The organism is Agromyces sp. GXQ0307 (assembly GCF_044769845.1).
Lineage (GTDB): Bacteria > Actinomycetota > Actinomycetes > Actinomycetales > Microbacteriaceae > Agromyces.
In genome coordinates this window covers 226,373-282,254 of the sequence record NZ_JBIZVY010000003.1, presented here as the reverse complement: position 1 = coordinate 282,254, position 55,882 = coordinate 226,373, and the positions used below count along the sequence as shown (strand labels likewise).

Below are 55,882 nucleotides of genomic sequence, written 5' to 3'. Positions count from 1 at the left end.
GCACCAACGACTTCTTCCAGGCCGACGAGTACCCGACGATCGAGTTCGTCTCGACGGGCGTGCGGGTCGAGGACGGCGACTTCAAGGTGGACGGCGACCTGACCATCAAGGGCGTCACCAAGCCCGTCACCTTCGACTTCGACTTCGGCGGCTTCGGCACCGACCCGTACGGCAACTACAAGGGTGGCGCGACGGCGATGACCGTGATCAACCGCGAGGACTTCGGACTGACCTGGAACGCGACCCTCGAGACCGGCGGCGTGCTGGTCGGCGAGCAGGTCACGATCACCATCGACCTGCAGGCGGCGCTCGTCCAGGAGTGATCGCACGCCGCTCGGTTCGGCCGGGCGGATGACACGACGAGGGGTCGTCTCGGCGGAGGCCGGTACGGCCCCTCGGCCGCATCTGCGGCCCGATGCGCGGGCCGCGCGTTCACACGACGGTCGAATCGATGCCGTGCAGGTCGACGCCCTGGAACCTCGCCCACGCCCGGACCGGCCGCTCGAATCGAGCGGCCGCCGCCTCGGTCGGCGGCTCGAACCACCGCAGTACGACACGCGGCTTCGCCGCAGTGCCCGTGCGCTTCCACGTGCCGACCACGCGCCCGTCGAGGACCAGCACCGGCTGGAACACGCCGTTGCCGCCCGGAATCACGAGATCGCCGAACTTCGGGTCGCACACGGGGGAGCGGTCGGCGTAGCCGAGGTAGTACTCATCGAACCCGGCGAGCGCGAGCGCGCCGCTCGGGCGGGACGCCGCGGCATCCGTCGCACCGGCCTCGACATACCGGTCGGGCCCGTCGTCGGCCGGGCGGTCGACGAAGCGCTCGACCTGCTCGCCCGCGCCGTCGAGCGCCGCGCGCGTGTCGCGAAGCGTCAGCCCGCTCCACCACGCGAAGTCGGCGAGCGTCGCCGGGCCGTGCCCGCGGACGTAGGCCGTGAACAGTTCGGCGAGTGTCTGCTCGGCGGAGTCGGGCTCATCGGGCCCGGGCGGCGCCCACTCGTCGAGCAGCGCGAAGTGCTGGAGTCGTCCGTCGACCGGTCCGCCGCAGAGCACGCCGTCGAGCGCGAGCCACCAGATGAGGTGGTACGTGCGGGGGCCGTTCGCCTCGATGCCCGCCGCGCGCCACAGGTCGGAGAGCTCGTCGCGCGTCGCCGTGCCGCCGCCCGCGAGCCCGCGCTCGACGGCGTCGCGCGCGAGGCGGTACTCGGTCTCGCCGAGCTTAAGCCGCTCGTGTCGGAGGCGTGCGTTCGCGAGCACGCGCGGCGCGGTCAGACGCAGGGTCGGACGCAACAGCCGCGTGGGCAGGATGTGCAGCGTGCCGCGCATCGGCCACGATCGCACGACGCGCCGCCCGGCGAGCGCCGCGTCGACCGCGTCGGCGGTGGGCCGCGTCATCCGCGCCCCGATCACCCACTTCGCCGCACCGAGGTCTTGCGCCTGGACGGCGCCGAGCCGCTCGACGACGCTCACGGCGTCGTCGGCGAGCGTGCGGAACCCGTGCGAGTGCAGGCGCACCGCGCGCGCGAACTGGGACGAACCGGTCGGCATACGGCCAGTCTGCCGCGCACCGCCGACACGAGGCATCCGTCGCCCCGGCTAGACTGGAGGGCTGTGCCGCTCGGCACGCCACCCATCCCGTTCCCGGCCCCGGAGGTCACCGTGCTCGCCGTCCACGATCTCGAGATCCGCGTCGGCGCGCGCGTCCTCATGGAGGATGTGAGCTTCCGCGTCACAGCGGGCGACAAGATCGGACTCGTCGGGCGCAACGGCGCCGGCAAGACGACGCTCACGAAGACGCTCGCGGGGGAGACCCTGCCGACCGGCGGCCGCATCGACCGCTCCGGCGAGATCGGCTACCTGCCGCAGGACCCCCGCTCGGGTGATCCGGAGATGCTGGCGCGCACCCGCATCCTCGACGCGCGTGGGCTCGGCTCCATCGTCGTCGGCATGCGCGAGGCGTCCGAGAGGATGGGCTCGACCGATCCGGTCGTCGCCGAGAAGGCGATGAAGCGCTTCGGCACGCTCACCGACCGCTTCACGGCGCTCGGCGGGTACGCCGCCGAGGCCGAGGCCGCGTCGATCGCGTCCAACCTGAACCTGCCCGACCGGATCCTCGACCAACCCCTGAAGACCCTCTCGGGCGGCCAGCGCCGCCGCATCGAGCTCGCGCGCATCCTGTTCTCGGATGCCGACACCATGATCCTCGACGAGCCCACCAACCACCTCGACGCCGATTCCGTCGTGTGGCTCCGCGAGTTCCTGAAGAACTACAGGGGCGGGGTCATCGTCATCAGCCACGACGTCGAACTCGTCGGCGAGGTCGTGAACCGCGTGTTCTACCTCGACGCGAACCGGTCGATCATCGACGTGTACAACATGGGCTGGAAGCACTACCTGCGCCAGCGCGCCGCCGACGAGGAGCGGCGCAAGAAGGAGCGCGCGAACGCGGAGAAGAAGGCCGACGCACTGCGGCAGCAGGCCGCGAAGTTCGGCGCGAAGGCCTCGAAGGCCGCGGCCGCGCACCAGATGGTCGCACGCGCCGAGAAGCTCCTGTCGGGGCTCGAGGAGGTCCGCGCGGTCGATCGCGTCGCCAAGCTCCGCTTCCCGACGCCCGCGCCCTGCGGCCGGACGCCGCTCACCGCCGCCGACCTGTCGAAGAGCTACGGCTCGCTCGAGATCTTCACCGCCGTCGACCTCGCGATCGACCGCGGCTCGAAGGTCGTCATCATCGGGCTGAACGGTGCGGGCAAGACGACCCTGCTCCGCATCCTCGCGGGCGTCGACCGGCCCGACACCGGTGTCGTCGACGCCGGCCACGGACTCCGGATCGGCTACTACGCCCAGGAGCACGAGACGCTCGACGTCTCGCGGACCGTGCTGCAGAACATGGTCAGCGCCTCGCCGAACCTCACCGAGACCGAGGCGCGAAAGGTGCTCGGCTCGTTCCTCTTCACGGGCGACGACGTGCACAAGCCCGCGGGCGTGCTCTCCGGCGGCGAGAAGACCCGCCTCGCGCTCGCGACCATCGTCGTCTCGGGGGCGAACGTGCTGCTCCTCGACGAACCCACCAACAACCTCGACCCGGCGAGCCGCGAGGAGATCCTCGATGCGCTCGCCCACTACGAGGGCGCCGTCGTGCTCGTCTCGCACGACCCCGGCGCGGTCGAGTCGCTGAACCCCGAGCGCGTGCTCATCATGCCCGACGGCGTCGAAGACCACTGGAGCCGCGAGTACCAGGAGCTCATCGAGCTCGCATAGCGTGGCCCGACGCGGGCTCTCGCCGCGATACGGACCGTTCGACGGGACGTCAGCCCAGGGATGCGGCCGCGGCGTCGATGCAGACGACTCCCGTGTTGCCGTCCTGGTCGGCGATCACGGTGAGGGATGGCGCCTCGCGGTCGTCGACGACGGTCCCACCGGCCGCGACGGCAGCGGCGATGCGCTGCTCGGCGACCTCGGGTGCCACGTAGACCTCCACGTGGAACCGCTGACGCGTGGTCGCGGGCTCGTCGGCATCCCCGAACCACAGGTTCGGAACCCGCCCGGTGGCATCCCGGATCTCGTCGCTCGGGGAGCCGAGCCCCTGCGATTCGGCGTCGCCGGTCAGCAGGGCGGCCCACACCGGCGCGATGGTCGCCGACCGGGTCGTGTCGAGGCCCAGCTCGATGACGCTGACCGCGCTCGGGTCGGCGACGAGCCCGTGATCGGCGGCGATCTCGGTGATGCGTCGTGCGAGGTCGACGTCCTTCCGGGTCACCCATTCGACGACGTGTTCGGTGCCGTCCTCCTCGCGATAGACGGCGTCGTCGCTGACCAGTTCGAGATCGACGTGGCCGTTGCCGATCGTCACGGTCGGGTGGTGTCCGAGCGAATCGCCCGCCTGGCCGATCGCGGCGACGAACCGGGCACCGGTGCCGAAGTCGGCGATCAGGTATCGCGCGTGGAGTCCCTGGGCGAGCTTCCGCCAGTCGGTCAGGTCGGCTCGGGCGATCTCGTGGCCCCTCAGCATGTCCATGCTCGCCGACCATACTCCCACCAGGCCCGGCCGAGCGAGGCCCTCGCCCACCGAACGGGTCGGAGACGGGCCGCGTAGGCTGGAGGGACGGGATCGACCCGACGACGGAGGAGACACGCGTGGCCGGACACCGCATCTACGGAATGAGCTTCGGCAGCATCTACCCGCTGTACGTGCAGAAGGTCGAGCGCAAGCACCACACACGAGGCGAGCTCGACCAGGTCATCACGTGGCTCACCGGCTACGACGAGGCCGGACTCGCCGAGGCGATCTCCGACGGGCGCACGCTCGAGGCGTTCTTCGCGGAGGCCCCGGCGATGAACCCGAACGCCTCGCTCATCACGGGCGTCATCTGCGGCATGCGGGTCGAGGAGATCGAGGATCCGCTCATGCAGAAGATCCGTTACATGGACAAGCTCGTCGACGAGGTCGCGCGCGGCAAGAAGATGTCGTCGATCCTCCGCGGCACGGTGGTCGCGAAGGCCTAGCGGCGGTCGAGGATCTCGTCCTCGACGTCCGCATCCGATCGGCGTCGATCCGCCGTCGCGGGCCGTCGTCCCGGCGCCGGCCGACGCGGCCGGCCGGCCGGGTCCGTCGGGCGAGCGGATGGCGCGGCCGCGCCCCCGGCGCGGGCCTCCGCTGCGGCGCCGCCCGCGGCATCCGCTTCGAGGACCTTGCGCTCCTGGTTCGCGAACCAGGCCAGCGCGATGAACGCGAGCAGCGCGAACACGAACCACTGCAGCGCGTACGAGAGGTGCGGACCCTCGTCGCGCACCGGCCGGGGCAGCGCGACGGGCGGCTCGCTCGCGGCGGCGCCCGACTGGATCAGGATGCCGTAGGCGCCCGTGTAGGCGGGCGCGCCGACGCGGTCGGAGAGCTCGTCGAGATCGATCGTCGCGAGCTCCGCGCCCGAGGACGTGCGGCCGGCGATCCGGCCCTCGCCCGCCTTCAGGCGCGCCGTGATCTCGACCTCGCCCGCGGGCGGCGCCGCGACCTCCGACGGACGGCCGTCGGAGTCCTGCGGAATCCAGCCGCGGTCGACCATGAACACCGTGCCGTCGGCGAGGAGGAACGGGGTGATCACCTCGAATCCCGTGCTCCCGCCGTACGGGCGGTTGCGCACGACGACCTCCTCCGACGGAAGGTACTCACCCGTCGCGGAGACGACCTGCCACCGCTGGTCGATGTCGAACCCGTCGAGGTCGGGAAGCGCCTCCGCGAGCGGAACGGGGTCGGCGTCGTAGTTCGCGTCGATGCGCGCGACCTCGGCGAGCGCCTCCGCACGCCGGTTGAGCTGCCACGTGCCGAGCGCCGAGCACGCGATCGCGAACACGACGACGAGCGCGAGGTAGCCCGCCCAGCGTGGCGAGGCGAGGAAGCGCCAGCGGCTCATGCGCCGTCACCATCCGATCGGGCGCTGCCGCCGAGCGGCGTCGCGGGGGCGGCATCCGTCGACTCGAACGTCGCCACCCGGACCGGGAACGAGCGCGAGGCGAGGAAGTCGCGGAGGTACTCGACATGCTCGTCGCAGGCGAGCCAGGTCTTCACGCGGTCCTCCGTGTGGATCTTCGGGTTCCGCCAGTCGATGCGCCAGGTCGCGCCCTCGCGGCATCCCGCGCGGGAGCAGCCGCCCTGCTGGGCGGCGGAGGAGAGGCCGATCACCGGTCGTCCTCCCGGTCGTCCGTCGGGCGCTCCGCCGACGGTGCGTCGGTCTCGCGTTCGGCGTCGGGGCCGCCGGTCGAGGCGTCGCCGGCAGACTCCGTGGACGGCGAGGCCGCCGCGGCATCCGCCGTGGTCCAGTCCGTGCCGCCGTCCGCGCGACGCAGCGGCACGAGCCCACCGGGGCTCTCGACGTCCGACCGCCGAGTCGTCGCCACGTTCGCCACGACGACCGCGAAGTACGGGAGGAACACGGCGCCGAGCGCGAACACCAGCAGCCACCAGCCCTGCACGAACAGCAGCGCGACGATGCAGGCGACACGGATCGACATCATGACCGTGTACTTGATCATGCGCGAGCGGCGCTCGTCGTCGGGGGACGGCGGCAGCGACGTGATCGACTGCAGGGGTGGGTGCTTCATGGTGGTCGCCGTGGACTGCGGCGCTCCTCGACTCAAGCCTACGTCCGGTCGGGGCGACGGATGCCGCGCACTCGGCAACCTCTATGCTGGGACGGTTCGCGCGCGCCCCTGCGGCCCACCCGCCGAGCCGGGCACGCCGGAATCCCGCGTCGACCGACACAGCCCCCGAGAGAGACGGAGTCCCGCCATGACCACGAGCCGCACGGTGCTGGTGACCGGAGGCAACCGGGGGATCGGGTACGCGATCGCCGAGGAGTTCGTCGCGCAGGGCCACCGCGTGGCCGTGACCGCACGTTCAGGCGAGGGCCCCGCGGGCACGCTCACCGTTCGCGCCGACGTGACCGACGCGGAGTCCATCGACCGGGCGTTCACCGAGATCGAGAACGAACTCGGCCCCGTCGAGGTCGTGGTGGCGAACGCGGGCATCACGCGCGACACGCTCCTCATGCGCATGAGCGAGGAAGAGTTCACGAGCGTCGTCGACACCAACCTCACGGGTGCATTCCGCGTCGTGAAGCGCGCCTCGAAGGGCATGCTGAAGGCCCGCTTCGGCCGCATCGTGCTCATCTCGAGCGTCGTCGGGCTCTACGGCGGCGCGGGCCAGGTGAACTACTCGTCGTCCAAGGCCGCGCTCGTCGGCATGGCGCGTTCGATCACGCGCGAACTCGGCGCCCGGAACATCACCGCCAACGTCATCGCACCGGGCTTCATCGAGACCGACATGACCGACGCGCTTCCCGAGGCGCAGCAGGCCGAGTACAGGAAGAGCATCCCGGCGGGCCGCTTCGCGACGCCGTCCGAGGTCGCCAAGGTCGTCGCGTGGGTCGCGAGCGACGACGCAGCCTACATCTCCGGCGCCGTCATCCCGGTCGACGGCGGCCTCGGCATGGGGCACTGACCGGCTGCGTCAGCGGTCGATCCGGACCGCCGAATACCCGGTGTCGGGCGTCGGCGGCGTGCCGAACCTCGCATTGGGCAGGTAGAGGCCGTTCCCGAACCGGTCGACGGTCGTCGGCACGTCGAACTCGGGGCTCGTGTGCGTGTCGACGAGTTCGCCGGTGGTGCCCGACGGGTCGAGTCGGATCTCCGCCACCTGGTTGAGCTGATTCTGCACCACGTAGAGCGTCCGGCCGATCACGAGCATCCCGTCGCCGTTCGGCAGCGTCGTCCCGCCGAGGTCCACCGCCGTCGCCTCGCCGGTCGCCGGATCGACGTGGTAGAGCGTCGCGGTCGAGCTCTGGATGACGAGCAGCGCCGCCCCATCGGGCGTGGCCACGATGCCGTTGGCGTTGAAGAAGCCCTGCTGCACCCAGTCGCCGGTCAGCGGCACCGTCTCGACCACGGAGGGATCGGGAAGGGCGCCCCCCGGATCGAGCGGGAGCCGGTAGAGCTCCGCGGCGAAGCTGTTCGTGAACCACGCGGCATCCCGCGTCACCACGACGTCGTTGATGAACCCCGATCCGCCGGCGAGCAGGTAGGACGCCAGCACCTCGCCCGTCGCCGGGTCGATCACCCGGGCATCGCCGGCGTCACCGCCCGCGACGAACAGGCGTCCCATCGCATCGAGGTCGAGGCCGACGGATGGCGTGCCCGGCCCCTCGCTGATGATCTCGCCGACGCCGGTGCGCAGGTCGGCGGCGTAGATGTCGCCGTCGGCGAGCGATCCGAAGTACGCGGTGCCGCCCGGTTCGATCGCGATGCCCTCCGGCTGGAACCCGTCGGGGAGCTCGATGACCGATTCGGCCGCACCACCGCCCGGTGCCCCTGCGGGCGGAAGGGCCGTCGCCGGTGCGGCGACGGCGGTGACGAGGAGGGCGGCGAATGCGCCGACGGCGGACGAGCGTGCGACGTTGCGGCTGGTCATGCGGTCAGGCTAGGCACATCGCGGGCGCGCCGCGAGCGATTCGGATGGGACTTCCAGCCCGGGGCGTTCCGATGGGGATCGATCAGCCGCGGAGGCCCGCGAGCGCCAGCACGCCGCTGAGGTCGACGTGGTCGATCGCGACATCCGCCTGCGCCCGCACGACGGGCTTCGCGCAGAACGCGACGCCGAGTGCGGCGCGGTCGAGCATGCGGAGGTCGTTCGCGCCGTCGCCGACGGCGATCGTCCGCGAGAGCGGAGTTCCGGACGCCGCCGCCCACTCCTCGAGCGAGCGCCGCTTCGCCTCGGCGTCGACGATGTCACCGAGCACCCGGCCGGTGAGCCGATCGCCGTCGACCTCGAGCCGGTTCGCCCGGCAGAAGTCGAGCCCCAGCCGCTCGGCGAGCGGGTCGAGCAGTTCGTGGAAGCCGCCGGAGACGACGCCGAGCCGGCCGCCCGCGGCGTGCACGCCGTCGATGAGCTCCTGCACACCGGGCGTGGGTGTCAGACGGTCGCGCGCAGCGATCACCTCGGCGACCGGGAGGCCGGCGAGCGTCGCCACGCGCTCGCGCAGGCTCGCCGCGAAGTCGAGTTCGCCGCGCATGGCGCGCTCGGTGACCGTGGCGACATGCTCGAGGCTGCCGGCCGCCTCGGCGAGCAGTTCGATCGCCTCCTCGCGGATCAGCGTCGAGTCGGCGTCGAGCACGACGAGGAGACCGCCGGAGCGGGCGGCGGTGCCGCGGGTCACGCGTTCTTCTTCACGTGGGATCCCTTGCCCACGACGGTGATGCCGCTGTCGGTCACGACGAAGCCGCGCGCACGGTCCTCCGCACGGTCGACGCCGATGTGCGCTCCGGCTTCGACGACGACCTCCTTGTCGAGGATGGCGCGGCGCACCGTGGCGCCCGCCTCGATGCGGGCCCGGTCGAACAGGATCGAGTCGGACACGTTGGCGCCCGAGCCGACGATCGCCCACGGGCCGAGCACGCTGCGCTCGACGTGCGCGCCCGAGATGACGGAGCCGAGCGAGACGATCGAGTCGATCACGGTACCGAGCGAACCTCGCGCGTCGCGCGTGAACTTCGCCGGCGGCGAGTTCACCTGCTGACTGAAGATCGGCCACTCCTGGTTGTACAGGTTGAACACCGGGAGGACGGAGATCAGGTCCTGGTGGGCCTCGAAGAACGAGTCGATCGTTCCCACGTCGCGCCAGTAGTAGCGGTCCCGGTCGGTCGAGCCGGGCACGTCGTTGCCCTTGAGGTCGTACACGCCGGCCTTGCCCTGCGAGACGAACGCGGGGATGATGTCGCCGCCCATGTCGTGACTGGAGTCGGTGCGCTCGCCGTCGCGGAGCACGGCGTCGATCAGCGCGTCGGCGTTGAAGACGTAGTTGCCCATCGAGGCGAGCACCTCGCCGGGGGAGTCGGGCAGCCCCTCCGGATCGCTCGGCTTCTCGAGGAAGCGGTGGATGCGCTCCGGCGACTTCGCGTCGACCTCGATGACGCCGAACTGGTTCGCGAGCGAGATCGGCTGGCGGATGGCCGCGACCGTCGCCTCGGCGCCCGAGTCGATGTGCGCCTGGATCATCTGGCTGAAGTCCATGCGGTAGACGTGGTCGGCGCCGACCACCACGATGATGTCGGGCTGCTCGTCGTAGATCAGGTTGAGGCTCTGCAGGATCGCGTCGGCCGAACCGGAGAACCAGCGCTTGCCGAGGCGCTGCTGCGCCGGCACCGACGCCACGTACGAGCCGAGCATGCCGTCGAGGCGCCAGGTCTGCGACACGTGCCGGTCGAGACTGTGCGACTTGTACTGGGTCAGCACCACGATCTGCTGGAGCCCCGAGTTGATGAGGTTCGAGAGCGCGAAGTCGATCAGACGGTACTGACCGCCGAACGGCACCGCCGGCTTGGCACGATCCTCGGTCAGGGGCATGAGGCGCTTGCCCTCGCCGCCCGCGAGCACGATTCCGAAGATCTTCCGCGTAGCCATGTGCCCAGCGTAGTCAGCCGGACACCGCTGATGACAGGTGGTTGACGGCCCGTGTCCGACTGGGGCTAACGTTGCCGCATGCGAGTCGACCTGCTCACGCGCGAATACCCGCCCGAGATCTACGGAGGGGCCGGCGTGCACGTCGCCGAACTCGTCCGCGCGCTCCGCCGCGACATCGACGTCCAGGTCCGCTGCTTCGGTGCTCTCCGCGAGGAGGCGGGCACCACGGCGTATCCGACACCGGCCGAGTTCGCGGGCGCGAACGCGGCCCTGTCGACCATGGGGGTCGACCTGCTGATGGCGCAGGATGCCGCGGGTGCCGACCTCGTGCACTCCCACACCTGGTATGCGAACTTCGCCGGCTTCACCGCCAAGGCGCTGCACGGCATGCCGCACGTCGTGACCGCGCACAGTCTCGAGCCCCTCCGGCCGTGGAAGGCCGAGCAGCTCGGCGGCGGCTACCGCGTGTCGAGCTGGGTGGAGCGCACGGCGTTCGAGGACGCCGACGCGGTGATCGCGGTGAGCGACGGCATGCGGCGCGACATCCTGCGTTCCTACCCCGACATCGACCCGGCGAGGGTGTCGGTCGTCTACAACGGCATCGACCTCACCGACTGGCACGCGAACGACGACCCCGACCTCGCGCGGTCGCTCGGGCTCGACCCCGATCGTCCGTCGATCGTCTTCGTCGGCCGCATCACGCGGCAGAAGGGCCTGCCGTACCTGCTGCGCGCGGCGCGCTCGCTGCCCGACGACGTGCAGCTCGTGCTCTGCGCCGGGGCCCCCGACACCCCGGAGATCATGGCCGAGGTGTTGGGACTCGTCGACGAGCTCGCCGCCACCCGCCGAGGCGTCGTCTGGATCGACCGCCACCTGCCTCGGGGCGAGCTCACGGCGCTCCTCACCGCGGCGACGTGCTTCGTGTGCCCGTCCGTGTACGAACCGCTCGGAATCGTGAACCTCGAGGCGATGGCGTGCGGAGCCGCCGTCGTCGGCACGGCGACCGGCGGCATCCCCGAGGTCGTCGACGACGGCGTCACGGGCGTGCTCGTGCCCATCGAACAGCACGACGACGGCACGGGCACCCCACTGGATCCCGACCGCTTCGTCGCCGACCTCGCCGCGGCGCTCGAACGCGTCGTCGCCGACCCGGGCCGTGCACGGGAGATGGGCGCGGCGGGCCGCCGACGTGCGGAGGAGCACTTCGCGTGGGGTGCGATCGCGGCCGAGACCCGGGCGCTGTACGAGCGCGTGCTCAGCGGCCGGTGACGCCGTCCGCGTGCGTGGGGCGGCGCGTCGCGTCCCACTAGGCTGGAGACCATGGCGTCTACGGTTCTGCAGTTCCAGCATGTGTCGGTGGTTCGCGATGGCAACACGATCCTCGACGGCATCGACTGGAACGTGGCATCCGACGAGCGGTGGGTGATCCTCGGGCCGAACGGCGCGGGCAAGACCACGCTGCTGCAGATCGCCGCCGCCGCGATGCACCCCACCAAGGGATCGGTCGAGGTGCTGCAGGAGGCGCTCGGCAAGGTCGACGTGTTCGAGCTGCGCCCGATGATCGGCTTCGCCTCCACGGCGATGGCCCGGCTCATCCCGCGGAACGAGAGCGTGCTGAACACCGTCCTCACCGCGGCGTACTCGGTCACGGGTCGCTGGAACGAGGAGTACGAGTCGATCGACGACCGACGCGCGCAGCGCGTGCTCAAGGAGTGGGGACTCGACGGCTTCGCCGAGCGCCGCTTCGGCAGCCTCTCCGACGGTGAGCAGAAGCGCGTGCAGATCGCCCGCTCGGTCATGACCGACCCCGAACTCCTGCTCCTCGACGAGCCGGCCGCGAGCCTCGACCTGGGCGCCCGAGAAGAACTCGTGGCGCTCCTCGGCGGCTACGCGTCCTCGAAGTCGTCGCCCGCGATCGTCATGGTGACCCACCACGTCGAGGAGATCCCCGAGGGCTTCACGCACGCGCTGCTCCTCGCCGACGGAGCGATCCGCGCGGCCGGGCCGATCGCCGAGGCGCTCACGTCCGAGACCCTCAGCGAGACGTTCGGCATGCCGATCGAGCTCACCGAGCGCGACGGCCGGTACACGGCACGCGCCGCGCGGTGACACGCCGAGACGCGCGTCTCTGCTAGAATCGTGTTTTGGCCAAAGGCCGACACACTTCCCTGCCCTCGAGGCGGGGCGACCCCAACATCCGATCAAGCAAGGATTCTCATGAAGACCGACATCCACCCCGAGTACAACGCCGTCGTCTTCCGCGACCTCGCCTCGGGCGAGACGTTCCTCACCCGCTCGACGGTGACCAGCGACAAGACCATCGAGCTCGACGGCGAGACCTACCCGGTGATCGACGTCGAGATCTCCTCGGCCTCGCACCCGTTCTACACGGGCAAGCAGCGCATCATGGACTCGGCCGGCCGTGTCGAGAAGTTCAACAAGCGCTTCAAGGGCTTCGGCGCGTAAGACGCTCCACGACAGGGGCGGGCGACATCGGTCGCCCGCCCCTTCGTCGTACCCGGGTCATGCCCGGGTGAGGCCCGCTGCCCAGTCCAGCGCGTCGAGCTGCGCCTGATGCGCCGTGATGCGACCGGCGTCCAGCGCCGCACCGGCCGCGAGGAGCGCCGCGGCCTCGTCGGGCGTGCCCGTGCCCTCGTCGATCACCGACCGAGCGCGGTCCACGAGTTCGCGGATCGAGATGCGCTCGTGCAGGAACTGCGCGGCGAGCTCGCGCAGCGCGAGCTGCAGCGTGCCCGGGTCCCGGGGGTCGGGGACGCGCGCGCCGAGTTCGGAGAGGGCGCGACCGAGCGCCTCGCGGAGCTCCCACGGCGAGTCGGCGTCGGACATCCCGGCGAGTTCGTGGAGCGCCGCCGAGTCGAGCCCGGCGACGGTCGCCTCGACGGCGGCGTCGACGAGGAAGCCCGGCGGGCTGTCGCCGAGGATCCAGAGGGCGCTCGACTCGACGAGCGCGTCCGTCGCCGACCGTAGCGGGAGCCGTTCCGACATGGGTCAAGACTCCCACGTCGTGCGCTGCGGCGCGACGGACTTCCGGCCCGAGCTCAGCGGAGGGGCCAGGCCCCCGAGCTCGTGAACTCGGGTTCGCCGTTCATCCGGCGCCACTCCTGGTAGCTCTCGGCCTGCTCGCGCGACCAGTCGACCTGGCTGGCGTGCAGTTCGGCGATCGCGGTCGCCGCGAGCTCGGGGAAGGCTCGCGCGATGGCCTGCGCCACCCGGCCGGCCGCGATCGCGTCGGCACCCGCGTCGTGCGCCGCGATCAGCTCGACGCCGTAGTGCTCGCACGCCGCCGTGAGCGTGCGCTTGCCGCGCCGGAAGCGATCGACGGCCTTGTCGATGACGAGCGGGTCGATCACGAACCCCGGACCGCGGAAGGCCTCGTGCCCGTACCGCTCGGCCTCGCGGTGCAGCACCGAGAGGTCGTAGGCCGCGTTGTACGCGACGATCGGGTGGCCGCGACCCGCGGCATCCCGCAGGGCGTCGATGATCTCGGCGACCGCCGTCGCGGCCGCCTGCCCCTCGAGGCGCGCGCGTTCGGTCGTCACCCCGTGGATCAGGCTCGCCGCCGTGGGGATCTCGACTCCGGGATCGACGAGCCACTCGCGTTGCTCGAGCACCGCGCCATCCGCCCCGATCACGCCGACGTGGGCGGTGACGATACGGCACGTGTCGATGTCGATGCCGGTGGTCTCGAGGTCGAACACCGCGAGGGTGTCGGCCCAGGATGCGACGGGGGAGTGCTCCATGCCCGTCACGGTATCCGCGGCCTCCGACAGCGCTCAGGTGGCGCGCCGTAGGATGCTGGGGATGATCGCCTCACCGTACGCCGTCGACCTCGAGCGGATCCCCGTCCGCGAGCACCGCGCCCTCGTCACGGGCAGCGAGACCGCATGGTGGGAGTACGGACCGGAGGACGCCCCCGTCATCGTCGCCGTGCACGGCTTCCGAGGCGACCACCACGGCCTCGAGCCGATCGTGGCGAAGCTCCCCGGCTACCGCGTGATCATCCCCGACCTGCCCGGCTTCGGCGCGTCCTCGACGTTCGCCGGCCGGCCGCACGACATCGACGCCTACGCCGACTGGCTCGTCGCCTTCGTCGCCGAGACCGGGGTGGCGGATGCCGCGGCGAACGCCGGCGCCTGGACCCTGCTCGGCCACTCGTTCGGCTCGATCGTCACGAGCGCGGCCGTGGCGTCCGGTCTCGCGCCCGATCGGCTGATCCTGGTCAACCCGATCGGCGCACCCGCCCTCGAGGGGCCGCGCGCGATCATGACCCGGCTCGCCGTCGCCTACTACCGTGCGGCCGCCGCGCTCCCCGAGCGCGCCGGCTTCGCGCTGCTGCGCAACCGCGCCATCGTCCGCGTCATGAGCGTCACGATGGCGAAGACCCGCGATCCCGGGCTCCGCCGGTTCATCCACGACCAGCACGACCGGTACTTCTCCGCGTTCGACGATCGCGACGCCGTGCTGCAGGCCTTCGAGGCGTCCGTCGGGCACGACGTGCGCGAGTACGCGCCCGCGATCGCGACCCCGACGCTGCTCGTCGTGGCCGAGGAGGACGACGTCACGCCCATCGAGGCCCAGTACCGCCTCCATCCGCTGTTCGCGGACGCGACGCTCGCCGTGATCCCCGACGTCGGCCACCTGGTCCACTACGAGACTCCCGGCGAGGCCGCGGGGCATATCCGCGTGTTCGTCGAGGGTGAGCGGGCGTGAGGCTCCTCGTCGACTGCCGGTACGTGCGGATCGACCACCACGACGGCATCAGCCGGTTCACCGCGGGCATCGTCGCCGAGCTCGCGAAGCGGCATCCGCTCACCATGCTGATCAGCGACCACCGGCAGCTCGACAAGCTGCCCGCCCTGCCGTGGGAGCTCGTCAGCGGTCCGACGAGCGTGCGCGAACCGTGGGTCGCCCGCCAGGTCCGGAAGCTCCGGCCCGACGTCGTGTTCTCGCCGATGCAGACCATGGGCTCGTGGGGGCGCGACTACGGGCTCGTGCTCACCCTGCACGACCTCATCTACTACGAGAACCGGACGCCCCCGCGCGACCTGCCCGCCTTCGTGCGCGTGCTGTGGCGCCTCTACCACCTCATGTGGTGGCCGCAGCGGATGCTCCTGAACCGGGCCGACGCGGTCGTCACCGTGTCCGAGACGAGCGCCGGCCTCATCCGGAAGCACCGCCTCACGAAGCGGCCGCTCACCGTCGTGCAGAACGCCGCCGACGAGATCGGCTCGCCCGACCTGCCGCGCGTCCGACCCGAGGGCGGCCGGCTCGTGTACATGGGCTCGTTCATGTCGTACAAGGGCGTCGAGACGCTCGTGCGCGCGGTCGCACAGCTGCCCGACCACGAACTGCACCTCATGAGCCGCGTGAGCGACGAGCAGCGTCGACGCCTCACGCGCCTCGCGCCCGAGGCGCGACTCGTCTTCCACGACGGCGCCACCGACGACGAGTACGCGAGCGTGCTCTCCGGTGCGACGGCGCTCGTGACCGCGTCGAAGGCCGAGGGCTTCGGCATCCCGCTCGTCGAGGCCATGCGGCTCGGCACGCCCGTGGTCGTGAGCGACATCCCCATCTTCCGCGAGATCGGCGGCGAGGCGGCGACCTACTTCGACGTCGACGACGCGGATGCCGCGGCTCGCGCGATCACCTCGCTCGACGCGCCGGGGGAGTGGGAGCGCCGCTCCGCGGCATCCGTCGACGTCGCGAAGCGGTTCACGTGGAGCGCCTCGGCCGAACGCCTGCTCGAGGTGCTCACCGAGGTCGGCGGCACCAATCGGCGCGCGGCGCACTCGCGTCGCCGGCGCTGAGCGGCGTCGCTGCCCCGGTGCCCGTCCCTGCGCTCGCGCGGGTCACGGGCGCGTGATCACGCGAGCGCTGCCGCCATCGCCGTGAGCGTCTCGGTCGCGCCCGCCTCGAGCTTCACCGTCGCGCGACTGTCGCCCTTCGTGATGCCGCGGTTGACGACCACGATCGGCACCCGGCGGCGCCGGGCGATCTCGAGCAGGCGCACGCCCGAGTTGACCACGAGCGAGGACCCGGCCACGAGCAGCACGTCTGCACGTTGCACGAGCGCCGCCGCCTGCCGGTAGACCGGCGTCGGCACGAACTCGCCGAAGAACACCACGTCGGGCTTCAACGTGCCCCCGCACACCGTGCACGCCGGGATCGCCATGGACTCCACGTCGTCGACCTCGACGTCGCCGTCGGGCGCGGGCCGGATCGCGACATCGAGGTCGATGTGCGGATTCAGCTCGGCCAGCCGGTCGGCGATCGACTGCCTGGCGAACACCTGTCCGCACGTCAGGCACAGCACGCGGTCGGATGCACCGTGGAGCTCGACGACGTGCGAGCTGCCCGCGCGCCGGTGCAGGCCGTCGACGTTCTGCGTCACCACCCCGGACACCACGCCGGACGCCTCGAGTCGCGCGAGCGCGCGGTGACCGTCGTTCGGCTGCGCCGTGCCGAAGGTCCGCCAGCCGAGGTGGCTGCCCGCCCAGTAGCGCTTGCGCGCCGTCTCGGACGCGAGGAACGTCTGCACCGTCATCGGCGTGCGCACGGGCGCGCCCTCGCCGCGGTAGTCGGGGATCCCGGAGTCGGTGCTCACGCCCGCGCCCGTGAGCACCGCCACGCGCGACCCGCGCATGAGACGGATCGCCTCGTCGAGCAGCACGTCGGACGGCGCCGGAGCCTCGATCCCTGTGACCACGCGCGTCTCCCTTCGACGGTGGTGCGATTCTAGACGTGCGGCTTTTCCGGAATGTTTCCGGATGAGCCCCCGATCGGGAGGACCTCGTGCGCATCGAACACGTCACCGACGCGGCATCCGACGCGGTCGCCGACTACGCCCGCCTGACGGATGTCGCCCTGCGCAGCATCACCGAGCCCGAGCGCGGCGTGTTCATCGCCGAGTCGGCGAAGGTCATCCGGCGCGCGATCGCCGCCGGGTGCACGCCGCGCTCGGTGCTCATGGAGGAGAAGTGGCTCGCCGACCTCGAACCGCACCTCGCACCGTTCGACATCCCCGTGCACCTCGCCGACCCCGCCGGCCTCGAGGCGATCACGGGCTACCGCGTCCACCGCGGCGCGCTCGCGGCGTTCGAACGCCCCGAGCTGCGCGACCCGGCGGACCTCCTGGCCGACGCCCGACGGGTCGTCATCCTCGAGGACATCGTCGACCACACCAACGTCGGCGCGATCCTCCGCTCGGTCGCCGCGCTCGGCGCCGACGCCGTCCTCGTCACCCCGCGTTGCGCCGACCCGCTCTACCGCCGGAGCGTGCGCGTCAGCATGGGCACCGTCTTCCAGGTGCCGTGGACGCGGCTCCCCGAGTGGGCCGAGTCCCGCGAGCTGCTGACCGCGCACGGGTTCACGGTCGCTGCGCTCGCGCTGGCCGACGACGCCGTCACGCTCCGCGAGCTCGCGGCCGACCCGCCCGAGCGGCTCGCGCTCGTGCTCGGCGCCGAGGGCGACGGGCTCTCGCGACAGGCGCTCGCCGCGGCCGACACGATCGTCACGATCCCGATGGCGCGCGGCGTCGACTCGCTGAACGTCGCGGCCGCTGCGGCCGTGGCGCTGTACGCGCTCGCATAGGTCCGCTGGGTATCCTGCAACGGATGTCTCCCACGCTCGACCCGGCCAGGCCCACCCCGACGCGACCCACGAAACCGTCGGCCGCGGTGTACCGGCGACGGCGGATCGTCGCGGTCGGCATTCTCGCCGTCCTGCTCGCCCTGTTCGTCGGCGGCGGGATCTACACGTCATCGGCGCTCGGCGCGCCGATTCCGGTCGCGGCGCCCGCGATCGACGACCCCGCGCCCGTCGCCGCAGACGCGCAGGCCGTCGACCAGCCCGGCTTCGGCACGTGGGCGGTCGGCGCGGTCGGCTTCGACGGCCTCATGGCAGCGGGCGGCGAGGACTCGCCGATGCCGATGGCGAGCATCGCGAAGGTGATCACGGCGCTCGTCGTGCTCGAGGAGCACCCCATCGCCGAGGGCGAGGGCGGCCCGCAGATCGCGTACACCGACGCGGACGTCGACATCTACTGGGACATGGTCGCGCAGAACGGGTCGGTCGCGCCCGTCGTGGCCGGCTCCGAGCTCTCGCTCAAGGAGAGCCTCGAAGCGATGATGCTGCCCTCGGGCAACAACTACAGCATCTCGCTCGCGAACTGGGCGTTCGGCTCGGTCGACGCCTACCTCGAGCGCGCGACGGCCTGGCTCGCCGACCACGGGCTCGCCGAGACCCGCGTCGTCGACACCAGCGGGCTCTCGCTCGACGACGTCAGCACCGCGTCCGATCTCGTCCGCCTCGGCGAGATCGCGCTGGAGAACCCGACCCTCGCCGAGATCGTGGCGACCCAGTCGGTCGACATCCCCGAACTCGGGAGGCTGTCGAACTCCAACAGGCTGCTCGGGACGCACGGCATCGACGGCATCAAGACCGGCACGACGGATGACGCGGCGAACCTGCTGTTCTCCGCCGACGTGGCGGTGGGTGAGACCTCCGTCACACTGGTCGGCGTCGTGCTGGGCGGCGACACGCACGCGCTCGTGCGCGAGGCCGTCGCGGGACTCGTCGATTCGATCGGCCCCGGCTTCCACGAGGTCCTCGCCCTCGAGGCCGGTCGTCCGCTCGCGGCGTACGCGACGCCGTGGGGCGACACGGCCGAGGCACGCGCGACCGAGGGTGCGACGGTCGTCGTCTGGTCGGACACCCCCGTCGACGTCGCGGTGCAGGCCGAACCCCTCCGCCTCGTCGACGACGGCGACGAGGTCGGCGTGGCCACGGTGACCGCCGGTTCGCAGGTGATCGAGATCCCGCTCGTCGTCGACGGCGCGCTCGAGGATCCGGGCGCCTGGTGGCGCCTGTCGAACCCGGGCGCGCTCGACGAGGGCGTCATCGCCGACGCCCCGCACCCGGGCTGAGGGGGCCCGCTCAGCCCCCGGGCGTCGACTCCGGGCGCGAGGCGTAGGGCCCTGCCGCCGGTCGCTTCGGGGTGACGAGGTCGCCCGACGACTGGTGCCGGATGCGCCGGATGACCCACGGCACGAGGTACTCGCGCGCCCACGACAGGTCCTCCGTCCGCGCCTCGCGCCAGGTCCGCTCCGGCAGCGGCTCCGGCTTCATCGGCTCGAGGTCGTTCTCGACGTTCAGCGCGTCGAGCACCATGCGGGCGACGGTGTGATGCCCGAGGGCGTTCAGGTGCAGGCGGTCGCGGTCCCACATCCGCTGGTCCTGGATCTCGGCGAGCGCCCACTGGTCGGCGACCAGGCAGTCGTGCTTCTGGGCGATCGCGCGGAGGTTCTCGTTGTAGATCGCGACCTTGCCGCGGATGCCGCGGAACACGGGGGAGAAGCCGACATCGACGCCCGTGAAGATCACGATCGTCGCGCGGTCGCGCGCGAGGCGTTCGATCGCGTACTCGAACCGGGCCGAGATCTCGTCGGGGTCCGTGCGCGGACGGATGACGTCGTTGCCTCCCGCCGAGATCGTGATGAGGTCGGGGCGCAGCTCGAGCGCGGGTTCGATCTGCTCGTCGATGATCTGCTGGATGAGGCGCCCCCGGATCGCGAGGTTCGCGTAGGCGAAGTCGTCGGCGCCCTGCGAGAGCACCTCGGCGACGCGGTCGGCCCAGCCGCGGTGCCCGCCCGGCACGCCGGGCTCGGGGTCGCCGATGCCCTCCGTGAACGAGTCGCCGATCGCGACATATCTCGACCAGGGATGCTGCTGGGTGACCATCCCTCCATTCTGCACAGCCGCGCGGCAGCCCGTGCGGCGTGTCCACTGCACGTGCGTGCGGCACGCGACATCCGTGTCGGTCGACTCGACTACAGTGCTGCAGAGTGAGCAACGCGACCCCCACCGGCAGCCAGCACCTGCCGGGCACCTCGGCCGCCGAGCATCTCTCTCCGTCGTTCCCCGCCCGCGCCCCGTGGGGCACCGCGTCGAAGCTCCGCGCCTGGCAGGCCGAGGCACTCGAGCGGTACTTCGCGAGCGAGCCGCGCGACTTCCTCGCCGCGGCGACGCCCGGCGCCGGCAAGACGACGTTCGCGCTCCGCCTCGCGGCGGAACTGCGGGCGCGACGCACGATCGACCGGATCACGGTGGTCGCGCCCACCGACCACCTGAAGCGCCAGTGGGCGGATGCCGCCGCCCGGGTCGGCATCCGACTCGATCCCGGGTTCCGCAACGCCCACGGCCGGTCCGCCCGGCACTTCCACGGCGTCGCCGTGACGTACGCGCAGGTCGCCGTGCGACCCGCCCTGCACCGCGAACTCACACTCTCGGGCCGATCGCTCGTGATCCTCGACGAGGTCCACCACGGTGGCGACACGCTGTCGTGGGGCGACGCGATCCGCGAGGCGTTCGAGCCCGCGACCAGACGGCTCTCGCTCACCGGCACGCCGTTCCGCAGCGACACCGCGCCCATCCCGTTCGTCGACTACGCCCCCGACGAGCAGGGCATCCGCGTCTCCCGGACCGACTACGACTACGGGTACGGCCGGGCCCTGCAGGACGGTGTGGTGCGACCCGTGCTCTTCATGGTCTACGCGGGCAGCATGCGCTGGCGCACCAAGGCGGGCGACGAGATGGAGGCCCGACTCGGCGAGGATGCCACCAAGGACATCCACTCGGCGGCCTGGCGCACCGCGCTCGAGCCGACCGGGGAGTGGATCCCCTCCGTCCTGCAGGCCGCCGACCGGCGACTCACCGAGGTGCGGCATGCGATCCCCGACGCGGGCGGGCTCGTCATCGCGACCGACCAGTCGACCGCGCGCGCCTACGCCGAGATCCTGGAGCGCGTGTGCGGTGAGAAGGTCACCGTGGTGCTCTCCGACGAGAAGGAGGCATCCGGGCGGATCGAGGAGTTCTCCGAGGGCACGAGCCGGTGGATGGTCGCGGTCCGCATGGTGTCGGAGGGGGTCGACGTGCCGCGTCTCGCGGTCGGGGTCTATGCGACGAGCTCGTCGACGCCGCTCTTCTTCGCCCAGGCGATCGGTCGCTTCGTGCGCGCACGCCGCCGCGGCGAGACGGCGTCGGTGTTCCTTCCCAACGTGCCGGTGCTGATGGCCCTCGCCGGCGAACTGGAGCGGCAGCGCGACCACGCGCTCGACCGGCGCAGCGGAGACGGCGACGACGATCCCGGTCTCGACGACGGGCTGCTCGAGGCCGCCAACCGCGACGAGACGGCGTCGGACGAACTCCAGGACGAGTTCACCTGGCAGGCGCTCGGGTCCGACGCGACGTTCGACCGCGTCGTCTACGACGGCACCGACTTCGGCACGTTCGCCGAGCCCGGCAGCGATGAGGAGCTGGACTTCATCGGCATTCCCGGCATCCTCGAGCCCGAGCAGGTCCACGAACTGCTGCGCCATCGCCAGGCGCGCCAGGCGCGCCGAGCGTCGGACCGACGCAGGCACGCCCTGTCCGCGGGCGAGGACGGCGAAGACCGAGCCGAGGAGCGCGCGGAGCCGGTGGCGCTGTACCGCACGCTGAAGGAGCAGCGTTCGCTGCTGAACAGCCTCGTCGGCCTCTACGCCAGGCAGACCGGGCAGGCGCATTCGCTCGTGCACGCCGAACTGCGCCGCGCGTGCGGCGGACCCGAGGTCGCCCAGGCGACCGTGACGCAGCTGCAGTCCCGCATCGAGCTGTTGCGCAGGCGACTCTCGGGTCGCTGACCCGGCCCCGACGGCGACGGGGTCGGGCGTAGCATGGCGCGCATGGACCGCCGGACGCGCGTGCTCGTCATCGCGATCGTCGTCGCGTTCATCGCGTTCCTCGACGGCGCGGTCATCAACATCGCGCTGCCGGCGATCGAGGCCGACCTCGGTGGCGGCCTGACGCTCCAGCAATGGGCAGTCGACGCCTACCTGCTCACGCTCGGCTCGCTGATCTTGCTCGCCGGGTCGCTCTCCGACTCGTTCGGTCGACTCCGCATCCTGCGCATCGGACTCCTCGGCTTCGGCCTCACCTCGATCGCGTGCGCGATCGCGCTCGACGGCGCCGTGCTGGTCGTGGCACGTGCGTTCCAGGGCGCGGCCGGAGCGCTCCTCGTGCCGAGTTCGCTCGCACTGATCATCGCGAACTTCCCCCAGGCCGACCAGGGGCGCGCGATCGGGCGGTGGACCGCGTGGACCACGAGCGCCTTCCTCATCGGGCCGATCCTCGGCGGCGCCTTCGTCGATCTCGTGTCATGGCGGCTCGTGTTCGCGATCAACGTGCTGCCCATCGCCGTGGCGCTCGTCATGCTCCATCCGCTCGGCCGCGACGAACCCCAGCCCGACCGCGCCCCGGTGGATTGGCTGGGCGCCGCGCTGGGCGTCGTCGGCCTCGGCGGCACGGTGTTCGCGCTCATCGAGCAGGGCCGGCTCGGGTGGGCCGATCCGCTCGTCTTCGTCCCGGCGGTCGTCGGCGTCGTCTCGCTCGTCGCCTTCGTGCTGTGGGAGCGTCGGGCGCCGACGCCGATGCTGCCCCTGTCGCTGTTCCGCGCGCGCAACTTCGCCGCGGGCAACCTCGCGACCTGGTTCATCTACGCCGCGTTCATGCTCGGACTCTTCGCCCTTCCGATCTTCCTCCAGGAGGTCGGCGGGTTCCCCGCGACGCTCGCCGGCCTCGCGACGCTCCCGCCGACCGCCATGCTCGTCATCCTGGGCTCGTGGTTCGGCACGCTCGGCGGGAGGTTCGGGCCCCGCCTCTTCATGACCGTCGGGCCGATGGTGGTCGGGGTGGGGTACCTGCTCACGCTGCTGGTCGACGTGCCGGTCGAGTACTGGTGGCAGGTGTTCCCGGGCATGCTCGTCGTCGGCCTCGGCATGGCGATGACCGTCGCACCGCTCACCGCGGCGATCCTCGGCGCCGTCGACCCGTCGCGTGCCGGCATCGGGTCGGCGGTGAACAACGCGGTCGCCCGCATCGCGGGTCTCGTCTCCGTCGCATCGATCGGCGTGATCGTCGCCGGCGAGCTCGACGTCGCCGGCTATCACCGTGTCGCGATGGTCACCGCCGTGCTCCTCCTCGTCGGCGGCGTCGTGTCCTGGATCGGCATCCGGAACACGAGCCCGCCGGGTCAGCCCAGCACGTCGGCCGATGCCGCGAGCCCGGAGGGGCGGCCGAGGTCCTGAGCGTCGGCCGCGGCGTCGAGCGCGGCCATGAGGTCGGCCGTCAGGTCGTCGACGTGCTCGAGTCCGATCGAGAGCCGCACGACCCCGGCGTCGGGCTTGGCGTGCGCAGCGACGGGTCGGTGGGTGAGCGACGCGGGGTGCTGCACGAGCGAATCGACGCCGCCGAGCGAGACCGCGTGCGTCACGAGCCGGCACGCCTCGGTGAACCGGCAGGCCGCGTCGAAGCCGCCGACGAGCTCGATCGCGATGATCGAGCCGGGCCCGGCGAGCTGCCGCCCGATGAGCCCCTGCGGGTCCTGTCCGGGCAGTCCGGGGTAACGGACCCGCGCCACGGCGGGGTGCGCCTCGAGGCGTCGTGCGAGCTCGCCGGCGGTCTCCTGCTGCGCGCGCACCCGAACGGGCAGGGTGCGGATGCCCCGGTGGAGCAGGTACGCACCCATCGGGTGCAGCAGGCCGCCGGTCAGGGCGCGTACGCGGCGCAGGCGCTCGACCCACTCCATCGGGCCGGCGACGACGCCGCCCATCGCGTCGCCGTGTCCGCCGAGGTACTTGGTCGCGCTGTGGAGCACGAGTGTCGCGCCGTGCTCGAGCGGACGCTGGAGCACCGGCGTCGCGAAGGTGTTGTCGACGAGGAGCGGCACGCTCCCCGCGGCATCCGCCACCCGTCGGAGGTCGAGCAGCTCGAGCGTCGGGTTCGCGGGCGTCTCGACGATGACGAGCCCCGTGTCGGGACGGATGGCGGCGGCGATGCCGTCGACCTCGGTCCAGGTGACGCTCGTGCCGAGCAGTCCGCTCTCGAGGACGTGGTCGCTGCCACCGTAGAGCGGTCGGACCGCGACGACGTGGGGTGTACCGGCCGTGGTCGCGGCGATGAGGGTCGCCGCGAGGGCCGCCATGCCGCTCGCGAAGGCGACCGAGCCCTCGGCGCCCTCGAGGTCGGCGAGCGCGGTCTCGAACCGGGCCACTCCGGGGTGCCAGAGCCGCTGGTAGACGGCGGAGCGCCCCTCGGTCAGGCACCCGCCCGTCGCGAGTTCCTCGTAGGACATTCCGCCGTTCTCGACGTCGCCGAGCGGGTTCGTCGTGGAAAGATCGATCGTGGGAACGTGGGAGCCCTGCTCGCGCACCCCCTCCATTCCAGCGTGGACGGCACGGGTCTCGAGATTCGACGACGGTGTCAGCATGCGAGCAGATTACAGAATCTGTCACCATTTCGGGTGCCTTGCGAAGATGCTTGCGATTCATGAAGAATATTTGCAGAAGCTTCACTCACGACCGGGAGGAACTCGACCATGGCGCAGAAAGCGGAACTCGACCGGGTCGACCGGGCCCTGCTCACGGCGCTGTCGAAGAACGCGCGGGCCTCGGGTGCCGCGCTCGCCGCCGAGGTGGGCGTCGCCGAGTCCACCGTCTCGCTCCGACTTCGTCGGCTGCAGAGCCTCGGCACCGTCCGCGGGTACCGCGTCGACGTCGACCTCGCCTCCCTCGGGGTCTCGCTGCAGGCGCTCATCGCCATCCGGCTCGTCAAGCACGACCGGAGTGAGATCGACGCCTTCCGGAACGCGGTGCCGCACCTGCCCGGAGTGATCGGCGTGTTCCACATGGCCGGCGCCGAGGACTACCTGCTCCACGTCGCGGCGCGCGACGCCGAGGAGCTGCGCGAGTTCGTCCTCGCCCACCTCACCGGGCACCCGGCCGTCGCCCACACCGAGACGAACCTCATCTTCGAGCACGCCGAGGGTGACGGCTGGCAGAAGCTCGTCGGTTGAGCGGCCTCGGCGCCGTGCGGACGCGCCGACACGGCGTGGGGGCGGGGCGCGGCACCGGACCCCCGCGCCCGGTTCGGCACTCCGAAATGCTGCCAATCCGGTCCCCGGGCGCGACGCCGCGGCATCCGCCCCACTAGCCTTTCGCAGGGCCCGGCCGGGTCCGACACACGCGATGTCGCGGGCGCTCCCCGCTGCCGACGCACCGCGGATCGGCGCCCACGACCCGATGGAGCCGACATCATGACCGACGACGCAGGCCGCGCGCCCCGACCCGCACCCCGCGGCACGGCGGCCGAACGCGACCGCTGGCGCAGGTACCTCGCCGACGAACGGGCCGAGGCCGCCGTCTACCGCGAACTCGCCGCGCGCCGGGAGGGCGAGGAGCGCGAGATCCTCCTCGCGCTCGCCGCCGCCGAGGGCCGCCACGAGGCGCACTGGCTGCGCCTGCTCGACGGCGACGACACGGGCATCCCGCGAGCGGACATCCGCACCCGGATGCTCGGCGCACTCGCCCGACGGTTCGGCTCGATCTTCGTGCTCGCGCTCGCCCAGCGCGCGGAGGCCCGTTCGCCGTACTCGACCGACCCGCACGCGACCGCGGCGATGGCCGCCGACGAACGCATCCACGGCGAAGTCGTCCGCGGACTGGCGGCGCGCGGACGGCGCCGACTCGCCGGCACCTTCCGCGCCGCCGTCTTCGGCGCGAACGACGGCCTCGTGTCGAACCTCGCGCTCGTGCTCGGCATCGGCGCCACGGGCGTGCCCGCGCCGGTCGTGCTGTTCACCGGCATCGCGGGCCTCCTCGCCGGTGCCCTGTCGATGGGTGCGGGGGAGTACGTGTCGGTCCGCTCGCAGCGCGAGCTCCTCGAGGCATCCGCGCCCGACCCCGGCGCGCGCGACGCGCTCGGCGACCTCGATCTCGACGCCAACGAGCTCGCGCTCGTCTACCGGGCCAGGGGGATGGCACCGGACGATGCGGTCGACCAGGCCGCGCTGGTGCTCGCTCGCGTGCAGGCCGCCGAGCGTCAGTCCGCCCCGACCGACGCCATCGGCACGCTGGAGCACGACGACGAGGCCGTCGGCACCGGAATGAGCGCCGCGATCTCGAGCTTCCTGTTCTTCGCGTCGGGCGCGCTGATCCCGGTGCTGCCGTGGCTGTTCGGGATGTCCGGACTCGCCGCGACCGTCACGGCCACGGCACTCGTGAGCATCGCACTGCTGCTGACCGGAGCGACCGTCGGCCTGCTCTCGGGTGCATCGCCGATGAAGCGGGCGCTCCGACAACTCGGCATCGGCCTCGGTGCGGCGGCGGTCACCTACGCGCTCGGTCTCGCGTTCGGCACGACGATCGGATAGTCACCTCAGTCGGCCGGTGCCGTCACGAAGTCGATCAGCTCCTCGACGCGCCCCAGCAGCGCGGGCTCGAGGTCGCCGTACCCTCGCACCTGCCCGAGGATGCGCTGCCACGCACGGGCGATGTCGGCCTGATCGTCGTGCGGCCAGCCGAACGCCGCGCACACCCCGTGCTTCCACGACGTGCCGCGCGGGATCACCGGCCACGCGTCGCGCCCGATCCGAGCGGGCTTCACGCCCTGCCAGATGTCGATGAACGGATGGCCGACCACGAGTACGTGACCCCGGTGGCGACCACGCATGACGGACTCGGCGATGCGCTGCTCCTTCGACCCCGCGACGAGGTGATCGACGAGCACGCCCACACGGCGACCCGGTCCCGGCCCGAACTCGTCGAGGATCGCCGCCAGGTCGTCGACGCCCTCGAGATACTCGACGACGACGCCCTCGACGCGAAGGTCGGCGCCCCAGATCCTCTCGACCAGCTCGGCGTCGTGACGACCCTCGACGAAGATCCGGCTCGGCAGCGCGACCTTCGCCGGGCGCCCGGGTTCGACGGCGAACGAGCCCGACGCCGTGCGCGTGCGCCCCTGCGGCGCGACCGCCTTCGGCGCGACGAGCCGCACCGGTTCGCCCTCGACGAGGAACCCGTGGCCAAGCGGGAACATGCGGGTTCGCCCGTGGCGGTCCTCGAGCGTCACGGTCTGCTTCTCGACCGCGACCACGGCGCCGCAGTAGCCGTCGGCCGCGAGCTCGACGACGAGGTCCCTGGTCGCCGGCACCTCGGGGATCGTGCGGCGCCCTTCGGCGCGCCAGTCGCCGGCGAGGACGTCCTGGCCGTAGCGGTCGGGTCCGAATCGATCGTTCGAGGCGGTGGGCACCGGATGAGATTAACGGATGCGCGGGCATCGCGGCGGGCGACACGAGCGGCTTCCGCGGGCCGATCACCTCGCCGCCGCGTGCGCACGGAACGCGAGTGCTGAGGTCCATGCCGCGCCCGCCCAGGCGATCGCCGCCGCCACGGCGAACGCCCACGGGATGCCCAGGGGCGCCGCGACGAATCCGAGCAGGATCGGCCCGATGCCCAGCCCGAGATCGATCGCCGCGCTGCCCGTTCCGGACGCGATGCCGCGCTCCGAGGGGGATGCCGTCGCGAAGATCGCCGAGAAGAAGGCGGGCGTGCTGAAGGCGACGCCGACGGCCATCACGACGGTCGCCACGACGAACCCGGCCGGTTGCCGCCACACGGCGGCGATGACGGCGCCGACCCCGATGGCCGAGACGGCGGCGGCGCCGAGCACGAGGGATGGGACTCGGTCGGGCACCCTGGCGAACGCGAGCCGGCACACCACGACCGTCCCCCCGTAGATCAGCAGGATCAGGCTCGGCGTCTGGAACCCGATGCGGGTCGCGTGCAGGGAGGCGAAGGCGAGGAGCCCGCCCATCGCGATGAGCGAGGTCAGGAACCCGAGCGATGCGGGAACGGCGGGCCGGTGGATGATGCGCAGCGGCCCGCCCGTGGGCGGCGCGGCCGTGCGCGTCTCGCCGACGACCAGCACGACGGTCGCGGCGACGGCGGCCATCACGGCCGCACCCACCCAGACGGCGGTGTACCCGCCCGCGTCGAAGACGACCTCGCCGATCGGCGGGCCGAGTGCGAGTCCGAGGTAGAGCCCGAGCGAGTTGTACGACAGCGCCTCGCCCATGCGCTCGGGCGGCGCGATGTCGGCGAGCGCGGCGAAGCTCGCCACGAAGAACGCCGCCTCGGCGACGCCCGCGAGCAGGCGCAGGCCGATGACGACGACGAGCGAGTCGGCGACGGCCGTGAGCGCGAAGGTCGTTGCCAGGAGCAGCGCGCCGCCGACGAGGAGCGGGCGACGACCGAACCGGTCGGCGAGCCGCCCCGCGATGGGACGCAGCACCAGAGCGGACACCGCGAACGCACCGAACGCGATGCCGGCGGCCGCCTCGTCTCCGCCGATCGGGCCGACGACGTACAGCGGCAGCGCGAAGATCGCCATGCCGTGCGCGGTGAAGTAGGCGAGGTCGGCGACCGCGAGGGCGACGAACGCCGTCGTGATGAGCGGTGCACGCGACGGCCGGGCCACGGGTCGGACCCCGTCAGCCGGTCGCCGCGGCGATGCGCACGGCCATGCTCCAGCGTATCGCCGCCGGTCGTGGGCGCGCATGGCGCCGGTCAGCGGAAGTCGCGCGACCGGTTCGTCGTCGACACCGTGAGCGGCTCGAACCGGTCGGCGACGAGGTTCACGACCCCCTCCCGCGAGCGCTCGAGGATGCCGCGCACGACCATCGCCGGCGCCTCCCGGGCGATGCGGCGGTACCTGGTCCAGACGCCGACGCTCGCGATCACGTTGAGCGTGCCGGACTCGTCCTCCAGGTTCATGAACGTGATGCCGCTCGCGGTCGCCGGCCGCTGCCGGTGCGTGACGACGCCCCCCACCTCGATGCGGCGTCCCGACTCGGCTTCGCGCAACAGGTCGATCCGCACGACGCCGCGCGCATCCAGCCGCTCCCGCACGTGCCGGATCGGGTGGTCGTCGGGCGAGATGCCCGTCGCCCACAGGTCGTACACCACCTGCTCGGCGTCGTTCAGCATCGGCAGCAGGGGCGGCTGCACCACGACGATCGCTCCCGGGAGGTAGTCCGCGCGGTCCTGCGCGGCCTCGCCCGCGAGCCAGAGCGCCTGCCTCGGCTGCAGCTCGAAGCACTCGAACGCACCGGCCGCGGCCAGCGCCTCGAGCTGCGTCGCATCGAGGTCGGCGCGCCGCGACAGGTCGGCCATGTCACGGTACGGCCCGTGCTCGTCGCGCTCGGCGACGATCCGCTCGGCGACCTTCGCGCCGATCGAGGTCACGTCGGCGAGGCCCAGCCGCACCGCGAACGCGCCGTCGCGCCGGTGCTCGGCCGAGCGGTCGGGCGCCCCGCGATCGAACGACTCGACGGGCGGCTGCAGCCGGTCGGCACAGGCGGGCATTCCGGTGGGGCGACGGATGCCGCGGCGCGAGCCCGCGGCATCCGTCGTCGCCTGCCCGATCTCGGCCTCACCGGCGGGACCGACCGACTCGAGCCCCGCGTGCACGCCCGACCGCGCGAGGTCGGGCCGGAGCAGCTCGACGCCGTGCCGGCGTGCGTCGGCCGTGAGCGTGTGCGGCGAGTAGAAGCCCATGGGCTGCGCGCGCAGCAGCGCCGCGAGGAACGCTGCGGGGTAGTGCAGCTTCAGCCACGAGCTCGCGTAGACGAGCAGCCCGAAGCTGATCGCGTGGCTCTCGGCGAAGCCGAAGTTCGCGAACGCCTCGATCTTCTCGTAGATCGCGTCGGCCACGTCGGGCTCGATGCCGTTCCGCTCCATGCCCGCATAGAGCTTCGCGCGCAGCTTCTCGATCTTCTCGACGCCGCGCTTGGAGCCCATCGCGCGGCGCAGCAGGTCGGCGTCGGCCGCGTCGCAGTCGCCGACGGCGACGGCCATCTGCATGAGCTGCTCCTGGAAGAGCGGCACCCCGAGCGTGCGGCGCAGCACGGGCTCGAGCTTCGGGTGCAGGTAGCTCACCTGCTCTTCGCCCGTGCGGCGCCGGATGTACGGGTGGACCGCGCCGCCCTGCACCGGCCCGGGGCGGATGAGTGCGATCTCGACGACGAGGTCGTAGAAGCAGCGCGGCTGCAGGCGGGGGAGCGTGCCCATCTGCGCGCGCGACTCGACCTGGAACACCCCGATCGAGTCGGCTCGGCAGAGCATGTCGTAGACCGCGGGCTCCTCCTTCGGGATGGTCGCGAGCTCCCACTCCTCGCCCGTGTGCTCGCGCATGAGGTCGAACGTGTACTGCAGCGCCGCGAGCATGCCGAGGCCGAGCAGGTCGAACTTCACGAGGCCCATCCACGCGCAGTCGTCCTTGTCCCACTGCAGCACGGTCCGGTTCTCCATCCGCGCGTGCTCGATCGGGCACACCTCGCCGACGGGCCGGTCGGTGAGCACCATGCCGCCCGAGTGGATGCCGAGGTGCCGCGGGAAGGTCAACAGCTGCTCGGCGAGCTCGATCACGGAGTCGGGGATGTCGTGGTCGTCGGTCTCGACGACCGAGCCCCAGCGCTCGACCTGGCGCGACCAGGCATCCTGCTGGCCCGTCGAGTAGCCGAGCGCCTTCGCCATGTCGCGCACCGCGCCCTTCGGCCGGTAGCTGATCACGTTCGCGACCTGCGCGGCGTTGTGCCGCCCGTACTTGCCGTAGACGTACTGGATGATCTCCTCGCGCCGGTCGGAGTCGAAGTCGACGTCGATGTCGGGCTCCTCGTCGCGCAGCGCCGACAGGAACCGCTCGAACGGCAGCTCGTAGTAGATCGAATCGACCCCGGTGATGTCGAGCACGTAGCAGACCGCCGAATTGGCCGCCGAGCCCCGACCCTGGCAGAGGATGCCGCGGCGGCGCGCCTCCTGCACGAGGTCGTGCACGATGAGGAAGTACCCGGGGAAGTCCTTCTGCTCGATCACGTCGAGCTCCTTCGCGAGCCGCTCGCGCACGTGTTCGGGCACGCCGGGGTAGCGTCGCTCGGCGCCTCGCCACGTGAGCTCGCGGAGCCACGACATGGGCGTGCGTCCCTCCGGGACCTCCTGCCGCGGCAGCTTCGGGCGCGCGCTCCGCAGCCGGAACGACAGGTCGCGCGCGAGCGTCACCGAGTGCTCGACGGCGCCCGGGTAGCGATCGAACCTGGCGAGCATCTCGGCGCCCGATCGCAGGTGCAGGCCGTCGGTGGCCGGCAACCACCCGTCGAGCTCGTCGAGGCTGCGCCGCGCCCTGACCGCCGCGAGCGCCGTGGCGAGCCGGTGCTCGCCGGGCGTCGCGTAGTGCACGGCGTTCGTCGCGAGCACCGGCAGGTGCGCGCGGGTGGCGAGTTCGGCGAGTGCGTCGTTGCGCACCTGGTCCATGGGGTCGCCGTGGTCGGTGAGTTCGACGACCACGTGGTCGCGCCCGAACAGCGCGACGAGCCGGTCGAGCTCGCGCCACGCGGCATCCGCCCTGCCCTCGCCCGCGAGCGCCCGGCGCACCGCGCCCTTGCGGCACCCCGTCGAGACCACCCAGTGGCCGTCGGCACGCGCCGCGAGGTCGTCGAGGTCGTACACCGGTCGGCCCTTCTCGCCGCCCGCGAGCTGGCCCGCCGTGATCGCCGACGCGAGCCGGTGGTAGCCCTCCTCGCGTGCCGCGAGCACGAGCAGGTGATCGCCCTCGGGATCGGCCGCGCCCATCTGCGGCTCGGTGAGGCCGAACGAGAGCTCTGCGCCGTACACGGTCTCGAGCTCGGGGTACGCCTCGGCGGCCTCGGCGAAGCGCACGATGCCGTAGAAGCCGTCGTGGTCGGTGATCGCGAGCCCGGTGAGCCCGAGCCGATGGGCCTCCTCGACGAGCCGCTCGGGACCCGACGCGCCGTCGAGGAAGCTGAACGTCGAGTGCGCGTGCAGCTCGGCGTACGGCACGACCGGGCCGGCCGGTCGTGCGTCCTCCTCCTCGGGCGGGCGGTACGGATGCCGCTTCCGGCTCCAGGCGGGACTGTCGCCGCCGTCGCCGGACACCTTCGTGCGTGGGGTCGCCGCGGCATCCGGGCGCTGCCGGTCGGAGAGCCGTCGCTCGAGTTCGGACCACGGGATCTCGGGGTTGTTCCAGCCCATCAGTCGTACCTCGCCTCGGCCCACCAGCCCTCGGCGTCGCGCACGAGCAGCCACGCGCAACCGTCGTGGTCGACCACCTGGAACCGGTGCACCCGGCGGGCGCGTTCCGCATCCCACCAGCGCTCGACCACCGGCCACGGCCCCGCCCAGGCGCGTACCGGCGCTGCGCGGCCGCCACCGACGGCCAACGAGACCGGCGCTGAGGAGATCGCCCCGCGTGCGTCGACCGCCACGGGTGCCGCCTCGGCGTCGACGAGCACCACCGGCAGCCGCTCGCGGAACACGCTCGCCGGCGCGAGTGCGGGCAGGCTCCCCGGCCAGGGCGCCTCGGCCGCGACGCGCTCGGGGGCCCGGTCGCCCCACGGCACGAGCACCTGGCGGTCGGCGAGCATGCGACCGCCCCCGATCGCCGCCGTGACCACGCCCTCGTGCCCGAGCATGCTCTGCACCCGCGTGAGCCCGTGGTGCACGCGCTCGTCGGGCCCACCGCCCCAGAGCCCCTCCTCGTGGTTGCCGGTCGAGTCGACCCGCTCGGGCACGATCCGCAGGCGGACGATCGCGGCCTCGAGGCCCGCATCGACGGCGCCCGAGCCCTGCAACTGCCAGCGCACGCGGTCGACCACGTCGGCGGGTGTGAACCAGTGCGGGTGCAGCCAGCTCCGGCTCGAGTGGCCGCCGCGGTCGTCGTCGAGCTCGACGCGGATGCCGGTGCAGACGAGCCGCACGGCTCGCATCCGCTCGATGAACTCCTCGGCCCGCACGCGGAACGCGAACGCGAGCTGGTCGACGCGTTCGAGGGGCGGCTCGAAGTGCTGCTCCACCTCGAAGTCGGGCGGGGGAGTGCGCGGCGCCACACGCGACCGCTCGCGCCCCGCCCCCCGGTCGTGCGCGAACGCGCCGGCCGCGCCGAAGCGCCGCCGCACGTCCTCCTCGGGGAGGGCGGCGAACTCGCCGAGCGTGCGGACGCCCAGCCGATGCAGCAGCGTCGTCGTGCGCGCGTCGGCCACGAGCGAGACCGGCAGCGGCGCCAGGAACCGCGCCGATTCGCCGACGGGGACCGCGAGCATCGGATCCGCGGCCCGCGCCGCCTGCTCGGCGGCGAACGGCCCATCGGCGACGCCCACGCGCGCACCCGTGATGCCGAGTCCCGCCGCCGCCTCGAGCAGCGCCCGCGCCGCGGCATCCTCACCGCCGTAGTACCTGACGGGGCCCCGCGCCCGCATCGCCAGCGTGCCGGGCCGCAGCACCTGCACGCCCGGGACGATCGCCTCGACGCCGCGCACGACCGGCTCGAACGCGCGGTGGTCGAGCGCGGCGTCGTACTCCAGCACCGCGAGCGCGGTCGAACGGTACTGCGCCTCGCGGAGCCGCAGCCCCCGCGTCACGCCGTCGCGACGAGCGGCCGGTGAGCACGAGTGCACGAGCCCCTTCTCGGTGAGGGCGACGGGCAGCGCGGGGTCGATGCCGCGCTCGCGGCACGCGGCGAGCACCGGCCAGTCGGGGCACCAGAGCACGATGGTGCGCACGGCCGCGCTCACGAGGCCCTCGCGGCGAGGTCGGGTCGGTGCCGGGGCAGATCGGGGGCGGATGCCGCGGCCGGGACCTCCGCGTCGACCCGACCGGGCGCGCCCGCACCCTCGCTCGCGCCGACCGCCCGGATCGCTGGCGGTGCCCCTGCCACGGGCGCCCTGATCGGGGCCGGTGCGACGACCGTGTCGTCGACCGCGGCGAATCCGAGGTCGCCGGCGGGCAGCCGCAGGCGCCGCCGGGCGCCCCGCCCGACCTCGCCGCGCCCGGTGACCCGCACGACGACCTCGCGCTCGGCGAGGTGCCCGTGCCCGCGGTGGAGCCCGGTCCAGTCGCTCCGCTCGAGTTCGAGGCGGGCGTCGCTGCCCGGCCAGTCCCCGTCGACGAGGAGCAGGGTGCCACGTTGGCGGAGCCGTGCGGCGAACCGCGACGTCTCGGCCGGGGCGAGCCGCCCGACCGGGCGCACCGCGACCACGGGGATCACGTCGGCGAGCGCCGCCGCGACCGTCAGCCACTGCGTGCCGGGGTCGGGCACGAGCACGAGCCGCTCCAGGTCGATGCCGAACCGCGCCGCCGCCTCGACGCCGAACTCGGGGATGCCGGAGACCGCGACCCAGCGGCCGCTCTGCGACGGCCCGGCGAGCGCGGCCATGAGCAGCGTGATCGACCCCTCGACCTGCACGACCGCGCCCTCGCGGAGCGCACCGCCGGGCAGCACGCTCGCGAGCGCCGGGTGCGTGGGGACGGCGCGCGAGTCGAGCCTCGTCGCCTGCATGCCGCGGATGCGCGCCTGCAGTTCCTCGACCCGCTCGAGCTGGGCCGCAGCGGACGCCGGGGCGGCCGGCGCGGGTCGGGGAGCGGTCATCGTCACCCCTCAATGTTCGAACACATGTTCGAATGAGGCAAGTCGCGGATGCCACGCGTCCACGCCCCCGACCGGAGGTCGCCGCCCGCGCGCCCCCCGGCCCCTCGTCCCCGCCTCCCCGCCTCCCCGTCGCACGGCCGAGCACCTTTCTCAGGAACCAGGCGCCGAGCGCACCGCTTCTCAGGAAGACACGCCGTCGAGAACGGCGACGCGCCGAAAAACTCCTGAGAAAGGCGAACGCCCGACCGCGACGCGGGTTAAACGCGAGAAGGCCGGATCCGAAGATCCGGCCTTCTCGACAACGCGTGCGCGAGGGGGGACTTGAACCCCCACGCCCGTTAGGGCACTAGCACCTCAAGCTAGCGCGTCTGCCATTTCCGCCACCCGCGCGTTGTCTCGGCCCTGATCGCTCAGCGGCCGTAGAAGAGATTAGCACGGTTTGGAAGGCCCTCCGACCACGTGGAGGCCGCCCAGACCTTCCGGGTGATGGAGCTCCCGATCAGGTGCGGAAAGCACGATTTCCGGGCATCCGCCCGGGGTGCCGGATGCCGCGGGCGGCCGCCCGACGGAGGCGCCGACGCGCACGCTAGCGTGGACCGTATGGCCGAGACGCTCCCGACGAACCCCGCGCCCGAACCCGCGAACGAGCACGAGCCGGTGCTCGACGAGACCGCGATCATCGCGCGCGACCTCATCCGGTTCGACACCACGAACCACGGCGAGGGCCGCTCGAACGGCGAGCGCGAGGCCGCCGAGTACGTCGAGGCGCGCCTGCGCGCGATGGGGCTCGACCCGGTCATGCACGAGTCGGCACCGCACCGAGCGAACGTGGTCGCCCGAATCCCCGGCGCGAACCCCGACAAGCCCGCGCTCGTCCTGCACGGCCACCTCGACGTCGTGCCGGCCGACCCGCGCACCTGGAGCGTCGACCCGTTCGCGGGCGAGATCCGCGACGGCATGCTGTGGGGGCGGGGTGCGGTCGACATGAAGGACATGGACGCCATGATCCTCACCGCCGTGGGCGACATCCTCGCCTCGGGCCGGCTGCCCGAGCGCGAGCTGATCCTCGGGTTCTTCGCCGACGAGGAGGCCGGCGGACTCTACGGTGCGAGCTGGCTCGTCGACGAGCATCCCGAGCTCTTCGCGGGCGCGACCGAGGCGATCAGCGAGGTCGGCGGCTATTCGATCACCGTCGGCGGGCAGCGGGCCTACCTCCTGCAGACCGGGGAGAAGTCGCTCCTCTGGATCCGGCTCGTCGCGCACGGCACCGCTGCGCACGGGTCGCGTCGGGTGAGCGACAACGCCGTCACCAAGCTCGCCGAGGCGATCGCCCGCATCGGCCGGCGCGAATGGCCGCTTCGGCTGACGGGCACGACCCGTGAGCTGCTCGCGGCGATCGCGGGTGCCCTCGGCGTCGACCCCGAGCAGGTCGCGCCCGACGAGCTCGCGCTCGCGACCGGGTCGGCGTCGGGGTTCATCACCGCCACCCTCCGCACGACGTCGAACCCGACGCTCCTGCAGGCCGGCTACAAGCACAATGTCATCCCCGACCGCGCGGAGGCGCTCGTCGACGTCCGCACCCTGCCCGGCGAGGAGGACGCGGTACTCGCCGAACTCGCCGACCTGGTGGGGCCCGACGTCGACATCGAGATCGTGCACCGCGACGTCGGGCTCGAAGCGCCGACGCACGGTCCGCTGGTCGACGCCGTGACGAACGCCCTCCACGTGCACGATCCCGAGGCGGCGGTCTTCCCGTACCTGCTGAGCGGGGGCACCGACAACAAGGCGCTCTCGCGCCTCGGCATCTCGGGCTACGGCTTCGCCCCGCTCCGCCTGCCCGACACGATCGACTTCCCGGCGATGTTCCACGGCGTGGACGAACGCGTGCCGCTCGACGCACTAGTCTTCGGTAGGCAGGTCCTGCGCGACCTGCTCCTGGCGTACTGACTCCGCCTTCGCTCGTTCCCGACCACGACGGTCCCGTGCCCTTCGCGCGTCGAGGGGCGGAAGGATGCCCCCACTTGTTCGAAGCCCTGATCCTCGGCCTCGTGCAGGGACTCACCGAGTTCCTGCCGATCTCCTCGAGCGCGCACCTGCGCATCCTGGGGGAGTTCCTGCCCAACGCGGCGGACCCGGGGGCGGCGTTCACCGCCATCACGCAGCTCGGCACGGAAGCCGCGGTCGTCGTGTTCTTCTGGCGCGACATCGTGCGGATCATCCGCCAGTGGTTCGGCGCGCTGTTCGGCCGCGTGCCCCGCAACGACCCCGACGCGCGCATGGGTTGGCTCATCATCGTGGGCTCGATCCCGATCGTCGTCCTGGGCCTGCTGTTCCAGGACCAGATCGAGACGGTGTTCCGCTCGCTCTACGTCGTCGCGACGATGCTGATCGTCTTCGGCATCGTGCTCGGGCTCGCCGACTGGGCCGGAGCGAAGCGCCGCAAGCTCGACGACCTGACCTACCCGCACGGCATCTACTTCGGCCTCGCGCAGTCGCTCGCGCTCATCCCGGGCGTGTCGCGTTCGGGCGGCACGATCACGATGGGCCTCCTCCTCGGCTACGAACGTGCGGCGGCCGCACGCTACGCGTTCCTCCTCGCCATCCCCGCCGTGTTCGGTTCGGGCTTCTACCAGCTGTTCAAGAGCTGGGGCGAGCCCGCCGTGTACGGCCCGCTCGAGACTGCCCTCGCGACCGCCGTCGCATTCGTGGTCGCCATCCTCGTCATCGCCTTCTTCATGCGGTGGATCTCGAAGCACAGCTTCCTGCCGTTCGTGATCTACCGCATCGCGCTCGGCACGACCGTCTTCGTGCTGCTCGGCACGGGAGTCCTCGAACCCTTCTGATCGGCTCGAGACCGATCGAGGCGAACGGATGCCGCGTCAGGCTCCGTCGCGCGGACGCCACGGGCCACCGCCCGGCTGGTCGCCCCGCCGGCGCAGGTAGCGCTCGAACTCCTGCGCGATGGCCTCGCCGGATGCCTCGGGCGCGTCGACCGCGTCACGGGCCTGCTCCAGCTGGGTGATGTACCCGGCCATCTCCTCGTCGTCGGCGGCGAGCGCGTCGACGCTGGACTCCCACGCCTTCGCCTCCTCCTCGAGCGAGCCGCGGGGGATGCTGAGGCCGGTGAGCTCCTCGACCTTGCCGAGGAGCGCGAGCACGGCCTTCGGCGACGGCGCGTTGTGCACGTAGTGCGGAACCGACGCCCAGAGCGACACCGTCGGGATCCCGACGCGTTCCGCCTGGTCGGCGATGACGCTGAGGATGCCGACGGGCCCCTCGTAGCTCGAACGCTCGACGCCCAGCGCGGCACGGACCTCGGGGTTCTCACTCGACGCGAAGACCGAGAGTGGGCGCGTGTGCGGGGCGTCGGCGAGCATCGCGCCGAGGAGGACGATGCCCTCGATGTCGGCCGTGAGCGCGGCATCGATGAGCTCGGCGGCGAAGCCCTTCCACGTGCGTGCCGGTTCTGCGCCGAGCAGCACGTGCAGTCGGTCGGCGCCGGGGCCGGTGACGACCTCGTCGTCGTCGGGGACGGGCTCGCCGCTCGGCCCGAGGATGGCGGCGCCGGGCCAGCTGAGGCGTCGCGTGCCGTCGGCCGCTGTCTCGATCGTCGGACGCGTGAACTGGTAGTCGAAGTAGAGCTCGGGATCGACCGCGGCGATCTCGACGAGTCCGAGCCGTTCCGCCAGCAGTCGCGCCGCCCCGGTGGCCGCCTCACCCGCGTCGTTCCATCCCTCGAACGCCACGACGAGGAGTCGTCCGCCCTCGAACCCGGTCGGCTGCTGCACTCGGTCCGCCCCGCTTCCCGAGCCCGGAATGTCCGGACCCACCTCAACAATAGGCCGTGCCGATAGAATCGCCCGTTGTGACCAAGCGCCTACCCGCCGCCGTCCTCTGGGACATGGACGGCACCCTCGTCGACACCGAGCCGTACTGGATGCGGGCCGAGATCGAACTGGTCGAATCGTTCGGCCGCACCTGGACCCACGAGGACGCGCTGCAGATGGTCGGCATGGGCCTCTGGGACGCGGCCGAGGTGTTCCGCAACGCCGGCGTCGAGCTGCCCGCCGACGCGATCGTCGAGCGCCTCACCGAGCGCGTTCGCGAGCAGCTCGCCCAGCACGGCGTGCCGTGGCAGCCGGGCGCGCAGGCGCTGTTGAAGGAACTGCGCGAGGCCGGCATCCCGACCGCGCTCGTGACGATGTCGATCCGCTCCATGGCGGAAGACGTCGTCGGGGCCATCCCGTTCACGGCCTTCGACGAACTCGTCACGGGCGACGAGGTCGCCGCCCCCAAGCCGCACCCCGAGCCGTACCTGGCGGCCGCGGGCCGCCTCGGCGTCGACATCGCCGACTGCGTCGCGATCGAGGACTCGCCGACCGGGCTCGCGTCGGCCACCGCGGCCGGCGCCGTCGTGATCGGCGTGCCCCACATGCTCTCGCTCGACGAGGCGCCGTCCGACGTGGTCTGGGAGACGCTTGCCGACCGCACGCTCGACGACCTCGTCGAGGTCGCTGCGAGCAGGTGGGCGAGCGCATGAGCCGCGGCGAGGCGAGCGGGCCCTTCCGCATCGGCGACCGCGTCCAGCTCACGGGCCCGAAGGGCCGAATGCACACGATCACGCTCGAGCCGGGCAAGGTCTTCCACTCGCACAAGGGACCGATCAGGCACGACGAGATCATCGGCCTGCCCGACGGCTCGGTCGTCGCGAACGCGGTCGGCGTCGAGTACCTCGCGCTCCGGCCGCTGCTCAGCGACTTCGTGATGTCGATGCCGCGCGGCGCGGCGATCGTGTACCCGAAGGACGCGGTGCAGATCCTGGCGCAGGCCGACGTCTTCCCCGGCGCGACGGTCGTCGAGGCGGGCGTCGGCTCGGGCGCCCTCTCGTTGTGGCTGCTGCGCGCGATCGGGCCGACCGGTCGGCTGATGTCGTTCGAGCGCCGCGAGGAGTTCGCCGACGTCGCCCGCGGCAACGTCGCGACCTTCCACGGCGAGGACCCCGCGAACTGGTCCATCACGCTCGGCGACCTCGCCGAGGCGCTGCCCGAGCAGGCGCCCGCGGCATCCGTCGACCGCGTGGTGCTCGACATGCTCGCGCCGTGGGAGTGCATCGACGCGGTGTCCACCGCGCTGAAGCCCGGCGGGGTGCTGCTGTGCTACGTCGCGACCGTCACGCAGCTCTCGCGCGTCGCGGAGGCGATCCGCGCGACCGGCTGGTACACGGAGCCCATCGCGAACGAGACGATGGTGCGCGGATGGCACGTGCAGGGCCTCGCCGTCCGGCCCGACCATCGCATGATCGCCCACACGGGCTTCCTCCTCACGGCACGCCGGCTCGCACCCGACACGGTCCTCCCGGAGCTGAAGCGCCGCCCCTCGAAGACCGAGTTCAGCGACGAGGACGTCGAGGCATGGACGCCCGGCGCGCTCGGCGAACGAAACGTCAGCGACAAGGTGCTGCGCAAGCGCGCGAGGGCGGCGGATGCCGCTGCACGGAGTTCACGCGGCGGCGACGAGCCGGACCCGGCCACCGACCTCGCCGACGCCGACTAGGCTGTCTGCGCCCCGTTCACCCGACACGAAACGAGGATCCGTGCGCCTCCCGCTCGCACTCACCGCCACCGCGACCGCCGTCGCCCTCGCCCTGACCGGCTGCGCGTCGGCGCCCGAGCCGCAGGCCGAGGCCGGTGCCTCGTCCGACCTGGTCGAGGTCCGCGGCGACTTCGGCGAGACCCCTCGGGTCGACTTCCCGACGCCGCTCGTGCCCTCGGAGACGCAGTGCACCGAGCTCATCGAGGGGACGGGCGACCACCTCGTCGACGGCCAGCAGGCGCTCGTCGGCCTCGCGGTCTACAACGGGACGACGGGCGACGAGATCCAGGTCACCGGCTTCGGCGACGAGGAGGCGGTGCCCGTCGTCCTCGGCGCGAACACGCTCACCGGGCTCAAGACGGGTCTCAGCTGCGCGCGCGAGGGATCGAGGGTCGCCGTCGTGATCCCGCCTGCCGACGCCTTCGGCGAAGAGGGCAACGCGTCGCTCGGCATCGACGGGGACGACAGCCTCGTCGTGATCTTCGACGTCCAGGAGGCGTTCCTGCCCAAGGCGAACGGTTCGCCGCGCATCACGCGCGACGGGTTCCCGGCCGTGGTCACCGCGCCCGACGGCCGCCCGGGCATCACCGTGCCCGACGGCGACCCGTTCGAGACGACCGAGGTGGAGGTGCTGAAGCAGGGCTCCGGCGAGACCGTCGAGGACGGCGACCGGGTCGTCGTGCACTACACGGGTGTGCTCTGGGACGACAACACCGTCTTCGACTCGAGTTGGGAGAACGGCGCACCCGCCTCGTTCATCGTGAGCGAGGGCACCGGTTCGCAGGTGATCCCGGGCTTCGCCGAGGCGCTCATCGGGCAGCAGGTCGGTTCCCAGGTGGGCGTCGTGATCCCGCCGGAGGACGGCTACGGGGACGCGGAGCAGGCCGGCATCCCGGCAGGGTCGACGCTCTTCTTCGTGATCGACATCCTCGGCGTGGTGTGAGCCGGAGCGGCCGCCATGCCGCCGCGGGCGCTTCAGTATGATCGCTGACGTGGCGTCATCCAAGCCCGCGGGGGAGTCGCGGATCCCGGTCGAGGACCGGCTGTTCAGCCTCGTCCTCGCGCTGCTCGCGACCGAGACCGGGCTGCTGAAGTCGGAGATCCTCTCGACCGTGCGCGGCTACGCCGAGCGGTACGATCCGCGCGGCGGCAACGCGAATCTGGAGCGTCAGTTCGAACGCGACAAGGACGACATCCGCGACCTCGGGATCCCGCTCGAGACGGTGGAGTCGCCCGACCGGCCGGGTGACAACCAGGCGCTGCGGTACCGCATCCCGAAGGGCGAGTACGACCTGCCCGTCGACGTCCGATTCACGGCCGACGAGCTCGCGTTGCTCGGCCTCGCGGCCGAGGTCTGGCGCGAAGCGTCCCTCTCGGCCGACTCGCAGCGCGCACTCACGAAGCTCCGCTCGCTCGGCATCGAACCGCGCGAGCCGGTGATCGGCTACGCGCCGCGCCTGCGGGTCCGGGATGCCGCGTTCGAGCCGCTCCGCCAGGCGCTCGACCGGCGGCAGCGCGTTCGCTTCCACTACCTGAAGCCCGGCGAGCAGGCGCCGCGGCTGCGCACGGTCGAGCCGTACGCGGTGGTGCTCCACGAGGGGCGCTGGCACCTGCACGGCCGCGACGTCGATGCGGCGGCGCCGCGCACGTTCCTCCTCTCGCGGATCGTGGGCGACGTGAAGACGCTGCCCGGCGCTCCGTTCGATCCGCCTCCCGCCGACGTGCAGGACCGGGTCCTCGCCGACCTGCAGGCGCTGCGGCTCGCGAACGCAGCCGACCTCGCGGTGAGCGCCGGGTCCGACGCGGAGGTGCGACTGGGCAAGCGCGCCGCGGAGTCCGACGACGACGCGGGCATCATCCGCCTGCACTACACCGACGAGGTCGTCTTCGCCGACGAGCTCGCGTCGTACGGACCGGAGGTGCGCGTGATCGCACCCGCGTCGCTGCGGAGGGCCGTGCGCGCCCGGCTCGCCACGGTCGCGGCCGCGCACCGCGCGGGAGGCGTCGCATGAGCGCACGCCCGTCTCGGAGGCCCGCCGGCCTCCGCGCGCCCGACAAGCTCGTGTTCCTGCTGTCGCTCGTGCCCTATCTGCTCGAGCAGCGCGTCGTCGACGTGCCAGATGCGGCCGCCCACTTCGGGGTGGGGGAGCAGGAGATCCGCGACGCGGTCATGCTCATCGCGACGTCCGGCCTCCCCGGCGCGACGGGGACCTACCAGCCGAACGACCTGTTCGACATCGACTGGGATGCGTTCGAGGAGGACGATGTCATCGTCATCGTCCACCACGTCGCCATCGACGACGCTCCGAAGCTCTCGGCGCGCGAGGCCGCCGCGCTCATCGCCGGCCTCCGCTACCTCTCCGCGGCCCCCGAGAACGCGGGCAGCGCGTCGCTCGCCGCGCTCACCGAGAAGCTCCGCGCCGGCGCCTCGGGCGAGCCGAGCCGGATCGCGGTCGCCGAGGAGGCCGCCGACCAGACCCTCGCCGAGGTACGGCGGGCCGTGGCCACCGGTCATCGGCTCGAGTTCGACTACCTCAACGCGCGTGGCGAGCAACGGCGACGGCGCGTCGACCCCCTCCGGATCGCCTCGCTCGGCGCCGACTGGTACCTGCAGGCGTACGACCAGCTCCGCGACGACGTGCGGAACTTCCGCATCGACCGCATGAGCGGTCTCAGCATCACCGACGAGCCGATCGGCGACCACACGGGGCGGGTGATTCCTGAGACGCTCTTCCAGGCCTCGCCCGACGACCTGGAGGTCGTCGTCGACGTCGCCCCCGAGAGCCTGCCGCTGCTCGCGGACTACCTCGCCGACTCGACATCCACCGAGGTCGACGGGCGACTGCGCGTGACCCTGCGCCTCGCGCACGTGCACGGCCTGAAGCGCCTCGTGGCGGGGCTACCCGGGCTCGTCACCGTGATCGCCCCGGACGAGGCCCGCGAGGCGGTCGCCGCATGGGCCGAGGCCGGCCTCGCGGGGTATCCGGACGACCTGTCCGATCGTGATGCGATCGAAGCAGAGGCGTGAGGGCACCCCCTCACGCGAGCAGGTAGACTGGCCGCACCATCCCGCCAGAATGGACGAACACCTATGTTTGGAAACGCCTTCACCGGTTGGCACGCGCTGATCATCCTCTTGGTGATCCTGCTGCTGTTCGGTGCGCCGAAGCTTCCCGCGCTCGCGCGGAGCCTGGGCCAGTCGATGAAGATCCTCAAGAGCGAGGTCCGCTCCGACGGCGACGACGCCGACGCCAAGGACGGCGCTGCGGCGAGCACCGAGGCGCCCGCCTCGTCGACCACGTCGGCCCCTGCGTCGACGACGCCCGCCCCCGTCGAGCAGCCGAAGCGCGCGGACTCCGGCCCGAGCGCCTGAGCCGCATGACCGCGGTGAAGGATCGCGGGGAGAAGAACCGCGAGAAGCGGATGTCGCTCGGTGCGCACCTCATCGAGCTGCGGAAGCGCCTCTTCCGGTCCGCCATCGCCATCGTCGTCGGCATGGCCGTCGGCTGGTGGCTGACCGACGCGTTCGTGTGGCAGGCGATCCAGGAGCCCGTCAACCTCGTCGTCGAGGCGCAGCAGGGCCCCGACGCCGCATCGACCGGCATCATCTTCCCGACGATCTCCAGCGCGTTCGACCTGCGCCTGCAGATCGCGTTCACGCTCGGCATCGTGATCTCCGCGCCGGTCTGGCTCTACCAGGTCTTCGCGTTCCTCGTTCCCGGCCTGAACACGCGCGAGCGCAAGTACACGTTCGCGTTCTTCGCGACCGCGATCCCGCTGTTCTTCGCGGGTTGCGCGGCGGGCTGGTTCGTGCTGCCCAACATCGTCAAGCTCATGACCGGGTTCGTTCCCGAGGGTGCGGAGACGCTGCTCACGGCGAAGGAGTACATCGACTTCGTGCTGAAGCTCGTCGTGGCCATCGGCATCGCGTTCGTGGTTCCGGTGTTCATCGTGCTCCTGAACTTCGCCGGCATCATCAGCGCCCAGTCGATCATCAAGTCGTGGCGCATCGCGGTCCTCGTGATCGTGCTGTTCACCGCCTTCGCCACGCCGTCGGCCGACGTGGTGTCGATGTTCATGCTCGCCATCCCGATGATCGGGTTGTACTTCGCCGCGTACGGACTCGCGTTCCTGCACGACCGTCGTGTCGCCAAGCGCAATCAGTTGGAGTTCGGCGACGCTGTCTAGGCTGGAGGGGTGATGAGCCTCTCGCCGGCGGAACGCTACGCCCTGTCCCGGCAGCAGCGTCGGCAGCCGAGACTGCAGGAGTTCGCAGCCGGTCTCTCCTTCGACCTCGACCCGTTCCAGCGGGCGGCGTGCGCCTCCCTCGACGAGGGTCGGAGCGTGCTCGTCGCCGCCCCGACGGGCGCGGGCAAGACGGTGGTGGCCGAGTTCGCCGTGCACCTCGCGATGCACGGCGGCGACGAGAAGGTCTTCTACACGACGCCCATCAAGGCGCTGTCGAACCAGAAGTACCAGGAGTTCGTCGAGGCCTGGGGGAGCCCGAACGTCGGCCTGCTGACGGGCGACACGAACATCAACGCCGGTGCGCGGATCGTGGTCATGACCACCGAAGTCCTGCGGAACATGCTCTACGCGAACTCGCCCCTGCTCGAGCGGCTCTCGTTCGTGGTCATGGACGAGGTGCACTACCTCGCCGACCGGTTCCGCGGCGCCGTGTGGGAGGAGGTCATCATCCACCTCCCCGAGCACGTGCGGCTCGTGTCGCTGAGCGCGACGGTGTCGAACGCGGAGGAGTTCGGCGACTGGTTGCAGGCCGTCCGCGGCGACACCGACGTCATCGTGTCGGAGCAGCGACCCGTGCCTCTCGAACAGCACGTGCTCGTGGGCGCCAAGCTCGTCGACCTGTTCGATTCGTCGGGTCAGGCGGCGACGCACCGAGTGAACCCCGAACTGCAGCGACTGGCTCGCGCCGGTGGCCGGTCGATCGGCGCTCGCTCGCAGCGCGGTCGTCGCGGAGGAGACCGCGGCCGATACCACCGTCCCGCGCCGGGTGCGGGCCGGGCTGAGCGATCCGACGTCGTCGAACTGCTGAGCGGCAAGCATCTGCTCCCCGCGATCTTCTTCATCTTCTCGCGCGCGGGGTGCGATCAGGCGGTACGCCAGGTGCTGCGCAGCGGCATCCGTCTCACCGACACGGAGGAGCGGGCGGAGATCCGCACGATCGTCGAGGAGCGCGTGCGCCTGCTGCGCGACGACGACCTCGCGGTGCTCGGGTACTGGGAGTGGCTCGAGGGTCTGCAGCGCGGCGTCGCGGCGCATCACGCCGGCATGCTCCCCACGTTCAAGGAGATCGTCGAGGACCTCTTCCAGCGCAAGCTCCTGAAGGTCGTCTTCGCGACCGAGACGCTCGCGCTCGGCGTCAACATGCCCGCGCGTTCGGTCGTGCTCGAAAAGCTCGAGAAGTTCAACGGCGAGGCGCGCGTGCCGATCACGCCGGGTGAGTACACGCAGCTGACCGGCCGCGCCGGCCGTCGTGGCATCGACATCGAGGGGCACTCGGTGATCCAGTGGGTCGACGGGCTCGACCCGGAGGCGGTCGCCTCGCTCGCGTCACGCCGCAGCTACCCGCTGAACTCCAGCTTCACGCCGACCTACAACATGGCCGTGAACCTCGTCGACCAGTTCGGTCGTGAGCGCACCCGGCAGATCCTCGAGCTCTCGTTCGCGCAATTCCAGGCCGACCGCGCGGTCGTCGACCTGGCACGCACGCTCCGCAAGCAGGAGGAGTCGATGGCCGGCTACGAGGAGGCGATGCGCTGCCACCTCGGCGACTTCGGCGAGTACGCCGGGATCCGGCGCCGGATCGGCGACCTAGAGCGGCAGTCGTCGAAGGGGAACCCGACGCACGCGCAGCGTGAGCGATTGCAGCGCGAGCTCGGCGCCGAACGAAAGCGGCTGCGTGCCCATCCGTGCCACGGATGCGCCGAGCGCGAGCAGCACGCACGCTGGGCCGAGCGCTGGTGGCGGCTGAAGCGCGATCACGACGACCTCTCGCGGCAGATCCGCTCGCGCACGGGGCAGGTCGCCAAGCGCTTCGATCGCGTCGCCGAGGTGCTCGAGGAGCTCGGTTACCTGGAGCGGGATGGCACGGGGGGTCTCACATCCACGTCGGCGGGGCGCACCCTGAAGCGCATCTACGGCGAACGCGACCTGCTCGTCGCCGAGGCCCTGCGACGCGGCCTGTGGGACGGCCTCGATGTCGCGTCGGTGGCCGCGATGGCCGCCGCCCTCGTCTACGAGCCGCGTCGCGACGACCGCGGCGTGCAGTACCGACTGCCGAAGGGGGGCTTCCGCGAGGCATTCGATCGGACGCTCGACGCGTGGAGCGAACTCGACGACGTCGAACGCGACCACCGGCTCCCCGGAAGCGAGCAGCCGTCGCCCGCACTCGCGACGGCGATGCACGCGTGGGCCCGAGGTGCGGGCCTCGCCCAGGTGCTCGCGGACACCGAGCTCGCCGCCGGAGACTTCGTCCGGCTCTCGAAGCAGGTGGTCGACCTGCTCGACCAGGTCTCCATCGTGGCCGATGCGGAACTCGGGGCGACGGCGCGCGCTGCGATCGACGCCGTCCGGCGCGGGGTCGTCGCGTACGGAGCGGCGGCATGAGCGCGGAACCGGCCGCACCGACGACGGTCGACTCGGATGCGGCGGCCGATCCGCTGCACGCGCAGCCGGCCGGGCCCGCGCGCGTCGGCCGCGCGCCCTCCGCGGCACTCGGTCCGCGACCGATCCTGCCCCTCTGGGCCGCACTCCTCGTTTCCGCGCTCGGCGGGTTCGTCTACGACCTCGGGTTCCCGGGCGCAGGCGCCTGGCCGCTGGCGTTCGTCGGCATCGCCATGGCGCTCGTGCCGCTGGTCGGACGTTCGCTGCTGTCGTCGTTCCACGTCGGACTCGCGTTCGGGTTGGCCTTCTACCTCTCGCACGTGTCATGGACCTCGCTCTACCTCGGTCCGATCCCGTGGCTCGCGCTGTCGATCCTCGAGTCGCTCTTCGTCGCGGGCGGCGCGGTGCTCATCACGCTCGCGTATCGCTGGATGCCGCAGGTCGGGAACTCGCGATGGCTGCAGCTCATCGCGCTGCCCGCGCTCGTCGCCGGTCTCTGGATCGTCCGGGAGACGGTCACCGGAACGTTCCCCTACGGCGGCTTCCCGTGGGGTCGCGCCGCGCTCAGCCAGTCGGAGAGCCCGTTCGCGCCGGTCGTGTCGTGGATCGGCTCGACGGGCCTCGGCTTCGTGATGGTCGCGATCACGGCGTGCGCGATCGAGTGGGTGCGGGCGCGGGGATGGCGCGACCTGCGCACCGCGATCCCGGTCGTCGCACTCCTCATCGCCGCCGTTCTGACGCCGGCGTTCCCGACCGCGCCGGCGGGCGAGCTCCGCGTCGCGAGCGTGCAGGGCGACGGCCCCGCGGGCTACTTCGACGAGCGCGAGCAGGGCGACGTGCTCCGAGCGCAGCTCGAGGCCACCGAGCCGGTGCTCGACGAGGACGTCGACGTGCTGCTCTGGCCGGAGGGCGGGTCCGATATCGACCCGACGCGCAGCGATTCGGTCGCTCGGATCTTCGACCGGTTGTCCGAGGAACTCGACGCCCCGGTCATCCTGAACACGGTCACCGTCGAGGGTGCCGAGGGCGATGAGCGCTTCTACAACACCTCGCTCCTCTGGGAGGCAGGGGAGGGCGCCGTCGACCGCTTCGCCAAACGCAACCCGGTGCCGTTCGGCGAGTACATTCCCGACCGCTGGTTCTACGACGCGCTCGTCCCGGAGCTCACGGGCCTGATCCAGCGCGGATACTCGCCGGGTGCGCAGCCGCCGGTGTTCGACCTCGGCGAGACGGTCACCGGCCTCGCGATCTGCTTCGACGTGATCTACGACGGACTCATCTGGGAAGGTGCTCGCGACGGCGCCGAACTGTACATGTTCCAGACCAACAACGCCGATTTCCGTGGGACCGACGAGAACCAACAGCAGCTCGCGATCGCGCGACTGCGCGCCATCGAGACGGGTCGCTCGGTCGTGAACATCTCCACGGTCGGCACGAGCCAGGTGATCGGCCCCTCGGGCCGGACCATCGACGCGCTGCCCGCCTACGAGGCCGGCGCGATGGTCACCGATGTGGAGTTGCGCACGGGACTCACGCCGTCGGTGGTCCTCGGCTGGGCCGTTCCGCTCCTGCTCGTCCTCGGATCGCTCGCCGGACTCGGCTGGGCCGGCGTCGCCGCACAGCGGAACGCCCGGCGCCGGACAGGGTCCGGGGCCGGGCGTGAGGGTGCGCTGGAGGCTTAGGCGCCGATCTTCTGCTGCCCGCGTCGGGCGCGCAGGTACTGGAGTCGCTCCTCGAGGATCTCCTCGAGCTCGGCGCGCGTGCGGCGCTCGAGCAGCATGTCCCAGTGGGTTCGGGCGACCTTCTCACCCGAGCGGTCGATCTCGACCGGCTTGGAGTCGACGAGGAGCACGGCGGAGTTGCCGCAGTGACGGCACTCCCACTCCTCGGGAAGCTCGGCCTCGGTCGAGAAGGTCATCACCGTGTCGCGCCCGCACGTCTCGCAACGGTACGTGTAGTCCGCGCGGTCGGCGAAGATCACGCCGTCCTCGCTCTGCAGGCTCTGGGCGCCGATACGCATGCCCCGAAGGCTCCGGTCCGCCATGGCGTACTCCTCTCGATCGTCAACAGGTATAGACGATCAAGCTGGGCATCTTCTTCCCGGAGCCTGAGGTTTTGCCGGGGAACGCTCAGGTCTGCGAGGCGATCCTGAGTGCGAGGTCCGCGCGATCCGTCACCAGCCCGTCGACCCCGAGGGCGAGGAGGCGTCGCATCTCGGCCTCGTCGTTCACCGTCCAGACGTGCACCTCGAGGCCCGCGGCGTGCGCGGTCTCGAGGAGGGCCGGGGAGAGAAGGCGGATACGGCCGACCCCCTCGGGTATCTGGAGAGCGCGGGCCCCGGCGACTGCGCGCCGCATCGCGGCCGCGCTGCGAGTGCGGGAGGCTGCGACGGCGCGAAGCACCGAGGTGCGTCCGGCCGACGTGACGGAGTCGGGTACGGCGACCGCGAGTCGCCGCCGCCGCGCGTCCGAGAACGCGGTGAGCAGCACCCGGTCGGCGGCTCCCGCGCGGCGGACCGCCTCGACGGTCGGCCCGAACGCGCCATCCGACTTCACATCGATGTTGAGCCGGGCCTCGGGGAAGGTGTGCAGCAGCTCGTCGAGCGTGCCGAAGCCGTGGCCGCCGCCGAGGTCGATCGCTCGGAGCTCACCGAGCGAGAGGTCGGACACGGCCTCGGGGCGGCCGGCCACCCGTCGAAGGGTGGGATCGTGCGCGAGCACTGCCGCGCCCTCGGAGCTCGGGTGGATGTCGGTCTCGAGATAGCGCGCACCCGCGCGCACGGCCGCCTCGAACGCGGCGAGCGTGTTCTCGGGCACCTCGAGGGCGAGCCCGCGGTGCGCGAGGACCCGCGGAACGGATGGCTCGAACCAGCCGTCGCTCACTCGGTGAAGCCGGCTCAGGCGGACGAGCCGGGTCGGCCCGACCCGCCGACCGTGCGGTCGCCACGGCCGGTCGGCGTGAACGCGCTCCCGATGCCCTTCAGCGCCTCGGTGAGCTCGCTCGGGACGATCCAGAGCTTGTTCGACGCGCCCTCGGCGAGCTGCGGCAGCATCTGCAGATACTGGTAGCCGAGCAGCTTCGGGTCGGGGTCGCCCTTGTGGATCGCATCGAACACCGTGAGGATCGCCTCGGCCTCGCCCTGCGCACGCAGGACGGCCGCCTTCGCGTCACCTTCGGCCTTGAGGATCGCGGCCTGGCGGGAGCCCTCCGCCTCGAGGATCGCGGACTGCTTCGTGCCCTCGGCGGTGAGGATGGCGGCGCGGCGATCCCGCTCGGCGCGCATCTGCTTCTCCATCGAGTCCTGGATGGAGAGGGGCGGGTCGATCGCCTTCAGCTCCACGCGCGATACGCGGATGCCCCACTTGCCCGTCGCCTCGTCGAGCACGATGCGCAGCTGGCCGTTGATGTTGTCGCGGCTGGTCAGTGCCTCCTCGAGGTTCAGCCCGCCGACGACGTTTCGGAGCGTCGTGGTCGTCAGCTGCTCGACGGCGCCGAGGTAGTTGTTGATCTCGTACGTCGCGGCGCGGGCGTCGGTCACCTGGAAGTAGACGACGGTGTCGATCGAGACGACCAGGTTGTCTTCCGTGATCACGGGCTGCGGCGGGAACGAGACGACCTGCTCGCGCATGTCGACGAGCGGCAGCAGGCGGTCGATGAACGGGATCAGGATGTTGAGGCCCGGCGTGAGGGTCTTGTGATAGCGCCCGAGCCGTTCGACGACGCCCGCGTAGGCCTGCGGAATGATCCGGATCGACTTCGCGATCACCACGATCGCGAAGATCGCGATCGCGACGACGACGATCAGGGCGATGATGGGTCCGACGTCGTTCACGCCTGGGTGCTCCTCTCCATCGGGACGACGACGGCCGTCGCCCCGTCGATGCCGGTCACGAGCACGTGCTCGCCCACGGCGACATCCGCCTGCTCGGTCACGGGCGAGAGCCGTGCCGTCCAGACGTCCCCGTTCTGCAGTCGGACCTGGCCGCCCGCCGGACCGACGGTGCGGACGACGGTACCGGCGGCGCCGATCAGCGCGTCGACGTTGCTTCGGGCCGGGTCCGCGCCGCGCCGCAGCAACCGCAGCAGTGGTGGTCGCAGCGTCAGGATCAGTGCGATCGCGACGACCGCGGCCACGATGAACTGGGCCCACCAGGGGATCCCCGTCAGCCCGGAGAGCAGGCCCGCAACGCTGCCGAGTGCGAGCATGAGGAACGTCATCTCGAGGGTGAACACCTCGATGGTGGCGAAGACGAGGATCAGGACGAGCCAGGCGATCCACGCGTACTGGGTCAGAACATCCAAGTCGGTCTCCTTCGGGCCCCCGCATTTCAACCTAGCAGCGCACGGGGTGCCGATGGGGGAGTTGGTAGTCTCGGTGCGGCGCGGAGCGCGCCCGCGACATCCGCACCACACGAGGAGCCCACCGTGACCAACCCGCTCGCCCCCGGATCGCTCGACGGCCGCGTCGCCCTCGTCACGGGCTCGTCCCGCGGCATCGGCGCGGACACCGCCCGCTACCTCGCGGAAGCCGGCGCCGCGGTCGTCATCAACTACCGCAGCAAGGCCCCCCGCGCGGAGAAGATCGTGGGCGAGATCACCGCCGCCGGCGGCCGCGCGATCGCGGTGGGCGCCGACCTGACGGATGCCGCGTCCGTGCAGTCGATGTTCGAGCGCGCCGCCGCCGAGCTCGGCCCGGTCGACCTCCTCGTGCTCAACGCCTCCGGCGGCATGGAGACCGGCATGGGCGAGGACTACGCGATGCGGCTGAACCGCGACGCACAGGTCAACGTCGTCGACAACGCCCTCCCGCATCTGGCCGACGGCGCGCGCATCGTGTTCGTGACCAGCCACCAGGCGCACTTCATCCGGACGACCCCGACCATGCCCGAGTACGAGCCCGTCGCGCTCTCCAAGCGGGCCGGCGAGGACGCGCTCCGCGCGAAGCTGCCCGAGTTCGACGCGAAGGGCGTCGAGTTCGTCGTCGTGTCGGGCGACATGATCGAGGGCACCATCACCGCCACGCTGCTCGAGCGGGCGAACCCCGGCGCCATCGCCGCCCGCAAGGAGGATGCGGGCAAGCTCTACAACGTCGCCGAGTTCGCCGCCGAGGTCGCGTCGGCGGCGGTCGAGCCCGTCCCGGCCGACCACACCCGCTACGTGGGGGACGTCTCGGGGTTCGCGCCCGAGGGCTGATCCCCGACGCGTCCGCCGAACGCGGACGCGCAACGCGAGGGCGGGACCGGTCGAACCGGTCCCGCCCTCGCTGCGTCTGCGCCAGTCAGCCGATCACGATGAGAGCTGCATGCCGCGTCCGAAGGTGAAGGCGCGCACGATCTGGACGATGCCGAGGACGATGAGCGAGATCCCCAGCACCCAGAACAGGATGACGACGCCCCAGAGCGGCGAGAAGAGCAGCACGATGCCCGCGATGATGCTGAGGATGCCGAAGAAGATGCTCCATGCCCTCGACGACGAGTTCCCGGACTGGGCGAGCGCGACCACGCCCTCGACGATCCACAGGATGCCGACGAGGATGCCGAGGAAGATGCCGATCACGACGGCGCTCTCGGTCGGGTTGGAGAACATCACGATAGCCCCGATGAGGAAGAGCACGCCGAGGATGATGTCGAGCGCCCTCGCACCGCCCGAGATCGACCTCGAGAAGATGCCGATGCCGACGTAGGCGAGGCCGGCGATGAGGAAGTAGATCGCGAGCATCACCGTGAGGACGACCGCCGAGTTCTTCGGCCAGAACGTGATGAACACGCCGATGATGAGGGCGATGACCCCCGACACGCCGAGGGCGATCCGGATCGAGTTCACGGCCGACTTCGTGAGTTCGGCCGAATCGAAGGCGAACGCCGCGAACATGCTGTTGGACTGCGGAGAGGACATTGCGACTCCTTCCGGCGCGCCCGGAGTGGCGCGCTCGGGTTCAGCGTATTCCCAGCGATGGGCGAGTCGTGGGAGCCGTTGGTCCTGCGCCGTCGGCGTGTCGCTCCGCCGCCGCGATCAGGGGTTCCTCGCTGCGATCCAGTCGTCGATCCGCTCCCACTCGCTCATGAGCCAATCCGTGCGCGCGTCATGGTCCTCCGGAATGTCGGCGCGCGGCACGTTCCACACCTGCATCGTGATCGACTTGTCGGTCGGAAGCTCGCGCCAGACATCGCCGATCGTGCGGATCCGGTCGAGCCCGGTGTGCGCCACGAGGAAGACGTCGGCGTGCGGTGCGGAGTCGAGCGCGGCGAAGAGTCCGGCGGGCCGCGGCGCCATGACGTTCATCAGGTGAGCGGCGCGCTCGGCGGCCGCCTCGAGCCCGGCGGCCCGGAGCCGAGCGATCGCTCGCGCCCGACGTTCCGGGGTGAAGTTGCCGCCCTCGGGGAAGATCACGAGCGCGTCGCGTTCGCCCATGTCGCTCGCGAGCTCGCTGATGCGCTCGGTCAGGGGGACGGCCGGCGCAGGCAGGTGCTCGCGGCGACCCCGCGTGCCTGCCGTGCCGGCCGCGGGCGGCGGGGCGATGAACCGGTTCGGCAGGCGGTTGAGCACCACGTCGACGGCCGGGTCCCACTGCATGGTGTCCTTGAGCACGATCCGCGGCGAACGGTCGAACCAGTTGAGCACCGCGTGGATGAGGATGAACGAATCGCCCGGACCCGCGTGCCGGCTCGCGATGACGCGCGGCTCGTCATCGTCGTGGAACCCCTCCGGCACGCGCACGTCGATGTCCAGCCGCAGCACCCAGTGCGCGTTCCAGAACAGGAACTCGAGCATCCGCGCGACGAATCGGTAGTGCGCCCGCTGGAACCCGGGCGAGTGGATCCGCCACCCGAACCCCGAGGCGACCCACAGAACGAACAGCACGACGATGGCCGCGGCATCCCACACCAGGTAGACGGCGACCATGACGAGCAGTCGCGGCGTCCGGAGCCGCGGTTCCACGAAGATCGACACGATCAGCGCGACGGCGAGCCAGGCGGGCAGCAGCGCTACGACGATGAGCGCGAGCCCGATCACGAGCGGTGCGAGGATGCCGCGGCGCACCCATTTCGGCGGAAGCCGCATCAGTCCGCGGCTCGCTCGGTGGACTCGTCGCGGGCTCCGTCCTCGCGGTCGAGGTAGGCGGAGGCCGCGCCGTATGCCGTCGCCATCCGGCGGCGCAGGGCGGCGGGGGAGAGGTTGCGAGCGACGCGGTTCTCCTTCGGGGACGCCGTCCCGGTCGGAAGCACGTGCATCCGCGTACCCGCGGCGAGGGCGGCGCTGTCGCGGGCGAAGCGGTGCCGTCGGGAGATCTCGAACGCGACGCGTGCGTTCTCGAACTGGTTCCGAGGCGGCGTCAGGGCGTGCTCGATCCGGCCGACCTGCATGACGTAGATGTCTGTGGCTCCGGCGTCGGCGGCCTGACCGACCGGGATCGAATTCACGATCCCGCCGTCGACGAAGTGCTCGTCGCCGATGCGCACGGCCGGGAACAGTCCGGGCAGCGCGGCCGAGGCGAGCACGGCCGGCACGAGCGGGCCCGTGTCGAACCAGTGCTCGGCCGCCCGCTCGACGCTCGCGGCGCAGCAGCGGAACTCGACCTCGAGGTCCTCGAACCTCGTCGCACCGGCGAGCCCGTGCCCGAGCATGCGGCGGAGCGGTTCGGTCGACATCACGTGCGCCCGACCGGGTCGGAGACCCATGCCCGTCGTGAGGGTCCGGGCGTCCCTCGACGTCCAGGCCTCCTCGAGTCGTTCGAGGCTGCGATCGACGGCGGCGGCGATGATCGCGCCGTTGATCGCCCCGATCGAGGTGCCGACCACGACGTCGGGGCGGATGCCGCGCTCGAGCACGGCGCGGAGCATCCCGACCTGCACGGCTCCGAGCACCCCGCCGCCGCCGAGGACGAACGCCACCTTCCCGGAGACCATGGCGACATTCTGCCACCGCCCGAGCCGCTGGACTTCCCACCCGCGAGGTGGGAGCATCGCGCTCGTGGGCAGCCGAAGCATGGGCCCGGACGGGCTGCGAGACCTCGCCGCGCTCCGGCGCGTTCGCGACCGCATCGATCGCGAGCACGCGCAGCCGCTCGACGTCGAGGCGCTCGCGCGCGGCGCGAACATGTCGTCGGGGCACCTCAGCCGGCAGTTCCGCGCGGCCTTCGGCGAGTCGCCCTACTCCTATCTCATGACGCGACGCGTCGAGCGCGCCATGGCGCTGCTGCGACGGGGCGACCTCAGCGTCACCGAGGTGTGCTTCGAGGTGGGGTCCACGTCGCTCGGCACGTTCAGCACGCGCTTCACGGAACTCGTCGGCGTGCCGCCCAGCGTCTACCGCGAGCGGTACGCGGGCGCGACACTCGGCATGCTGCCGTGCGTGGCGAAGCAGGTGACCAAGCCGGTCAGGAATCGAGAAGCGACCGTCGGCGGCGGTCGATAGCGTGGCAGCCATGAGCCTCACCATCCACTCCAGCTTCCTCCCGCATCTCGACCCCGAGGCGTCGCTCGCGTTCTACCGCGACGTGCTCGGGTTCGAGGTCCGCAACGATGTCGGCTACGAGGGCATGCGCTGGATCACCGTCGGCCCCGCCGATCAGCCCGACACCGCGATCGTGCTGCACCCGCCCGGCGTCGGTCCGGGTATGACCGACGAAGATCGCACCGCGCTGCTGGAGATCATCGCCAAGGGCAGTTATTTCGGCGTGAACCTCGCATCGACAGACCTCGATGGCACATTCGCATCGCTCGAGGCAGCCGGCGCCGAGGTCGTCCAGGAGCCTGTCGACCAGCCCTACGGGCTTCGCGACTGCGCCTTCCGCGACCCCGCGGGCAACCTGATCCGGATCCAGCAGGTCGGCTGAGACGGATGACCACGACCCCGAACATCGACCCCGGAGCATCCGCTCGACCGCCTGCCGACACCCATGACCGGATCCGGGTGCAGGGAGCTCGCGAGAACAACCTGAAGAACGTCTCGGTCGAACTGCCGAAACGGCGCCTCACGGTGTTCACCGGGGTCTCCGGCTCCGGCAAGAGCTCGCTCGTGTTCGACACGATCGCCGCCGAGTCCCGACGACTCATCGACGAGACGTACAGCGCATTCGTGCAGGGGTTCATGCCCTCGGTGCCGCGCCCCGACGTCGATGTCCTCGACGGGCTCACGACCGCGATCATCGTCGACCAGGAGCGGCTCGGCGCCAACCCGCGATCCACCGTCGGCACCGTGACCGATGCGAACGCGATGCTGCGGATCCTCTTCAGCCGTTTCGGCGAGCCGCACATCGGCGGGCCCACGGCGTTCTCGTTCAACATCCCGACCCAGAAGGCCAGCGGCGTCATGACCTCGGCGACCGGTGAGAAGACCATCGTCCGCGACGTCGTGTATCTCGGCGGCATGTGTCCGCGC

General features: G+C 71.7%; 56 protein-coding genes and 1 tRNA gene (2 of these 57 cut by a window edge). 30 read left to right on the top strand and 27 right to left on the bottom strand.

What is annotated here, in order from left to right; translation table 11 throughout:
• Positions 1-323, top strand: partial view of a YceI family protein gene (locus ACIQH8_RS11370; protein WP_400998573.1) — the 3' portion only. Its footprint begins 244 nt before the window's first position; the window shows 323 of its 567 coding nt (coding positions 245-567); its start codon lies beyond the left edge, outside the window; it ends in the stop codon at positions 321-323.
• Positions 324-432: 109 nt separating this feature from the next.
• Here ACIQH8_RS11370 and ACIQH8_RS11365 read toward each other — a convergent pair whose 3' ends face one another.
• On the bottom strand, positions 433-1,551 hold the full coding sequence (locus ACIQH8_RS11365) for a winged helix DNA-binding domain-containing protein (RefSeq protein ID WP_400998570.1): 1,119 nt from the start codon (positions 1,549-1,551) through the stop codon (positions 433-435).
• Positions 1,552-1,662: 111 nt separating this feature from the next.
• Here ACIQH8_RS11365 and ACIQH8_RS11360 point away from each other — a divergent pair, with 111 nt between their 5' ends.
• Complete coding sequence (locus ACIQH8_RS11360) at positions 1,663-3,261, top strand: ABC-F family ATP-binding cassette domain-containing protein (protein ID WP_400999806.1); 1,599 nt, start codon at positions 1,663-1,665, stop codon at positions 3,259-3,261.
• Positions 3,262-3,310: 49 nt separating this feature from the next.
• Here ACIQH8_RS11360 and ACIQH8_RS11355 read toward each other — a convergent pair whose 3' ends face one another.
• Positions 3,311-4,018: a 4a-hydroxytetrahydrobiopterin dehydratase gene (locus tag ACIQH8_RS11355; RefSeq protein WP_400998567.1), complete on the bottom strand. Its 708-nt coding sequence runs from the start codon at positions 4,016-4,018 to the stop codon at positions 3,311-3,313.
• A 119-nt stretch (positions 4,019-4,137) separates the two neighbouring features.
• Between ACIQH8_RS11355 and ACIQH8_RS11350 the strand changes: the two genes are divergently transcribed.
• The gene (locus ACIQH8_RS11350; RefSeq protein ID WP_400998564.1) at positions 4,138-4,506 is read left to right on the top strand and encodes a DUF2200 domain-containing protein; all 369 of its coding nucleotides are present in this window, start codon (positions 4,138-4,140) and stop codon (positions 4,504-4,506) included.
• On the opposite strand, the gene ACIQH8_RS11345 is transcribed toward ACIQH8_RS11350, so the two are convergent.
• From ACIQH8_RS11345 to ACIQH8_RS11335, 3 genes are read right to left on the bottom strand one after another with little or no spacing between them, the layout of a single operon-like run.
• A complete protein-coding gene (locus tag ACIQH8_RS11345) occupies positions 4,503-5,411 on the bottom strand; it encodes an SURF1 family protein (protein WP_400998561.1) in 909 nt (302 codons plus the stop codon). The two genes, ACIQH8_RS11350 and ACIQH8_RS11345, sit on opposite strands and share 4 nt — an antisense overlap.
• On the bottom strand, positions 5,408-5,677 hold the full coding sequence (locus ACIQH8_RS11340; protein WP_400999804.1) for a hypothetical protein: 270 nt from the start codon (positions 5,675-5,677) through the stop codon (positions 5,408-5,410). The genes ACIQH8_RS11345 and ACIQH8_RS11340 overlap by 4 nt, the downstream gene beginning before the upstream one ends.
• Positions 5,677-6,099, bottom strand: coding sequence for a DUF3099 domain-containing protein (locus tag ACIQH8_RS11335; RefSeq protein WP_400998558.1), 423 nt, complete (start codon positions 6,097-6,099; stop codon positions 5,677-5,679). The genes ACIQH8_RS11340 and ACIQH8_RS11335 overlap by 1 nt, the downstream gene beginning before the upstream one ends.
• 187 nt (positions 6,100-6,286) lie before the next feature.
• Between ACIQH8_RS11335 and ACIQH8_RS11330 the strand changes: the two genes are divergently transcribed.
• Positions 6,287-6,997 carry a beta-ketoacyl-ACP reductase gene (locus ACIQH8_RS11330; protein ID WP_400998555.1) on the top strand — a complete coding sequence of 237 codons (711 nt, stop codon included), beginning with the start codon at positions 6,287-6,289 and terminating at the stop codon, positions 6,995-6,997.
• Between the two features lie 9 nt (positions 6,998-7,006).
• Here ACIQH8_RS11330 and ACIQH8_RS11325 read toward each other — a convergent pair whose 3' ends face one another.
• From ACIQH8_RS11325 to glgC, 3 genes are all read right to left on the bottom strand, one after another.
• Positions 7,007-7,963 (bottom strand): SMP-30/gluconolactonase/LRE family protein, encoded by a 957-nt coding sequence (locus tag ACIQH8_RS11325; protein ID WP_400998551.1) that lies wholly within the window; start codon positions 7,961-7,963, stop codon positions 7,007-7,009.
• Between the two features lie 82 nt (positions 7,964-8,045).
• Positions 8,046-8,708: a phosphoserine phosphatase SerB gene (gene serB / locus ACIQH8_RS11320; RefSeq protein WP_400998548.1), complete on the bottom strand. Its 663-nt coding sequence runs from the start codon at positions 8,706-8,708 to the stop codon at positions 8,046-8,048.
• Positions 8,705-9,952 (bottom strand): glucose-1-phosphate adenylyltransferase, encoded by a 1,248-nt coding sequence (gene glgC / locus ACIQH8_RS11315; protein ID WP_400998545.1) that lies wholly within the window; start codon positions 9,950-9,952, stop codon positions 8,705-8,707. The genes serB and glgC overlap by 4 nt, the downstream gene beginning before the upstream one ends.
• Positions 9,953-10,030: 78 nt before the next feature.
• Between glgC and glgA the strand changes: the two genes are divergently transcribed.
• From glgA to ACIQH8_RS11300, 3 genes are all read left to right on the top strand, one after another.
• Entirely contained in the window at positions 10,031-11,221 is a 1,191-nt protein-coding gene (gene glgA, locus ACIQH8_RS11310; protein ID WP_400998543.1) for a glycogen synthase, read from the top strand.
• Positions 11,222-11,272: 51 nt separating this feature from the next.
• On the top strand, positions 11,273-12,061 hold the full coding sequence (locus tag ACIQH8_RS11305) for an ABC transporter ATP-binding protein (protein WP_400998540.1): 789 nt from the start codon (positions 11,273-11,275) through the stop codon (positions 12,059-12,061).
• A 108-nt stretch (positions 12,062-12,169) separates the two neighbouring features.
• Positions 12,170-12,418: a type B 50S ribosomal protein L31 gene (locus ACIQH8_RS11300; RefSeq protein ID WP_129233276.1), complete on the top strand. Its 249-nt coding sequence runs from the start codon at positions 12,170-12,172 to the stop codon at positions 12,416-12,418.
• 57 nt (positions 12,419-12,475) lie between these two features.
• Here the strand turns inward: ACIQH8_RS11300 and ACIQH8_RS11295 are convergent, their stop codons facing one another.
• Both ACIQH8_RS11295 and ACIQH8_RS11290 read right to left on the bottom strand, forming a co-directional pair.
• Positions 12,476-12,958, bottom strand: a complete 483-nt coding sequence (locus ACIQH8_RS11295; RefSeq protein ID WP_400998537.1) for a hypothetical protein — start codon at positions 12,956-12,958, stop codon at positions 12,476-12,478.
• A 53-nt stretch (positions 12,959-13,011) separates the two neighbouring features.
• Positions 13,012-13,713, bottom strand: a complete 702-nt coding sequence (locus tag ACIQH8_RS11290; protein ID WP_400998534.1) for an exonuclease domain-containing protein — start codon at positions 13,711-13,713, stop codon at positions 13,012-13,014.
• Positions 13,714-13,774: 61 nt separating this feature from the next.
• On the opposite strand from ACIQH8_RS11290, the gene ACIQH8_RS11285 reads away from it, so the two are divergent.
• A complete protein-coding gene (locus tag ACIQH8_RS11285) occupies positions 13,775-14,683 on the top strand; it encodes an alpha/beta fold hydrolase (RefSeq protein ID WP_400998531.1) in 909 nt (302 codons plus the stop codon).
• The gene (locus ACIQH8_RS11280; RefSeq protein ID WP_400998528.1) at positions 14,680-15,780 is read left to right on the top strand and encodes a glycosyltransferase family 4 protein; all 1,101 of its coding nucleotides are present in this window, start codon (positions 14,680-14,682) and stop codon (positions 15,778-15,780) included. The genes ACIQH8_RS11285 and ACIQH8_RS11280 overlap by 4 nt, the downstream gene beginning before the upstream one ends.
• 56 nt (positions 15,781-15,836) lie before the next feature.
• Here ACIQH8_RS11280 and ACIQH8_RS11275 read toward each other — a convergent pair whose 3' ends face one another.
• The gene (locus ACIQH8_RS11275; RefSeq protein WP_400999802.1) at positions 15,837-16,616 is read right to left on the bottom strand and encodes a Sir2 family NAD-dependent protein deacetylase; all 780 of its coding nucleotides are present in this window, start codon (positions 16,614-16,616) and stop codon (positions 15,837-15,839) included.
• A 149-nt stretch (positions 16,617-16,765) separates the two neighbouring features.
• Between ACIQH8_RS11275 and ACIQH8_RS11270 the strand changes: the two genes are divergently transcribed.
• A complete protein-coding gene (locus ACIQH8_RS11270) occupies positions 16,766-17,563 on the top strand; it encodes a TrmH family RNA methyltransferase (RefSeq protein ID WP_400998525.1) in 798 nt (265 codons plus the stop codon).
• A gap of 23 nt (positions 17,564-17,586) precedes the next feature.
• Complete coding sequence (locus ACIQH8_RS11265; protein ID WP_400998522.1) at positions 17,587-18,897, top strand: D-alanyl-D-alanine carboxypeptidase family protein; 1,311 nt, start codon at positions 17,587-17,589, stop codon at positions 18,895-18,897.
• A 10-nt stretch (positions 18,898-18,907) separates the two neighbouring features.
• On the opposite strand, the gene ACIQH8_RS11260 is transcribed toward ACIQH8_RS11265, so the two are convergent.
• The gene (locus ACIQH8_RS11260; RefSeq protein WP_400998519.1) at positions 18,908-19,711 is read right to left on the bottom strand and encodes an SGNH/GDSL hydrolase family protein; all 804 of its coding nucleotides are present in this window, start codon (positions 19,709-19,711) and stop codon (positions 18,908-18,910) included.
• A 104-nt stretch (positions 19,712-19,815) separates the two neighbouring features.
• On the opposite strand from ACIQH8_RS11260, the gene ACIQH8_RS11255 reads away from it, so the two are divergent.
• On the top strand, positions 19,816-21,651 hold the full coding sequence (locus tag ACIQH8_RS11255; RefSeq protein ID WP_400998516.1) for a DEAD/DEAH box helicase: 1,836 nt from the start codon (positions 19,816-19,818) through the stop codon (positions 21,649-21,651).
• A 42-nt stretch (positions 21,652-21,693) separates the two neighbouring features.
• A complete protein-coding gene (locus ACIQH8_RS11250; protein ID WP_400998514.1) occupies positions 21,694-23,094 on the top strand; it encodes an MFS transporter in 1,401 nt (466 codons plus the stop codon).
• Here ACIQH8_RS11250 and ACIQH8_RS11245 read toward each other — a convergent pair.
• On the bottom strand, positions 23,040-24,275 hold the full coding sequence (locus ACIQH8_RS11245; RefSeq protein WP_400998511.1) for a trans-sulfuration enzyme family protein: 1,236 nt from the start codon (positions 24,273-24,275) through the stop codon (positions 23,040-23,042). The two genes, ACIQH8_RS11250 and ACIQH8_RS11245, sit on opposite strands and share 55 nt — an antisense overlap.
• A gap of 108 nt (positions 24,276-24,383) precedes the next feature.
• Between ACIQH8_RS11245 and ACIQH8_RS11240 the strand changes: the two genes are divergently transcribed.
• Together ACIQH8_RS11240 and ACIQH8_RS11235 are read left to right on the top strand one after the other, a co-directional pair.
• Entirely contained in the window at positions 24,384-24,860 is a 477-nt protein-coding gene (locus tag ACIQH8_RS11240; RefSeq protein WP_400998508.1) for an Lrp/AsnC family transcriptional regulator, read from the top strand.
• A 240-nt stretch (positions 24,861-25,100) separates the two neighbouring features.
• Positions 25,101-26,216 (top strand): VIT1/CCC1 family protein, encoded by a 1,116-nt coding sequence (locus ACIQH8_RS11235; RefSeq protein ID WP_400998505.1) that lies wholly within the window; start codon positions 25,101-25,103, stop codon positions 26,214-26,216.
• A 5-nt stretch (positions 26,217-26,221) separates the two neighbouring features.
• Here ACIQH8_RS11235 and ACIQH8_RS11230 read toward each other — a convergent pair whose 3' ends face one another.
• From ACIQH8_RS11230 to ACIQH8_RS11205, 6 genes are all read right to left on the bottom strand, one after another.
• Positions 26,222-27,094, bottom strand: coding sequence for a DUF3097 domain-containing protein (locus ACIQH8_RS11230; protein WP_400998503.1), 873 nt, complete (start codon positions 27,092-27,094; stop codon positions 26,222-26,224).
• Positions 27,095-27,157: 63 nt separating this feature from the next.
• Positions 27,158-28,321, bottom strand: coding sequence for an MFS transporter (locus ACIQH8_RS11225; RefSeq protein WP_400998501.1), 1,164 nt, complete (start codon positions 28,319-28,321; stop codon positions 27,158-27,160).
• Positions 28,322-28,410: 89 nt separating this feature from the next.
• A complete protein-coding gene (locus ACIQH8_RS11220; RefSeq protein WP_400998498.1) occupies positions 28,411-31,890 on the bottom strand; it encodes an error-prone DNA polymerase in 3,480 nt (1,159 codons plus the stop codon).
• Entirely contained in the window at positions 31,890-33,428 is a 1,539-nt protein-coding gene (locus tag ACIQH8_RS11215; protein WP_400998496.1) for a DNA polymerase Y family protein, read from the bottom strand. The genes ACIQH8_RS11220 and ACIQH8_RS11215 overlap by 1 nt, the downstream gene beginning before the upstream one ends.
• Positions 33,425-34,282 carry a hypothetical protein gene (locus ACIQH8_RS11210; protein WP_400998493.1) on the bottom strand — a complete coding sequence of 286 codons (858 nt, stop codon included), beginning with the start codon at positions 34,280-34,282 and terminating at the stop codon, positions 33,425-33,427. The genes ACIQH8_RS11215 and ACIQH8_RS11210 overlap by 4 nt, the downstream gene beginning before the upstream one ends.
• A gap of 306 nt (positions 34,283-34,588) precedes the next feature.
• Positions 34,589-34,672: transfer RNA gene (locus ACIQH8_RS11205), tRNA-Leu, on the bottom strand.
• A 210-nt stretch (positions 34,673-34,882) separates the two neighbouring features.
• On the opposite strand from ACIQH8_RS11205, the gene ACIQH8_RS11200 reads away from it, so the two are divergent.
• On the top strand, positions 34,883-36,229 hold the full coding sequence (locus ACIQH8_RS11200) for a M20/M25/M40 family metallo-hydrolase (protein WP_400998490.1): 1,347 nt from the start codon (positions 34,883-34,885) through the stop codon (positions 36,227-36,229).
• A gap of 74 nt (positions 36,230-36,303) precedes the next feature.
• Positions 36,304-37,125, top strand: coding sequence for an undecaprenyl-diphosphate phosphatase (locus ACIQH8_RS11195; protein WP_400998488.1), 822 nt, complete (start codon positions 36,304-36,306; stop codon positions 37,123-37,125).
• A gap of 36 nt (positions 37,126-37,161) precedes the next feature.
• On the opposite strand, the gene ACIQH8_RS11190 is transcribed toward ACIQH8_RS11195, so the two are convergent.
• Positions 37,162-38,070 (bottom strand): PAC2 family protein, encoded by a 909-nt coding sequence (locus ACIQH8_RS11190; protein ID WP_400998485.1) that lies wholly within the window; start codon positions 38,068-38,070, stop codon positions 37,162-37,164.
• Positions 38,071-38,147: 77 nt separating this feature from the next.
• Here ACIQH8_RS11190 and ACIQH8_RS11185 point away from each other — a divergent pair, with 77 nt between their 5' ends.
• The 9 genes from ACIQH8_RS11185 to lnt all read left to right on the top strand — a co-directional run bounded on the left by ACIQH8_RS11185 (position 38,148) and on the right by lnt (position 48,183).
• On the top strand, positions 38,148-38,822 hold the full coding sequence (locus tag ACIQH8_RS11185) for an HAD family hydrolase (protein ID WP_400998483.1): 675 nt from the start codon (positions 38,148-38,150) through the stop codon (positions 38,820-38,822).
• Positions 38,819-39,835: a tRNA (adenine-N1)-methyltransferase gene (locus ACIQH8_RS11180; RefSeq protein WP_400998481.1), complete on the top strand. Its 1,017-nt coding sequence runs from the start codon at positions 38,819-38,821 to the stop codon at positions 39,833-39,835. Before ACIQH8_RS11185 ends, ACIQH8_RS11180 begins: the two co-directional genes overlap by 4 nt.
• 40 nt (positions 39,836-39,875) lie before the next feature.
• On the top strand, positions 39,876-40,817 hold the full coding sequence (locus ACIQH8_RS11175) for an FKBP-type peptidyl-prolyl cis-trans isomerase (protein ID WP_400998479.1): 942 nt from the start codon (positions 39,876-39,878) through the stop codon (positions 40,815-40,817).
• A gap of 49 nt (positions 40,818-40,866) precedes the next feature.
• Positions 40,867-41,886, top strand: coding sequence for a helix-turn-helix transcriptional regulator (locus tag ACIQH8_RS11170; RefSeq protein WP_400998478.1), 1,020 nt, complete (start codon positions 40,867-40,869; stop codon positions 41,884-41,886).
• Complete coding sequence (locus ACIQH8_RS11165; RefSeq protein ID WP_400998477.1) at positions 41,883-42,902, top strand: helix-turn-helix transcriptional regulator; 1,020 nt, start codon at positions 41,883-41,885, stop codon at positions 42,900-42,902. The genes ACIQH8_RS11170 and ACIQH8_RS11165 overlap by 4 nt, the downstream gene beginning before the upstream one ends.
• 63 nt (positions 42,903-42,965) lie before the next feature.
• Complete coding sequence (gene tatA / locus ACIQH8_RS11160; protein ID WP_400998475.1) at positions 42,966-43,247, top strand: twin-arginine translocase TatA/TatE family subunit; 282 nt, start codon at positions 42,966-42,968, stop codon at positions 43,245-43,247.
• A gap of 50 nt (positions 43,248-43,297) precedes the next feature.
• The gene (gene tatC / locus ACIQH8_RS11155) at positions 43,298-44,062 is read left to right on the top strand and encodes a twin-arginine translocase subunit TatC (protein WP_400999800.1); all 765 of its coding nucleotides are present in this window, start codon (positions 43,298-43,300) and stop codon (positions 44,060-44,062) included.
• A 12-nt stretch (positions 44,063-44,074) separates the two neighbouring features.
• The gene (locus ACIQH8_RS11150; RefSeq protein WP_400999798.1) at positions 44,075-46,504 is read left to right on the top strand and encodes a DEAD/DEAH box helicase; all 2,430 of its coding nucleotides are present in this window, start codon (positions 44,075-44,077) and stop codon (positions 46,502-46,504) included.
• The gene (gene lnt / locus ACIQH8_RS11145; protein WP_400998473.1) at positions 46,501-48,183 is read left to right on the top strand and encodes an apolipoprotein N-acyltransferase; all 1,683 of its coding nucleotides are present in this window, start codon (positions 46,501-46,503) and stop codon (positions 48,181-48,183) included. Before ACIQH8_RS11150 ends, lnt begins: the two co-directional genes overlap by 4 nt.
• Here lnt and ACIQH8_RS11140 read toward each other — a convergent pair.
• The 4 genes from ACIQH8_RS11140 to ACIQH8_RS11125 form a co-directional block, all read right to left on the bottom strand.
• Entirely contained in the window at positions 48,180-48,545 is a 366-nt protein-coding gene (locus ACIQH8_RS11140; RefSeq protein WP_129234554.1) for an RNA polymerase-binding protein RbpA, read from the bottom strand. The two genes, lnt and ACIQH8_RS11140, sit on opposite strands and share 4 nt — an antisense overlap.
• An 85-nt stretch (positions 48,546-48,630) precedes the next feature.
• Positions 48,631-49,383, bottom strand: a complete 753-nt coding sequence (locus tag ACIQH8_RS11135) for a glycerophosphodiester phosphodiesterase (protein ID WP_400998470.1) — start codon at positions 49,381-49,383, stop codon at positions 48,631-48,633.
• Between the two features lie 14 nt (positions 49,384-49,397).
• Positions 49,398-50,333, bottom strand: a complete 936-nt coding sequence (locus ACIQH8_RS11130; protein ID WP_400998468.1) for an SPFH domain-containing protein — start codon at positions 50,331-50,333, stop codon at positions 49,398-49,400.
• Positions 50,330-50,803, bottom strand: a complete 474-nt coding sequence (locus ACIQH8_RS11125; protein ID WP_400998465.1) for an NfeD family protein — start codon at positions 50,801-50,803, stop codon at positions 50,330-50,332. Before ACIQH8_RS11125 ends, ACIQH8_RS11130 begins: the two co-directional genes overlap by 4 nt.
• A gap of 123 nt (positions 50,804-50,926) precedes the next feature.
• Here ACIQH8_RS11125 and ACIQH8_RS11120 point away from each other — a divergent pair, with 123 nt between their 5' ends.
• Positions 50,927-51,694, top strand: a complete 768-nt coding sequence (locus tag ACIQH8_RS11120; RefSeq protein WP_400998462.1) for an SDR family oxidoreductase — start codon at positions 50,927-50,929, stop codon at positions 51,692-51,694.
• A 93-nt stretch (positions 51,695-51,787) separates the two neighbouring features.
• On the opposite strand, the gene ACIQH8_RS11115 is transcribed toward ACIQH8_RS11120, so the two are convergent.
• From ACIQH8_RS11115 to ACIQH8_RS11105, 3 genes are all read right to left on the bottom strand, one after another.
• Entirely contained in the window at positions 51,788-52,396 is a 609-nt protein-coding gene (locus ACIQH8_RS11115) for an HdeD family acid-resistance protein (protein WP_400998460.1), read from the bottom strand.
• A 117-nt stretch (positions 52,397-52,513) separates the two neighbouring features.
• Positions 52,514-53,563, bottom strand: coding sequence for a 1-acyl-sn-glycerol-3-phosphate acyltransferase (locus ACIQH8_RS11110; protein WP_400998457.1), 1,050 nt, complete (start codon positions 53,561-53,563; stop codon positions 52,514-52,516).
• Entirely contained in the window at positions 53,563-54,408 is an 846-nt protein-coding gene (locus ACIQH8_RS11105; RefSeq protein WP_400998455.1) for a patatin-like phospholipase family protein, read from the bottom strand. The genes ACIQH8_RS11110 and ACIQH8_RS11105 overlap by 1 nt, the downstream gene beginning before the upstream one ends.
• 79 nt (positions 54,409-54,487) lie before the next feature.
• On the opposite strand from ACIQH8_RS11105, the gene ACIQH8_RS11100 reads away from it, so the two are divergent.
• The 3 genes in view from ACIQH8_RS11100 to ACIQH8_RS11090 are tightly spaced (at most 10 nt apart) and all read left to right on the top strand, a layout consistent with a single transcriptional unit that may run on beyond the window.
• Positions 54,488-54,916: a helix-turn-helix transcriptional regulator gene (locus ACIQH8_RS11100; protein WP_400999796.1), complete on the top strand. Its 429-nt coding sequence runs from the start codon at positions 54,488-54,490 to the stop codon at positions 54,914-54,916.
• 10 nt (positions 54,917-54,926) lie between these two features.
• Positions 54,927-55,337 (top strand): VOC family protein, encoded by a 411-nt coding sequence (locus tag ACIQH8_RS11095; RefSeq protein ID WP_400998453.1) that lies wholly within the window; start codon positions 54,927-54,929, stop codon positions 55,335-55,337.
• 5 nt (positions 55,338-55,342) lie between these two features.
• Positions 55,343-55,882, top strand: partial view of an ATP-binding cassette domain-containing protein gene (locus ACIQH8_RS11090; RefSeq protein ID WP_400998451.1) — the start only. 1,845 nt of this gene lie beyond the right edge of the window; only the first 540 of its 2,385 coding nucleotides appear in the window; it begins with the start codon at positions 55,343-55,345; the stop codon falls past the right edge of the window.

Coding starts and splice junctions, on each gene's coding strand:
- ACIQH8_RS11365 (WP_400998570.1), bottom strand. CDS start 1,551: ATGCCGACCGGTTCGTCCCAGTTCGCGCGCGCGGTGCGCCTGCACTCG.
- ACIQH8_RS11355 (WP_400998567.1), bottom strand. CDS start 4,018: ATGGACATGCTGAGGGGCCACGAGATCGCCCGAGCCGACCTGACCGAC.
- ACIQH8_RS11345 (WP_400998561.1), bottom strand. CDS start 5,411: ATGAGCCGCTGGCGCTTCCTCGCCTCGCCACGCTGGGCGGGCTACCTC.
- ACIQH8_RS11335 (WP_400998558.1), bottom strand. CDS start 6,099: ATGAAGCACCCACCCCTGCAGTCGATCACGTCGCTGCCGCCGTCCCCC.
- ACIQH8_RS11330 (WP_400998555.1), top strand. CDS start 6,287: ATGACCACGAGCCGCACGGTGCTGGTGACCGGAGGCAACCGGGGGATC.
- ACIQH8_RS11325 (WP_400998551.1), bottom strand. CDS start 7,963: ATGACCAGCCGCAACGTCGCACGCTCGTCCGCCGTCGGCGCATTCGCC.
- glgC (WP_400998545.1), bottom strand. CDS start 9,952: ATGGCTACGCGGAAGATCTTCGGAATCGTGCTCGCGGGCGGCGAGGGC.
- glgA (WP_400998543.1), top strand. CDS start 10,031: ATGCGAGTCGACCTGCTCACGCGCGAATACCCGCCCGAGATCTACGGA.
- ACIQH8_RS11305 (WP_400998540.1), top strand. CDS start 11,273: ATGGCGTCTACGGTTCTGCAGTTCCAGCATGTGTCGGTGGTTCGCGAT.
- ACIQH8_RS11300 (WP_129233276.1), top strand. CDS start 12,170: ATGAAGACCGACATCCACCCCGAGTACAACGCCGTCGTCTTCCGCGAC.
- ACIQH8_RS11295 (WP_400998537.1), bottom strand. CDS start 12,958: ATGTCGGAACGGCTCCCGCTACGGTCGGCGACGGACGCGCTCGTCGAG.
- ACIQH8_RS11290 (WP_400998534.1), bottom strand. CDS start 13,713: ATGGAGCACTCCCCCGTCGCATCCTGGGCCGACACCCTCGCGGTGTTC.
- ACIQH8_RS11285 (WP_400998531.1), top strand. CDS start 13,775: ATGATCGCCTCACCGTACGCCGTCGACCTCGAGCGGATCCCCGTCCGC.
- ACIQH8_RS11275 (WP_400999802.1), bottom strand. CDS start 16,616: ATGCGCGGGTCGCGCGTGGCGGTGCTCACGGGCGCGGGCGTGAGCACC.
- ACIQH8_RS11265 (WP_400998522.1), top strand. CDS start 17,587: ATGTCTCCCACGCTCGACCCGGCCAGGCCCACCCCGACGCGACCCACG.
- ACIQH8_RS11260 (WP_400998519.1), bottom strand. CDS start 19,711: ATGGTCACCCAGCAGCATCCCTGGTCGAGATATGTCGCGATCGGCGAC.
- ACIQH8_RS11250 (WP_400998514.1), top strand. CDS start 21,694: ATGGACCGCCGGACGCGCGTGCTCGTCATCGCGATCGTCGTCGCGTTC.
- ACIQH8_RS11245 (WP_400998511.1), bottom strand. CDS start 24,275: ATGCTGACACCGTCGTCGAATCTCGAGACCCGTGCCGTCCACGCTGGA.
- ACIQH8_RS11240 (WP_400998508.1), top strand. CDS start 24,384: ATGGCGCAGAAAGCGGAACTCGACCGGGTCGACCGGGCCCTGCTCACG.
- ACIQH8_RS11235 (WP_400998505.1), top strand. CDS start 25,101: ATGACCGACGACGCAGGCCGCGCGCCCCGACCCGCACCCCGCGGCACG.
- ACIQH8_RS11220 (WP_400998498.1), bottom strand. CDS start 31,890: ATGGGCTGGAACAACCCCGAGATCCCGTGGTCCGAACTCGAGCGACGG.
- ACIQH8_RS11210 (WP_400998493.1), bottom strand. CDS start 34,282: ATGACCGCTCCCCGACCCGCGCCGGCCGCCCCGGCGTCCGCTGCGGCC.
- ACIQH8_RS11200 (WP_400998490.1), top strand. CDS start 34,883: ATGGCCGAGACGCTCCCGACGAACCCCGCGCCCGAACCCGCGAACGAG.
- ACIQH8_RS11180 (WP_400998481.1), top strand. CDS start 38,819: ATGAGCCGCGGCGAGGCGAGCGGGCCCTTCCGCATCGGCGACCGCGTC.
- ACIQH8_RS11165 (WP_400998477.1), top strand. CDS start 41,883: ATGAGCGCACGCCCGTCTCGGAGGCCCGCCGGCCTCCGCGCGCCCGAC.
- tatA (WP_400998475.1), top strand. CDS start 42,966: ATGTTTGGAAACGCCTTCACCGGTTGGCACGCGCTGATCATCCTCTTG.
- tatC (WP_400999800.1), top strand. CDS start 43,298: ATGTCGCTCGGTGCGCACCTCATCGAGCTGCGGAAGCGCCTCTTCCGG.
- ACIQH8_RS11150 (WP_400999798.1), top strand. CDS start 44,075: ATGAGCCTCTCGCCGGCGGAACGCTACGCCCTGTCCCGGCAGCAGCGT.
- lnt (WP_400998473.1), top strand. CDS start 46,501: ATGAGCGCGGAACCGGCCGCACCGACGACGGTCGACTCGGATGCGGCG.
- ACIQH8_RS11140 (WP_129234554.1), bottom strand. CDS start 48,545: ATGGCGGACCGGAGCCTTCGGGGCATGCGTATCGGCGCCCAGAGCCTG.
- ACIQH8_RS11115 (WP_400998460.1), bottom strand. CDS start 52,396: ATGTCCTCTCCGCAGTCCAACAGCATGTTCGCGGCGTTCGCCTTCGAT.
- ACIQH8_RS11110 (WP_400998457.1), bottom strand. CDS start 53,563: ATGCGGCTTCCGCCGAAATGGGTGCGCCGCGGCATCCTCGCACCGCTC.
- ACIQH8_RS11105 (WP_400998455.1), bottom strand. CDS start 54,408: ATGGTCTCCGGGAAGGTGGCGTTCGTCCTCGGCGGCGGCGGGGTGCTC.
- ACIQH8_RS11100 (WP_400999796.1), top strand. CDS start 54,488: ATGGGCCCGGACGGGCTGCGAGACCTCGCCGCGCTCCGGCGCGTTCGC.
- ACIQH8_RS11095 (WP_400998453.1), top strand. CDS start 54,927: ATGAGCCTCACCATCCACTCCAGCTTCCTCCCGCATCTCGACCCCGAG.